Raw genomic sequence first — 56,209 nt, 5'->3', positions numbered from 1 at the left:
CGGGGACACCCCTCCACCATGCTATGCATGGTACCCCTCCCCTTGCAGGGGAGGAATGAGGGGGTATGCGCATCATAACCCTCTCCGCCCCCGACGATTTCGACGCATGGCGGGACGCCGCACGCGGGCTGGTCGCAGACGGCGTCCCGCCCGATCAGGTCGTGTGGCAGGTCGGCGAGCAGGCTGCCGACCTGTTCGGCACCATCGCCGACGACCGCCCGGTGGCGACCAGCTCGGGCTTCAAAGTATCCCGCGCCTTTCTCGACCTTGCACGCAGCGTCATCCTGTCGAACGACCCGAAACGCTTCGCACTGCTCCACACCGCGCTCGACCGGCTTGGCCTCCAGCCCCGGTTGATCGAGGACCAAGCCGATCCGCTGATCCGTCGCCTCGATCGGCTCGCCAAGGCGGTGCGGCGCGACATCCACAAGATGCGCGCCTTTCTCCGCTTCCGCGAGACCGAGGACGATGACGGCCCCCGCTATGTCGCCTGGTTCGAGCCCGAACATCATATCGTGCGTGCCAATGCGGCCTTTTTCGTCAACCGCTTCACCACGATGCGCTGGTCGATCCTGACGCCCGAGGTGTCGCTGCATTGGGACGGCAAGACCCTGTCCGAAGGCCCAGGTGCAACCAAGGCCGATGCGCCGGAAGGCGATCCGACCGAGGCGGTGTGGAAGACCTATTATGCCAGCATCTTCAACCCCGCCCGCGTGAAGATCGGCGCGATGCTGAAGGAGATGCCGCGCAAATACTGGAAAAACATGCCGGAAACCGCGTTGGTCTCCCAACTGATCGCAGGCGCGCAGGCGCGGGAGACGGGCATGATCGACACCGCCAGAACGGATGTGCGCACGGGGCGCGGCGGCAATGCGCAGGCGGCATGGAACGCACTGCGCGACGAGGCGACGACCTGCACCCGCTGCCCGCTCTACGCGCCTGCGACGCAGACGGTGTTCGGCGAGGGGCCGGTCGACGCCGCCCTGATGTTCGTCGGCGAGCAGCCCGGCGACCAGGAGGATCTGGCAGGCCGCCCCTTTGTCGGCCCCGCCGGCCAGGTCTTCGACCGCGCCGTCGCCGAGGCCGGGATCGACCGCGCGCGCGCCTATGTCACCAACGCGGTCAAGCATTTCAAGTTCGAGCCGCGCGGCAAGCGCCGCATCCACAGCTCGCCCAATGCGGGCGAGATCCAGGCCTGCCGCTGGTGGGTCGAGCAGGAACGCCTGCTGATCCAGCCGCAGGTGACGGTCGCGCTGGGCGCCACGGCGGCCCGGTCCCTGTTCGGCAAGGTGATGACCATCGGCCGCGAGCGGGGAAAGGCGCTGACACTACCCGATGGCGGCACCGCGTTCATCACGGTGCACCCCAGCTACCTCCTCCGCCTGCCCGATCCGGCGGCGAAAGAGGTCGAATATGCGCGGTTCGTGGAGGATTTGAAGCTGGCGGCGGCGGCGCTGTTGGCTTAACCGTTGTTGCCCATCGGCTTTTCCAACATAAAGTCGAAATGCTTTCGCGCCTGCTCCGCCACCTTCACCGAAAAGTTCATACTCAATCGTCCGCAATCCCAGGCGAGGCGGGCTTGCTGGCCAAGCCGAAGACTGCTGACCTCTCTCGCGTCATGCCAATCGTCCTGCCGTTGGAACTTCTCGAGATGGCATGGCCAGGGCCCATAGTTCGGATCGGCACGCTTCCCTTTGCTATGGCATGGGCGGACTGCGTTGAAGGGAATCAATTCTTCTACGTCACGGCGGACCAAGCGCAGGCGTGGGACGATGCGGGCGCCGACTGGCGGGCGATCGCCTTTGAAAATCTGTTGCGTCTGACCATGCGCCAACCTGCATCAGGCGTGAAAGAGGACGAGCGCGGACGCCCGTTCGTCAAGGTCATGCTACATCAGGATGCGCTGGGCCCATCCCGGCTGTTGGTGCCTCATCTGTTTGAAGATGTGCTTGGTCCAGACTACCAAGTCGCCATTCCGGAGCGGACCTGCGCGATCGCCTTTCGTCGCGACCTCACACCTGCCCAAGCGGCCGATATTACGGGCATGATCCATGGTTGTTACCAACACGGCACCGAACCGATGAGGCCGGAGCGGTTCGACGCACACGCGTTTTGGAACAACGACGTCCGCTGAATCCTCCAATCGCAACTGGCGTTCGACGAAAACACGCTCTTCACCCGATCCGAGTAGACAGTCCTCTGGAGAATCCGTCCGTACGATACAGAATTTGCTCGAAAGCGAAACGCATCGGCGAGCGGCTAGCTTTCGTCACATAGCCCGCGAATCCGGCCCGATCCGCCCATCCGCATCGTCCAACGCGTAGATGGCGGCCATATCCTCCTCGTCCAGCGTCAGCTCGGTCGCGGCGAAATTGTCCGCCATATGCGCCGCGTCCGCCGCCTTCGGGATCACCGACAGGCCATGCGCCAGATGCCAGGCGAGCACCACCTGCGCCGCCGAGCGGCCATGTTTCTCCGCGATCGCCGCGATTTCAGGCGTTTTCAACAGTTCGCCGCCCTGGCCCAGCGGGCTCCAGCTCTGCGTCACGATACCCTTGGCCTCGTGATAGGCGCGCGCCTCGCGCTGCTGGAAGCGGGGATGGAGTTCGATCTGGTTGACCGCGGGCACCACGCCGGTCGCCTCGATGATTCGGTCGAGATGCTCGGGCAGAAAGTTCGACACGCCGATCGACTTCGCTTTGCCCGCTTCGCGAAGTGCGATCAGGCTCTCCCATGCCTCGACATAGGCGTCCTCGACCGGGACCGGCCAGTGGATCAGGTACAGGTCCACCGCCTCGACGCCCAGCAGCGCCAGGCTCTCGTCCAGCGCCGCCTCGGCATCGCGGTGACGGTCGTTCCACAACTTGGTCGTCAGGAAGGCGTCGGCGCCCTGAAACCCTTCACCCACCCCCCGCTCATTGCCATATACAGCAGCGGTGTCGACCAGGCGGTATCCGGCATCGAGCCCGCGCCGCACCACCAGCGCCGCCTGCGAGTCCGGAATCTTGTAAGTACCCAGGCCCAGTCGGGGCAGGGTGCGGCCGTCATTCAGGGTCAGCATCGTCATGCCGTCCCAAACCGGCCGCACCACCATGCGGTTCCGATTGACCCCTGCCCCCCGATCGCGCAAGTCGCTAGCCCCATGGTCGAACATATTCTTTCCGCATTGGCGGGCTTTGCCATCTGGGTCATCTCGACGGGCGGCTATCTGGGCGTGGCGCTGCTGATGGCGATCGAGAGCGCGTGCGTGCCCCTGCCCTCCGAGATCATCATGCCGTTTGCGGGCTATCTGGTGTCGACCGGGCAGTTCAACCTGTACCTCGCCGCGACGGCAGGCGCGCTGGGCTGCAATCTGGGCTCGATCGTCGCCTATGAGATCGGCAAGCGCGGCGGGCGGCCGGTCGCCGAGCGCTGGGGCAAATATCTGCTGATCGGGCCGGGCGAGCTGGACGCCGCCGACCGGTTCTTTGCGCGCTATGGCCCTGTCGCGGTGCTGATCGGGCGGCTGCTGCCGGTCATCCGCACCTTCATCGCCTTTCCGGCGGGCGTGGCGCGGATGAAGCTCGTGCCCTTCCACCTCTATACGTTTCTCGGCAGCTGGCCCTTCTGCCTGGTGCTGGCGGTCGTCGGGCGCGAACTGGGCGAGAAGTGGGATTCCGACCCGCGCGTAAAAGCCTTTTTCCACCGCGCCGACCTGGCGATCGGCATCGTGCTGGTGGTGCTGATCGCGCTCTACATCTGGCACCGGGTGCGCGGGCTGAAGCGCCAGGCACGCTGAACCAGCCATAGCGCGAGCGGGATCGCGACGACGGCCCAGAGATACAGACCGTTCCAGGTCGTCCATTCCCACCAGTCGGAGGGGATGGTGCGCAGGTCGCCGACCAGGAAGCGCTGCTGCATCACCGCCTGCCACCAGGCCCAGCGGAAGGTCGGCGGCGCGAAGATCTCGGCCGAGGCGATGGTCAGGTTGATCGCGATCGACCCCGCCAGCAACAGCGCCAGCGCGCCCCTTTGCCAGAATAGCCGCGCCCGCGCCCAGAGCGGGGCCAGCCCCAGCGCCAATACCCCCGCCAGCGGCATGGCATGGCGCGGCCCGGTCGCATTGCCACCGTCCCAATAGACATAGGCGGCGTTGACCAGCAAAGCGACGACCGCCACCCCGGCGGCGGCCAGCGCCAGCCCACGCGTCGCGCGATCCTCGGCCAGTCGCCACAGGCCGATCGGGGCCAGGATCAGGATCGGCGCCACCCAGACGATCCCGCGCATCGGCCCGATCAGGATCTCGCGTAGCACCGCGATCCGGGGAATGGTCAGCCCGAACAGCCCCTGGTTCATCCCCTCGAACCCGACGACGCCCGAATAGCCGATGCGGAACACCGTGCCGAAGGCGAAGAGATTATAGGCGAATAGCGGCAGCAGCCCGACCAGCCCCGCCGCGATCAGGGGCAACAGCGCCATCGGCTCGGCCCGGTGCCGCCAGACCGCCCATAGCCCGATGACCGAGCCCGCCAGCACCGCCTGATATTCGACGACCACCGCCCAGCCCAGCGCCAGTCCCGCCACCGCCAACCAGCGTGCCCCGCCCCGCGCCACGCCCACAAGCGCGATGACGAACAGCGCGGCGACGCTCGCATGGCCGAGCAAGGTGGTGGAATAGCCCCAGATCGGCGTGCCCAGCGCATAGCCCAGCGCGGCGAACAGCCCCGCCCCCGCCCGCCCGGTCAGGCGAACGCCGAGGTCGAACAGCATCAGCGCGGCGATCGCGGTCAACAACGCCGATCCGGTCGCGGCGGCGACACGGGTGCGCAGCTTCAGATAGGCGACAAAGCCCGGGTCGAAGCTCGACAGCTCATGGCGCTCCGCCCGGTCGCCGGTGACGCGATCGGTCATCGCCACGGCGGGCAAGGCCATCAACGTCATGCCCGGCGCCTTGTCGAGATAGGCGTGGGCGCCGAACTGCGCCTTGTCGATGGTCAGAGGCGCCAGGGGGTCGATGGTCGCGGTGCCGTTTTCGACCATGCGGATCGCGGCGAACAGGCGGGTCGCGTTGTTGGGATTGAACTCCCATGACCCGAACCAGGCGCAGGAGAACCAGACCAGCAGGAACAGGCCGAACCGAATGCCACCCATGCTCTGCCACCGCGCCATCGGATCACTCCTTGGTTCGTGGCTAAGGGCGCTACCTGCCCGCACCGTCGGCGACAAGCGCATCACCCAAATTCCTCCCCTGCCAGGGGAGGTGGCAGGCCGAAGGCCTGACGGAGGGGTGTCCCGCTCTCGATAGGGTGACACCCCTCCGACGCGCTTCGCGCGCCACCTCCCCTTACAGGGGAGGAGTTATGCTAGGCCATGATCGGCAGAGAGGTGGTCGACTTGATCTCCGACAGCGCCACGGTCGAATTGATCTCCTGCACCCCAGGCAGGTTGGACAGCCGCTCGAAGAACAGCCGTTCATAGGATTCGATATCCGCCGCGACGATGCGCAGCATGAAGTCGACCGAGCCCATCAGGACATGGCACTCCATCACCTCGGGCACCTCGCGGATCGCGGCGGTGAACTCGTCCAGATTGGCGCGGCCATGGGCGTTCAGCTTCACCTGCGCGAAAATCTGCGCCTTCAGCCCCACCTTGGTCCGATCGACCAGCGCGACGCGGCGCTTGATGATGCCGTCCCGCTCCAGCCGGTCGATCCGCCGCCAGCAGGGCGAGGCCGACAGTCCCACCGCCTCGGCGATCGCGGCGGTCGACAGGTTGGCATCCTCTTGCAGTAGCGCGAGGATACGACGTTCCCAGATATCGAGATCGTGCGGCATAGTCTTTCGGATAACCGGCCAATATCGGTCAGATCAACCGCCATATCGCGTGATCGGCCGGAAATGCGATCAGTTTCGCCCCCTGCAATGCGCTATCACCACGCTCAGACAGACATCGCAGGATCATCCCATGCCGCTCGAACCGCATCACGACCACAGCCTGCCGCCCGAAGAGGTGGTGACCTTCTACGACCGGGCGAGCGGGGCCAGCGGCGTGATCGTGCTCCATTCGACCGCGCTGGGCCCGGCCGCGGGCGGATGCCGGGTGTGGCGCTATCCGGGCCAGCAGGCCGCGACGCTCGACGCGCTGCGGCTGGCCGAGGGCATGGCGATGAAGAACGCGCTGGCCGATCTGCCCTTTGGCGGCGGCAAGGCGGTGATCGCCCTGCCCGACGGCCCGTTCGATCGCGAGGCGCTGTTCCGTGCCTTCGGACGCGAGGTCGCCGCGCTGAAGGGGCGTTACGTCACCGCCGAGGATGTCGGCACCAGCGTGGCCGACATGGAAAGCGTCGCGAAGGAAACGCGCCATGTCGCGGGGCTTCCCCCGCGCGGCGGCCAGCCGGGCGGCGATCCCTCGCCCTGGACCGCCCTGGGCGTGGTGCAGGCGATGCGGGTGGCCGTTCGCCAGCGACTGGGCGCCGAACTGTCCGATGTCACGGTCGCGGTGCAGGGGCTGGGCCATGTCGGCTATGCACTGTGCGAATTGCTGCATCAGGCGGGCGCCAAGCTGATCGTCGCCGAGCCGCGCAGCGAGGTCGCCGCGCGCGCCGCCGACCGGTTCGGCGCGATGGTGATGAGCAGCCGGGCGCTGCTGACCGCCCGTGCGGATGTCCTGGCGCCCTGCGCGCTGGGCGGCGTGCTGGATGCCGACACCGTGGCGCAGCTCAAGGCCAGCGTGGTCTGCGGCGCGGCCAACAACCAGCTGGCGAGCGAAGACATGGCGGCGCGGCTGGCCGAGCGCGACGTGCTGTATGCGCCCGATTTCCTGGTCAATGCGGGCGGCATCATCAACGTCGCGGGCGAGTATCTCGGCTGGAGCGCGGCCGAGGTCCGGCGGCGCGTCATGGCCGTCGGCCAGCGCATGGGCGAGGTGATGGCCCTGGCCGAACAGAATGGCATCACGCCGGAAGAAGGCGCCCGCGCACTGGCCCTGGCCCGGATCGCGCAGGCCCCCCGCGTGCAGGCGGCGGCGTAAGGCGTAATCCGAGCAGAACTTCGTTCCTCCCCTGTAAGGGGAGGTGTCGGTCCGAAGGACTGACGGAGGGGTGTCACCGCTGGCGCGTTTTTCCTACGCTCGCTGCCGGTATCACCCCTCCACCAGCTTCGCTGGTTCCCCTCCCCTTTCAGGGGAGGAATTGCCATTCGCCGACGCCCGGTCCGATCCAGAGCATTACGGATTGCGCGGGGTCTCGTCGCGCTGGCGCTGGGCGTTGGCCGCGCGGTTGTCGCGCACCCGCTGGGCGAAGCAGCCGGTCGCGCCGCCCGCCCCGACGGCCGAGCAGCTGCCGATGCTGTTGACGCCGGCGCCTTCGTTCAGCGTACCGGTCGCGCGCGCAGCCCAGCTTTCATTCTCGGGCGTGACCTGCAGGTCGCGCAGTTCCTTGGGCACGCGGAACTGTTCCTCCGCGCCGCGCCGGACGCAGACCACGATCTCGTTGCCGTTATTGTCGGTCGGGCAGCGTTCGTTGCCGAACAGGGTCAGCACGCCGTTGACTGGGGCGTTGCGCGAGACTTCGCCGGGCGCCTCGACCTTTTTCGGCTTGATCGCGCCGGGCGCCGCGACCTGCTGGGCCAGGGCCGGGCCCGCGATTACCGCCATCGCCAGAAGGGCTGCGCTCCTGATCATCCTCTCTCTCCCGCTTCGTCCGTTCAGAGGCGCTTGGCCGCCGCGATCGCGACCTTGCACCCTGCGCGGATCAATCCATAGAGCAGCGGATAGGCGATCGCCTCCTCGGCACCCGCGCCCAGCGCATGGTCCCGGTGCTCCAGCTCCTCGGCCTGGAAATCGGCGATCGCCTCCGACAATTCCGGATCGCTGTCGCCCAGCTGATCGCGCTGCGCCTGATAATGTTTGTCGATCTCGGTCTCGACCGCCGCGGTGCAGGCCATCGCCGCCTTCGGCCCGATCGCGGCGGTGATCGCGCCCAGCGCAAAGCCCGCCTTGTCCCAGAAGGGCTGGAATAGGGTCGGGCGCACCCGGCGCTCGGCGATCATCCGGTCGAAAAACGCGCGGTGACGCTCTTCCTGCTCGGCCATATGATGGATCGCGCGCGAAAAGGGATGCCGGTCGCCCAGCACGGCCAGCTGCCCGGCATAGATGCGGGTTGCCCCATATTCCCCGGCCTGGTCGACCCGGACCATCGCCTTCATCGGTTCGCGCCGGTCGCCCGGCATCCAGCGAAGCTGGCTCATCGCGCCTTCCTCATCAACACCAGGATCGCCGCCGCGCCGCCGAGCGAAAAGATCGCATTGAACCCGGCGAGCGAAATGCCGCCCAGGGTCCATTGCGCCACATCGCAGCGGATGACCGGCGCATGCATGATCGCATTCAGCCGGTCGGTCGCGCTCAATCCGTTCAAGTCCACCGTCGAGGTGCAGGCGGTGAAGCCCTGCCACCAGCCATATTCGACCCCGGCATGGGCCACACCGATCGCCCCCGACACCGCGATCAACAACGCGGCAAGGATGACAAGCGATCCCCGGATGCTGCGCTGGGGCACGAAGAAGGCCAGGAAGGCGGGCACCAGCGCGGCATAATGCGGCCAGCGCTGCCAATGGCACATCTCGCACGGATAGAGGCCACCGATCAGCTGGCTGCCCCAGGCGCCCGCCAGCAAGGCGGCGGGCAGCGCGAAGGCGATGATGTTCGCCAGGCGTTCGTTGCGGCTACGCGGGGTCGTCATATCACTTCACCGGCGGCTTGGTGGCAGCCGCGACCTGCGCCGGGCCGCCGAGGCGCGCGATGGTCTTCAGCGCATAATAGAGCTGGAAGTCGTCGATCCCCTGCTTCTTCAGCTGCTCCGGCGTCATGGCGAAGCGCGGGTCGGTCTTGGTATCCTCTTCCAGGATCGCGTTATCGGCCTTCACCTCGTTGATCAGGTGGCGGCGCAGATCGGCCTCGCGGAAGACGGGGCGCGTCTTGTAATCGGGATCGGAGATTTCCGGCACCTTGATGTCGGGCTCGATCCCGCCCTCCTGCACCGACCGGCCCGAAGGGGTGTAATAGCGCGCCGTGGTCAGGCGCAGCGCCGTCTCCGGCCCCAGCGGCAACAGCGTCTGGACCGAACCCTTGCCGAAGCTGCGTTCGCCCATGATGAGCGCGCGGTGATGGTCCTGCAGCGCACCCGCGACGATCTCGGAGGCCGAGGCGGTGCCCGAGTTGGTCAGCACGATGACCGGCAGGCCATGCGCATCATCGCCGGGCTTGGCGTAATAGCGTTCGATGTCCGACTTCTCGCGGCCGCGCTGCGACACGATCTCGCCATGATCCAGGAATGCATCGCTGACCGCGATCGCCTGGGTCAGCAGGCCGCCGCCATTGTCGCGCAGATCGACGACATAGCCCAGCGGCCGGTGGCCCAGCGCCTTGTCGATCGCCATGATCGCGGCGCGCGTGTCGGCACCCGTATTCTCGGAGAAGGTGTTGATGTTGATATAGCCGACATCGCCCTTCACCTCCCATTTGACCGGGCGCTGCACGATGACCTCGCGGGTCAGGGTCAACTCGATCGGCTTGTCGCGACCGGGGCGGACGATGGTCAGGCGGATCTTGGTGCCGGGCTTGCCGCGCATCTGGCCGATCGCCTCGTCCAGCGACTGGCCATAGATCAGCTTGCCGTCGATATGGGTGATATAGTCGCCCGACTTCACGCCGGCGCGGCCCGCCGGGGTATCCTCCTGCGGCGCGATGACCTTGATCGCGCCATCCTCCATCGAGACGGTCAGCCCCAGGCCGCCATAATTGCCCTCGGTCTGGATCTTCAGATTGTCGAAGTCGAGCGCGTCGACATAGCTGCTATGCGGGTCGAGCGAGGCCAGCATCCCCTGGATCGCGCCCTTGATCAGCGTGTCGTCATCGACCTTGTCGACATAGTCCGCCTTGATCCGGTTGTAGACGTCGAGGAACCGGTCGAACTGCCGCACGGTCGAGCTGTCCACCGCCGCCATCGCGGAGGTCGTGATCGGCACCATGGCCAGCGCGCCGACGATGGCAGTAGCAGTCAGAAGCGGACGTTTCGCAAACGAGGGCCGTGGGAACGAACTGGGCATCGAGGGTCCTGGACCAGAAAAGCGGACCGCCTGTGTAGCGGGAAGCCGGGCGCAATCAAAGCGCAACCGTGCTGAACGGGGGGTGAGCGGGGTGGGACGATGGGGATTCAAGAGTGGCAAGGGCCGAAGGCGCCCCGTTCCCGGACAGGATGCTGGATTGGGAAGCCTTGAAGCTTCCCAAAACCCGTCGTTGGACCAACATCTGAGAAGATCCGACAGCAAGCCTCGATCAATATCGCGTCCGTATGACACCGAAAAAGCTGCGCCCGGCCTCCGGAAACCCGTCCGTCAGCGTGTAGTACTTGTCGAACAGATTGCGCGCGCCAACGCCGATCGACAGCTGTTCCGTGAGCGCGAAGTCCGCCCGAACATCGGCACGGACATAGCTGCCCGTCCGATAATAGACCGGGGGTGACGCCGTGGTGACGGTGGTGCGGTTGGAGGCGAACTCCACGCTGGGTGTCAGCTCCAGGCGTGAGAAGGGACGCCAGTTCGCATAGACGAACCCCTTGTCAGACGGCACGTCGGTCAGCTCGAATGCGGGGATAACGACACCGGTTTGGGGACTGATCGCGAAATCACGCTCGATGTGCGTGTAATTGGCGCCGACGTCGAGCGTCGGCCCGACCCGTGCGGCGATCCCGATCTCGCCACCATAATAGTCGGCGGAGCCGAGATTACGGCGCTGGGAGGTGTTGGCGGGGAAGCCCGCCGGACGCACCGCCAAGATCGCGTTGTTGATGTCGCTGTAGAACAGCGCCGCGGTGACGGTCAGCGCGCCGATCGCGTGGCTGCCGCCAAGCTCGTAGTTGGTCGCACGCTCGGCATCGAGGCCGGGGTTCGATGCGGCGGTTCCGAACTGGGTGGAGAAGCGCTCGAACAGCGTCGGGAAGCGGGCGCGAGATGAGATGCTGGCATAGAGCCGGCTGCTCTCGATCGGCTTCCACTCGATGCGCCCCTGCGCGTTCCAGGTATCGGCATTGCGCAGCGGATAGCTGAAGATGCGGGCCGCGCCGCCCGTGGGCGGGGTGCCGTATTCCTCCGCGCGCGACAGGTCGCGCCAATCATAGCTCGCCCCCAGCGTCAGCGCGACGGTCGGGGTCAGGTCGCGGGCATATTCGCCGGCGATGCTGTAGGTGTCCTCGACGCTACGCTGGCGCGGTTCCGTAAAGCCGCTCGGAAAGCTCTGCTGGAACTCGTCGTGCCGGTCGCGGCGGTAATGGACGGCGAGCGACAGGCGGTCCGCATCGGTGGGCCGGAGCGCCAGCTCTGCCGAGCCGCCCCAGGATTCATCCTCGTAATAGCTGTTGAACGCGCGTGCGCGGGTCTGCGTGGTCTGCGTCCGATCGTCGAAGGCACTGAGCAGGTTGTCGAAGGTGTTGCGATAGACCCGCGTGCGCAGCGTCGCGCGGTCTCCCAGCGCGGTCGTGGAAAGGAAGTAGATGCTCTCGATGTTCCAGTAGGGCCAGCGCCAGTTGCGCTGGGTACTGACCGGGTCGGTGATGTGGAGGGGCGCGTTCTTCTCGCCTTCCTGCCGGGTGTAACTCAGTGAATATTCGTCAGTCGCATTTGGGGTGAAGCCGAGCTTGGCGTTCACGCGCCAGTCGCGCGTCGCGGAAAAGTCGCGCGCGCCTCCGTTCTCGTTCGCGGTCGGCGTGAAGCTGCCCGGCAGATCCCAATGATCGGTGTCGTTGATCGCATAGCTTGCCTGCGCATACCAGCGATCCTGCCGGGTGCCGATCAAGCCGAAGGCGTTGTAGCCAGCATAGTCCACCCCGCGATCGAGATTGAGCTGGGCGCGGCCTTCGATCTCCAGCACCTTGGTCGGCTTGCGGGTGACGAGGTTGACCGCGCCGCCCATCGCACCGGCACCGTCCAGCACCGAGGTGTACCCCTTCGCGACCTGAAGCTGCGCCACGTCGGGGGTGAGGAATCGGCCATAGTCGATGCGATTGTCGGCGGGCAGATAGACGCGAATGCCGTCGATCGACACCGGCACCTGGAACCGGTCGAAGCCGCGCACGAACAACAGGCGCTCGTTGCGCGACCCGCCGCTATTGCTGGCGGTGACGCCGGGGATCAGGCTCGCCGCCTCGTCCAGCGACTGCCGATCGAATGTGTAGATCGCCTCCTGACCGACCGACTCGCTGCCGATCTCGATGCCTTGCGGGCGGGAGCCGGTGACGATGATCTCGCCGAGGCGGAAGCTGTTGTCCTGCGCGTCCTGCGGCGCGGGCGACGCATCCTGCGCGAAGGCCGGCATGGCAGATGAAGCGAGCAACATGGCTGCGGTCAACGCAAGACGCATCGATAGTCCCCCTTTTGCGATCGAGGCGGCTGTATCGTCCTTCGATCATCTATATACGGTCAGATACATAGCTGTTGGAGGAGTTGCCGCCGATGTTCAATGCCCTGCTTGCTGCCGCGCTGTTGCAGGCGTCCGCTCCTGCACACGATAGGTGCCCTGAAGCCGTCGCGCCGCCTGCGGAATTGTCGGGCTGGGCCTCGCCGCGTCCGCTTGGTGCAGGTCGTACGGTCGGGCGGGCGACAATGCTGACGCCGGGCGTAGCGGTCGCGGCACGCCTGCCATCCACACGGGACGTCCGCTATGTGGTCCGACCGGAAAAGCCCGGCGGGTCGGTCAGCTATGGGGGCGTGTTCGCTTTCACCGTCACGACGCCCGGCCGCTACCGGGTTGCGCTGGGATCAGGTGCGTGGATCGACGTGCTGGCGGACGGCAAGCCCGCGACTTCGGTCGCGCACGGTCATGGACCTGCCTGCACCGGCATCCGCAAGATGGTCGATTTCGATTTGGCTGCGGGGCGATACGTCCTTCAGGTCGCCGGCAACGGCACCGCCGATCTGCCGCTGATGGTGACGAAGCTGCCGGCGTGATCGGACGGGCGGCGCTGACGCTTGCGGCGCTGATCCTGACCGTCGCGGTTGCCGCCCCGTGGCGGTGGTCGCTGCCGCCTGGAGTCGTCGCGCCGATCGTACCTGCCGACAATCCGATGTCGGCCGCCAAGGTCGCCCTAGGCCGTCGGCTATTTTACGACGCGGACCTGTCCATCGACGGCACCATGTCGTGCGCAAGCTGTCATGAGCAGAAGCACGCCTTCGCGGACGTGAACGCCACCCGGCCGGGCGTTCACGGCGATCCCGGTCGTCGCAACGTGCCGGGTCTCGCCAATGTCGCCTGGCTGTCGAGCCTTACCTCGGCCGACCCGCGCGTCACGACGCTGGAGGCGCAGGCGATGATCCCGATCTTCGGCCTCGAGATGGGGATGCACGGCAGCGAGCAGGAGATCCCACGCCGCCTGACGCGTGACGTCTGCTACCGCCGCCAGTTCCGCGCGGCCTTCCCGGACCGTCGGGGACGGATCGACATGACCAGCGTCGCGATGGCGCTGGCGAGCTTTGAGCGGAGCCTGGTGTCGTTCGGCACGCCCGCCGATCGCGGCGCGCTGTCACCGCAAGCCACTGCCGGCAAGGCGGTGTTCGACCAAACCTGCGCCTCCTGTCATTCCGGTCCCATTTTCTCCGATGGGCACTTTCACGTAATCCTGCCGGTCGACAAGGCGGATCGCGGTCTGGCCGAGGCGACGGGCCGGGCAGAGGACGAAGGGCGCTTTCGTACACCGCCCCTGCGCAACGTTGCCGTGACCGGTCCATGGTTTCACGACGGGTCCGCGCGCACGCTTCGTGACGCCATCGCCCGCCACCCGGTCATGCTGGATGCTGCCGATACGGGCCGCGTGCTTGCCTATCTGATGGCGCTGACCGATCGCGGCTTCATTGAAAATCCCGCTTTCGCGTATCCAGACGATCCCTGCGGCAGCAAATGACGGTGCTGCCGCACGGGTCGGGATCGATCACAATCGGAAGCGGATCGTCCCGCCGATGGTACGCGGGTCGCTCGGCGTCCCGACAATGAGGCCCGAATTACCCGCCTGGATCGTCAGGTTTTGGATGTAATCGGCGTCAACAAGGTTGCGTGCCCAGACGATCAGTTCCAGCCCGTCCGCGAAGCGGTAGCCGATATTGGCGTTGGTCAGGTTGTAGCTGCGGATATAGGTGAAGCGCGACAGGCTGGGGTCGCCGTTGAAGCCGCTACGTGAAGCGGTGTCGACATGGACGAAGACCTGCCCGTCACCCACGGCCCGCTGATAATCCAGCCCTGCGGTGATCGCGAAGCGCGGCAACGAAGCGAGGCGACGGCCGGTCAGGCTGCACCGGGTGGTGGTGGCGGTCTGCACCTCCAGCGGGCACGGGCCGGCGGGGTAGTTGGTATATTCCCCATCCGAATAGGCGAAGTTGGTGCGTGCGCTCAGCCCCGGCAGGATCAGCGCTGTCACGTCCGCCTCGATCCCTTTCACCGTCACCTGCGGAATGTTGGACAGGTAGCCGCGCAACTGCACCGTCTGGGTCAGCGAGTTCTCGACGACAGTCGCCTGGAAGTCGCGGACCTTGGTGTAGAAGCCGTCGATGTTGAAGATCAGCCGGTTGTCGAACAGGGTGTTCTTCAGGCCGATCTCGTAGGTCTCGTTGCGCTCGGGCCGCACCACGGCGGTCGCCAGCACCGGGCGGTTGTTGCTGTCGAGCGGGAGGCCCGACATGTTGATCCCGCCCGATTTAAAACCGCGCGCATAGCTCGCATAGGCCATCGTCGTGTCGGTTACCTGCCACGCCAGGTTGCCGCGTCCCGACAGGCTCCCATCGCTGTCATGCGCCTCATAGCTTTGCGGGCGCAGCACGCCAAGGCGGGCGTTAATGAGCGCAGTGTTGGTCGTTGCCAGACCACCCGAGACAGTGGTGGTGTAATAGCCGTCCTTTTCCTCCTGCGTGTAGCGCAGGCCGATCGTCGCGGTCAGGCGGTCGAAGAAGCGGTAGTTGACCTCGCCGAACACGGCGTGGCTGAGGCTGCGGAAGTCGGTGCGACCGTCCTGCCCGTAACCGTCGAGCAGGTTGGCGGGCACCGCAGTCGTTATCTGGTTCGGCGCGGTACCGGTGACGACAGTCGTGCCGATCAGATAGCGAGCTGCCGCAGGACCATAGATGCTGATCGGTCGGCCGGTCAGCCGCTGGCGGAAGCCGTACAGGCCGACGACATAGGACAGCGCCCCGGTCCCGTTGGAGGCGAGGCGTAGTTCCTGGCTATACTGGTCCTGCCGCGACGGAATGTGCTGCGAGAGCTGGACGGGCAAGCCGGTATAGTCGCGGTCGTTCTCTGCGTCCCAGTTCCAGAAGCGCCATGCCGTGACCGATGTCAGCGTGACCGGCCCCAGGTTCCAGTCGGTGATCGCGCTGACGCCACCTTCGTTGGTGTCGACGCCCAGTGGGCCGTCGATGTCGGTCTTGCGGTCGTAAATGTTGGTGCTGGGGGGAGCATAGCCGAACTGCGCGGCCAGACCGTTCGGCCCGCCGAACTGGCGGTTGGCTGCGCGCAAGCTGGTGCCGGTGCGAAGGTACACCTGCCCGCAGCAATAGGCCTGGAAGTTGGTGACGTCGGCGATGACGCGCATCTGGATTGCGTCGTCGGGCCTGAACAGCAACTGCGCGCGCACCGCCTGCGTCCCGATCGTGTTGGCGGCGCGGCCGGTGCGGACATTGTCGAGTACGCCGTCGCGCCGCGTCGACACGCCCGAGATCCGATAGGCGATGGCGTCGGTGATCGGCCCCGACGCCCAGCCCCTGGCCTGCAAGAAATTATAGTCGCCATAGGACAGTTCGGCGAAGCCCTCGCGCGTGAAGGTCGGCGCGCGGGTGGTGATGTTGAGCGCGCCCGCCGTCGTGTTCTTGCCGAACAGCGTTCCCTGCGGTCCGCGCAGTTCCTCGACCTGCTCGATGTCGGCAAAGTCGAACGCGGCGGTCGCGGGACGCGCGTGATAGACCTGATCGACATAGAAGCCGACGCCAGGTTCCAGTCCATCGTTGGCCTGGCTGACCGCGACAACGCTGGAACCCAGGCCGCGGATCGTGAAGGCGGTATTGCGCGGGTTGGCCGAGCTGTAGTTCAGCGTCGGGATGAGTGTCGTCAGCCCCTGCGTGTTGACCGTATAGCTCTGGTCGATCAGGTCGCCGCCCACCACCGACAGTGCTGCCGGCACGCGCTGCGCATCCTCCGCACGGCGTCGCGCCGTGACTATAACCTCGGGAATACCATCGTCGGCAGCGTCATCGGAGACTGATGGCGGCACCTTCGCCGTGGAGGTCTGGGCAAGCGCGGGAACGCTGAACGCAGCCATGGCTGTGGCGCAGAGAAACACTGCGAACCGCTTCGACATCGATGGACACCCCTGTTTGCGGTCCCTGCGGCCGCATTATGTTCGGGCGTATATCGAGTGTGTATCTGACCGTATATAGAGAGTTGGCGCTGGCGTCCGATCGGTTGCGTTCAGTCGGTTGGGATCGGCTCGGTGCGGAGGTGTTCGCGCAGGCGCGCATAGGCCGGACGCTCAGCAATTGCTGCGGCTTCGCGTTCCATCTCACGATAGGCTTCGAGAACCGCGAGGCCGCTCGCGCTGACCTTCGCCCCGCGTTCCCGACCGCCGCCCTTCAGCGTCTCGACCAGAACTGGATCGAAGCAGCGATTCATCTCGTCGACCAGTAGCCAGGCGCGGCGATAGCTCATGCCAAGCGCACGGCCTGCACCGCTGATCGAACCTTCGGCGATGATCGCCTCCAGAAGGTCTGCCTTACCCGGGCCCATCGCCAGCGCATCGCCGCAAGCGATCTGGATCTTCAGCCAGAGGGAGCCGAGCTTCATTTATTTGCCGATCATCACGTCGCTGGCCTTGATGATGACGGTGACCGTCTCACCGGTCGCCAGTCCGAGGTCAGCGATGGCTTCTTCGGTGATGTTGGCGGTGACGATGTTGCCGCCTCCGATATCGACCTTGATCGAGCCGTTGACGGCCCCCGGCGTGATCGAGGTGATCGTGCCGGAAATCTGATTGCGTGCGCTGATCTTCACGTTATGCCCTTTAATGCGATAGATGCCGGCGGCATCCGTATCCGCATCCTATCGCCATCCTGCGCCGACTGCCATGCGCCAAGTCGGGGTCGATATTCCGCCATATATGATGATCGCGGCGTAGACATGGCTTATAGGATCACCAGGAACCATGAGGCGATGATGTCCTGATGCAAGATACGCGATCCGAAGAAGCCATCCGGCGACAGCAATTGGTCGACGCAGAAAACCGCGCTCTGGCCCTGCTCGATCGTATCGAGGCAGAGGGATATCTTCAGGCCGGAAGGACCGAGCGGGAGGTGGAGCGCGACATTCTCGCGCTGGCGGAGCGCGAGTTTGGCGTCGAGAAGCACTGGCACAAGCGCATCGTTCGGGCAGGCGTGAACACGCTGGCGACCGCGAGAGACAATCCGCCCATCCGGGGCATCGCCGAGGACGATGTAGTCTTTCTCGATCTTGGGCCGGTGTTCGAAGAATGGGAGGCCGACGTCGGGCGCACCTATGCGATCGGAAGCGACGCACGGAAGCAGGCGCTCTGTCGCGAGTTGCCCCGCCAGTTCGACCTCGTGCGCGCCCGGTTCCTGTCCGACCCTGATATCACCGGCGATGCTCTATATGCCTTCGCCTGCCAGTCGGCCGAGGAAGCGGGATGGCGGTTCGGTGGTCATATCGCCGGGCACATCGTCGCGGAGTTTCCGCACGCGCGTCTGCCGGGTGCGAAGCAACTCAATCACATCAGCCCGGAAAACCCCGACCGCCTGCGCGATCCTGATGGTAACGGCTCCGTTCGGCACTGGATATTGGAAATCCACCTTGTCGATCCCGATGGCGGATATGGCGGCTTCTACGAGCGCCTGATGCTGGACGATCTGACTGCCGAGACGGAGGATCGCCAACTCGCCTGATAGGGGACAGGCCGGATCATCGCTCGCTTTCGGGGATGGCGGTAGATGATCCAACCTTTCTCACAAGGATGGTGAAGTGGGAATCAGCCGATCGGCCTCAACATCATGAGGCAGGGCGTGTCCTCACCCCACAAGTCCGGAAACACCTCGATCGGCTCGAACCCGCTGGCTTCATAGAAGAACCTGGTTTCGGCATAGTGCGGATCGGGATGGCATGCCGCCAGGGTCTTGACGGTTAACCAGCGGACGCCATCGGCTTTCAGCATAATTTCTGCTCGCTCGATCAGTTTGCGTCCGCAGCCCCTACCGCGCTGATCCCGCGCGACACCGATTACATGGATCTCGGCTGCGACCGATGTATGCTTTTCCAGCGAGAGAAAGCCGGCAGCTTTCCCGTTCTCCGTATAGGCGACCAAGGTCGGCAAGCGGGTCGTGGCTGCGACATATTCGTTTAGCGATTCAGGCCGTCCGAACCATTCGGGCAGGCTGTCGAGAATATTTCTCGCAATAATCTCTGTCCCTTCGCGCACCACTTCGATCCGGTACGTTCCAGCACTTGATGCGACGCCGCTCATATGGCCCCCGTTATCGATGGATACCTGAAAAAGCCATTTCCGATTGCAAACAGCCTGCGAGACGGCCGGGCATTCCCGTTGGGATCGAATTTCGAGAAATCTTAGCTCGGCTGACACCGCTTGTGATGACTCGAAGGGGGAGCAGTTGCCTCGATGATAGGTCCGCCGCATTGGACAACGGCCAGTGTCTTCTGCTGGATTCCTGTGTTCGGAGCCAAGGCGCATAGTAAAGCAGGCCGCCATCGCGGTGCCCCACGATGGCCGTCCTAGAACTCCAGGTTGTTCAAATCACATGGCGTAGCGCAGGCTGAGCAATGCGGTTCGCGGCGCGCTGAAGTAGCAGCCGGTGGCCGAGATGCAGGTCTTGAGATAGCGCCTGTCGAAGACATTGCTGACGTTCAACGCCAGGTTCGCGCCCTTCAGCGCCGGCGATACCGAAGCCAGGTCGAACCGCAACGCCGCATCGGCGATGGTCGCGGCGGGGATGCGATAGAGGTTGGCGGCATCGCCATAGAGCGAACCGAAGTAGGTCACGCCGGCCCCGATGCCCACGCCCTTCAGCGTGCCCGACTGGAAGCTATAGTCCGCGCGCGCGGATGCTTGATGATCGGGAACGAACGCCAGCGCATTGCCCTGGATCGACGCGCCGGCGGCGTTGCGGTTGGCCCGCAGCACCTTGGATTCGCTATAGGCATAGGAGGCGATGAGGTTGAGCCCGGGAACCGGCGTGAACTTGGCCTCCGCCTCCGCGCCACGAACCCGCGCTTCGCCGGTCTGCGTGTTGAAGCGGATGTCGACCGGATCGGGGGTCGTCACATTGGTCTGGCGAAGATCGAACACGGCAAGGGTGATGAGGCCCGGCAGATGGCGGAACTGATATTTGACGCCGCCTTCTCATTGCTTGCCGAGCGAGGGAGCAAAGGCTTGCCCCAGTCGATCCGTACCAGCGGTCGGCTGGAACGACGTTCCGTAGCTGGCGTAGGCGGCAAGGTCGTTCAGCAGTTGGTAGGTCAGGCCGACCCGACCGGTGAACTGGCGATCGCTCTGGCGAGCTTGGGTCTGCCGGTTGCTGGCGACTGTCAGGCTGTTGGTCGTGCTGTCGGTCCAGTCATAGCGACCGCTCGCCAACAGCGACAGGCGTCCCACGGTGCCGTTATACTGGCCATAAATGCCCGTCTGATCGCGGTTCTGCTGGATCGTCGTCGCGATCGGCGGCCGCACGGTCCCGCGCGTGTAGACGGGTGCGAACACATCGATCGAAGGCACGAGCCGCAAGGCACTCTCGTCATAGCGGGCGCGCTCATACTGATTATCGAGGCCGATCAGTACATTGTGCACGACACCGCCCGTGTGTCCACGCAGGTGCAGTCGCGTGTCGGTCGTCCAGACATGGCTGCGTTCCGGAAAGGCCCAGGCATAGCGGCTGAGGGTCCGGTTATCTGCCGCCAGCGCGATGCCTTGCACCCGCTGGGTGTCGGTCGTGACATCGGCATAGCGGATATTCTGCTCGAACCGCAGCGCCTCGCTCAAATCGCGACGCAGCTCGACCCCGACTAGAAATTGTTCGTTCCGGAAGTGATCATAGCTGGGATCGCCGATGAAGAGGCTGCGGCTGATCTGCCCCACCGGATTGGCCCGCAACGTCCCGACCACCGGCAGTGCGGGCGGCGCGCCTCCGCCGTCGGACACGATCTTCTGATACTGGCCCAGCAGCGTGATCGACGTGCGGTCGTCCGGCGCGAAGCGCAATGCGGGCGCAATAAAGATCCGTTTTTCGTTGAGATAGTCGGTCGGGGTATCGCTCGTCCGGACAAGGCCGGTCAGCCGATAGGACAAGGCGGCGTCTTCGATCGGTCCGCCGAAATCGATCCCGCCCTGGAAGCGGTCGAACGATCCGGCCTGCAACAAGACTTCGTGCAGCGGCTGGTCCGTCGGACGCTTGCTGACCATGTTGATAAGGCCGCCCGGCGCGCTCTGGCCGTAAAGTGAGGAAGCAGGGCCCTTCAACACCTCGATCCGTTCCAGGCCATAGGGCTCGACGCGGATCTGCGCATAGCCGCGCGCGCCGAACGGCAACCGCATGCCGTCGAGATACCGAACCGGATTGAAGCCGCGAACGATGATCCAGTCGTGCCGCACGTCGGTGTCGCCATATTGGCCGACGACGCCGGGCGTGTTCTGGATGGCCTGGGTCAGGCTTTGGACGCCGCGCACCGCGATTTCCTCGGCAGTAATCGTGTTGATCGCCTGCGGGGTCAGCAGGATGGGCAGGTCGGACTTCGACCCGCTCGACGTCTCGATCGGATAGGGCCTCGCCGTGACCACGATGTCCTGTTCGTCTTCTGCCTTGGACAGAGGCTGGCCATGGGCAGCTTGCGTCGCGGATGCGATGCACGCGACGAGCGCAACGGAACGAACCTTCATTACTCCCCCATATTTGATAACGACTCGCGTTAGCGTATCATTGAGGGCAAGGTCAATCGGTGTTGCAGAACCGAGTTGGCGATTAGTTCAGAGGGAAAGGGCGGAGGTTCAGGACCGTCGGCACCTTCCCATTTGTGAAATGAAAAACCGTCGCTTGGATCAGTCCTCTCATGCAGCCGATTGACGATCGTGGCAGGATGTCGAGCTGGCCTGCTCCGACAGAATGACGGTCGTTTCGACGCTGCCCACCCCTTCGATCGACTGGAGGCGGTCAGCGAGTTCGGAAAGCGCGTGCGGCGATTCTACCGAGACCACGAGCACGGCATCGCGCTCGCCCGCGATGGAATAGATTCTGTTGATCTCCGGCCAGGAAGCAAGTGGATCGATGACCAGTGCACATGGCCGTACGGTGAGTGACAGCGTGACGAGGGCCGACAGGCGTTGAACGGCATCAGGCGCGATCATCGCGGTATAGCCCAGGATGATGCCATCACGCTCCAACCGCGCGATGCGCGCTTGGACCGCTGTACGCGACAGGTTGAGGTCCCGCGCGAGCGAAGCTGTCGCCTTGCGGGCGTTCTGCTGCAACAGCGCCACCAGTTTTTGGTCGATATCCTCGAGCCGCTTGCCTGTCCTGTTCATCCGCACCGTCACATCGTCACCAATTACGGCGATCCGCAATCTCGCCAAGTAAGGCCCCTTGTAGCATCGATGGGATCGAAGGAGCGAAACATGAACATCATCGAGGCGAATGCATTTCGAGGGCAACGTGCGTGGGAGGCGCTCGACATTGCCAATATCGATGGTGTGACCGTGCGCCTGCACTGGACGGATCAGCCCTATATCTGGCACGTCAACGATGGACCGGAGGTGTTCGTCGTCCTGGACGGAATCGTAGACATGCAGGTCCGCACCACCGATGGTGAACTCAGCCACCGCCTGACACCAGGTAGCGTCTTCCACGCAGAACAGGGTGACGCCCACCGCGCCGTCCCCAATGGTGAGGTGCGAGCGCTGGTTATCGAACGGGCAGGCAGCTTCTAAGGCGGCCATCTCGCGAAAGATCGAAGACCAGAGCCGCTGGCGGCCCACAGCATGCAGCGGCCTCGGTTCGAAGAGTGCGAAAATTCACATTTTTAGGAGGTCGCATGAATACCGCCAAAGAGAAATTCTTCGACAATCCGGTTGAGCTATATCGGAGGCTTCGGAAGGCATGGTCGGCAAAAACTGCGAGTCCCTCTGAAAGCTGGTCCGCTGAAAACCCTGCGAAAAATCATTGCAGCGTGACGGCGTTGATCGTTCAGGATCACTTTGGGGGAGACATTCTTACTACGAAGACCGTTGGCGGAACGCACTTCTATAATCTAATCAGCGGAACACGGTGGGATTTAACGGTAAGCCAGTTTGCAGAACCGATCCCATTTGACGACAACGTCTCGTCTCGCGATGCGGCGCTGCAGGACACCACGCTGGAAAAATATCTAGCAGTCACGCAACGCCTCCAAGCGCAACTTTGATGCTGTCGGCCGCGGTCGTGTTCCCAGCGCGGCCACTTCAGTTCACCGCTTCCCGTTTGGGAACCTGCAACGGGAACCCAGCCGCAACCACCGCGCTGACAGTCGTCTGTAGGTCGCTCTTTCCCAGAACCTGTTCCCGATTGATCATTCCCGAAATTGCCGCTTGCGATCGAGAAACGGGAAAAGTCACGCGGCGCGAATAGGCGCAATCTACAAAGCATCCGCCTTGTCGGATCGGGGGGCAACCGAAACGCCCATGCCCCCTCACCCCAAAATCGCTGCAATATCCATCGGTCGGCCGTCGCGGCGCAATTCCACCGTCACGCGCGGCTCGACGCCGTTCCCGCCCCTGCCAGCGCGGCCCAGCACCGAGCCTGCAGCCACGCGCTGGCCCGGCTTCACCGCGATGCCGCCCAGGCCCGTCACCAGGCTGGTCCAGCCTGCGCCGTGATTGACGATCACGATCCCGCCATAGCCCCGGAACGCGCCCGCATAGCGGACCTCGCCGCCCGCGGGGGCGACGACGGGGGCGTAGGGGACGGTCGACAGGGTGATGCCGCGCGCACGGACGCCCGCGTCGGAAATCTCGCCGAAGCCGCCCGCCACCTTGCCCTGGACCGGCAGGCGATAGGTGCCGGGCGCGATGGACGGGCCGATGACGCCTGGCGCGAGCGGGCGCGAGACGGGGCCGGGCAGCGCGACCAGTTCGCCTGCAGTCGCCTGCGCCTCGCCGCGTTCGGCCATGCGGTCGACGATGTCGCGCGCCGCCTCGCCCAGCGCCAGCGCGCGGTTGGATTCGTCGATGGCGACCTGGCCGAGCGCCTGGGCGCGGTCGCGGTGGCTCGCCTCCAGCCGGGCCAGCGCCTGGCGTTCGCTCTCCAGCTTGGCGGTGGTCGTCGCCAGGGCGCGCGCGGCCAGCGCGGATTGCGCCTGGACCCGGCGCGTCGCGGCCAGTTCGCTGCGCACCGCCGCCGACCGTGCGGCGATCACCGGCGCAATGGTGCCGAACACCGCACGGACATGCGCCAGATCGGCGATCGAGCCCGGCTGCGCCACTGCCGCCACGGGGGGACGCGCCGCCATGCTCTGCATCGCGGCCAGCAGATGGGCAAGCGGGGCCTGCGCGCTTGCCAGCCGCGCCTGTTGCCGCGCCAGCAATCCGGCGACCAGGTCGACCCGCGCGCGCGCCGCCGTCACCTCCGCCTCGGCCGCGGCGACCCGCGCCGCCATCGCACGTTCCTTGGCCTGGGCGATGGCGGCGGCGTCACGCTCGGCCCCCGCCTGCTGCTCCAGCGCCTGGGCACGCGCCTGGGCGGCAGCGGCCCCCGTGCGCGCATCGGCCAGACGACGCTGGTCGGCGGCGATATCGGTCGCGCCCAGCAGCGCCAAGGCCGCCATCGCCAATGCGCCTTGGCCAAGCCTCACGCGCCTAACCCTCGCGGTGATAGGGGTGGTTGGCGAGGATGCTGGTCGCGCGAAACAGCTGCTCGGCCAGCATCGCGCGCGCCATCATATGCGGCCAGGTGGCACGGCCATAGGAGATCAGCAGGTCGGCGCGCGCCCGGTCCGCATCCTCGAACCCGTCCGCCGCGCCGATCATGAACCGGCACTCGCGCACGCCATCGTCGCGCCAGCGCTCCAGCCGACGTGCGAAATCCATCGAGGAGAGATTTTCGCCCTTCTCGTCCATCAGGACCAGACGCACCTGTCCCTCCAGCGGCGGAACCTTGCCGCCGGTGTCGGGGAGTTCGGTGACCTTGGTCGGCCAGCCGATCCGCTTGATATAGCGCTCGACCAACTCGGCCTCGGGCGAACGGCCGATCCGCCCGCGCGCGACGATATGCAGCAGCACGGGGGTGGACCCTCAGGGCGTCAGAGGTTGCGGTCGGCAGGACTCGCGGGCGGAGTCGGCGCATCGCCGAACGCCCACATGCGCTCGAGATTGTAGAAGCTGCGCACCTCGGGCCGGAACAGGTGGACGATGACGTCATTCGCGTCGATCAGCACCCAGTCGGCGGTCGGCAGGCCTTCGATACGGACCGAACGGCCGAACTCGGCCTTGATCTTCTCGGCGAGTTTCATCGCCATCGAGGCGACCTGCCGGGTCGAGCGACCGCTGGCGATCACCATGAAATCTGCGATCGACGATTTGCCCGCCAGCGGGATCGAAATCGTCTCCACCGCCTGGTCGTCGTCGAGCGAAGCCAGGATCAGGCGATGCAGCGCCTCCACCTCTTCGGGATCGGACGGACGCGGCGATTGGGGGGAAGTGGCCAAGTGAGCTCCTGTTCAGGGGACGTTTCGGCCCATATGCCGAAACCAGTCCGGATCGCGGGCCCGAAGGCCCGTGGCGGAAGTCGGGTCGGGGCGGAAGCGCAACAGCACGAAGGCCGGCAAACTCCACATCGTCCAGTTCTTCGCCTGGCCCGGACGCCTCTGGAAACGCCTGAACCAGCCCAGCGCGGGTGTCGCGTGGGCGGCGGCATTGTACCCCGGACGGCCGATAACCGCAATCGGGATCGCGCGGGCAATATCGCGCCACCTACGCCAGCGGTGAAATTGCTCCAGATTGTCCTCGCCCATCAGCCAGATGAACTCATGGCCGGGATAGCGACGCTGGATCTTGCGCACCGTGTCGAGCGTGTAGCGGGTGTGCAATTCCTGCTCGATCGCGCTGGCCCGGATCGGCGCACGCCTCGCCATCCGCTCGGCCGAGGCGAACCGTGCGGCGAAGGGCGCCATGTCACTGGCCCCGTCCTTCAGCGGGTTGCCCGGCGACACCAGCCACCAGACCTCGTCCAGGTCGAGCGCACGCATCGCATCCAGCGTGATGCGGCGATGACCGTGATGTGCCGGGTTGAACGACCCGCCGAGCAGGCCGATCCTCACCCTCTGATTTGTCCCGCGCCGCGCCCGACCCATTTATAGGTGGTCAGCCCCTCCAGCGCGACCGGCCCGCGCGCATGGAGACGCCCGGTGGCGATGCCGATCTCCGCACCCAGCCCGAATTCGCTGCCATCGGCGAATTGGGTCGAGGCGTTCCACAACACGATCGCGCTGTCGACCTGCGCGAGGAAGCGCTCCGCGACGGCTGCATCTTCGGCCACGATCGCATCGGTATGGTGCGATCCATGTGCGGCGATATGCGCCATCGCGCCCGCCAGCCCGTCGACCAGCGCGACGCTGGCGATCGCGTCGAGATATTCGGTGTCCCAGTCCTCCGCCGTGGCCGCCGCCAGGCCGGGGACGATCTCGCAAACGGCCTCGTCCCCGCGCACCGTGCAGCCCGCCTCGACCAGTTCGGCGACCAGCTCGGCGGGGTGGCAGTAGGCGTGGTCGATCAGCAGCGTCTCCATCGCGCCGCAGATGCCGGTGCGGCGCATCTTGGCATCGCGAACGATCCGCCGCGCCATGTCATGATCCGCCGAGGCGTCGACATAGACATGGTTGATCCCGTCGAGATGCGCGAGCACCGGCACCTTCGCCTCGGCCTGTACCCGCGCGACCAGGCTCTTGCCGCCGCGCGGGATCAGCAGGTCGATCAGCCCGTCCGCCGCCAGCATCGCGCCCACCGCCGCGCGGTCGGTAACGGGAACCAGCTGCACCGCCTCTGCCGGACCGCCCGCCGCCGTCCAGCCCGCAACGAAGGCAGCGTGAAGCGCGCGGTTGCTGTGCACCGCCTCCGTGCCCCCGCGCAGGATCGCGGCATTGCCCGCCATCGCGCAGAGCGCGGCGGCATCGACGGTGACATTGGGGCGGCTTTCATAGACGATGCCGATCACCCCCACCGGCACGCGGATGCGCGACAGGTTCAGGCCGTTGGGCCGGGTGCGTTCGTCGATCCGCTCGCCGACCGGATCGGGGAGTGCGGCCACCGCCTCCACGCCGGCGACGATGCCGGCGATGCGCGCCTCGTCCAGCTTCAGCCTGTCGAGCATTGCAGGGGAAAGGCCGTTCGCTGTGCCCGCCGCCATGTCCTGCGCATTGGCGGCCAGGATTGCGGGCGTCGCCTCGCGGATCGCACGGGCGGCGGCGCGCAGGGCTTCGGCCTTGGCGGCGGTCGGCATCTGCGCCAGCAGCTTCGCGGCGGTGCGGGCGCGCTGGCCCATATCGGCGATCAGGGCGGGGATGTCATGATGGTCGGCCATGGCGCGGCGGTATCATGGTCGGGCGGCGGGCCCAAGCATGGGAATCTTGTGTAACGGAAAGCGCGGGACCTTGCCCCTCCACCATGCTGCGCATGGTCCCCCTCCCCAAGCCAAGCTTGGGGAGGATTTGGGTGACGTCATTCCTCCCCAAGCTTGGCTTGGGGAGGGGGACCGCGCCCGCAGGGCGTGGTGGAGGGGCAATCCCGCCGCTTCGACCATGCCCCCTCTCCATTTGTTCATCACCAGTCCCTATGAAGGCCCCATGCACAGCCGTTTCGAATCCCTGCCCAACCGCCGCGCCATCGTCGACCGCCGGGCCCTTGCCGAACAGGTCGCCGCGCTCGGCATCACGGGGCCCGAGGGTCGCACCCGGCTCACGCCGGTCCTGCGCGCCGCGCTCGACGCCGGGCGGCAGGAGGTCGCGCGGCGGCTGTCGGTTCATCCCTCGCGTGGGCTGGAGGCGGCGGCGGCGCAGGCCTATCTGACCGATCAGGTGCTGAAGGTGCTGTTCGACTTCACCACCGAGACGCTCTACCCGCTGAGCAATCCCACGGCGGGCGAGCGGCTCACCCTGATCGCGGTGGGCGGCTATGGCCGGGGCGAGATGGCGCCCTATTCGGACGTCGATATCGGCTTCCTCACCCCCTTCAAGCAGACGCCCCATGCCGAGCAGGTCATCGAGTCGATGCTCTATTCGCTCTGGGATCTGGGGCTGAAGGTCGGCCATTCCAGCCGTTCGATCGACGAGATGATCCGCCAGGCCAAGGCCGATGTGACCGTCCGCACCGCGCTTCTGGAAGGGCGGTTCCTGTGCGGCGACCAGCCGCTGTACGAAGAGGCGGCGCGTCGGTTCAAGACGGAAATCCAGACCGATTCGCACCGCCAGTTCATCGCCGACAAGCTGGCCGAGCGCGACCTGCGCCACCGCAAGATGGGCGACACCCGCTATGTCGTCGAACCCAATGTCAAGGAGGGCAAGGGCGGCCTGCGCGATCTTCACGCGCTCTTCTGGATCGGGAAGTATGTCTATGACGTCGACCGCGCCGCCGACCTGATCGAGCGCGGGCTGTTCACTCGCGAGGAATATCGCCAGTTCCACCGCGCCGACAATTTCCTGTGGGCGGTCCGCTGTCACCTGCACCTGATCACCGGGCGTGGCGAGGACCGGCTGACCTTCGATGTACAGCGCCAGATCGCCGAGCGGATGCGCTTCTCCGACCGACCGGGCAAGGCCAAGGTCGAGCGGTTCATGCAGCTCTATTTCATCCAGGTGAAGACGGTCGGCGCGCTGACCGGCGCCTTCCTGGCACATCTGGACGAGCGGTTCGCGGCGCGCGGCCATCGCTTCGGCCTGCCCACCATCCGCCGCCGCCCGCGGCGGTTGAACGGCTTCGTGCTGGACCGGGGGCGTCTCGCCCTGCCGCGCGACACCTTCTTTCAGGAAGACCCGGTCCGCCTGATCGAGATCTTCCAGCTCGCCGATCGTTACGAGCTGGAAGTCCATCCGCTGGCGATGCGCGCCGCGTCGCGCGACGCCAAGATGGCCGACGATATTCGCCGCGATCCGCGCGCCAATGCGCTGTTCCTCGACGTGCTGACCAGCCGCCACGATCCCGAGCTGGTGCTGCGCTGGATGAACGAGGCCGGGGTCTTCGGCCGCTTCGTTCCCGATTTCGGCCGCGTCGTCGCGCAGATGCAGTTCGACATGTACCATCACTATACGGTCGACGAGCACACCATCCGCGCGCTCGGCCTGCTGGCGAAGATCGAGCGGCAGGATCTGGTCGAGGAACACCCGGTGGCCTCGGCGATCATCGGCCAGATCGTGTCGCGCCGCGTCCTCTATGTCGCGGTGCTGCTCCACGACATCGCCAAGGGGCGTGGCGGCGACCATTCGATCCTGGGCGCCGAAGTGGCCGAGCGGCTGTGCCCCCGCCTGGGATTGAGCGAGGCGGAAACCGAGACGGTGGCGTGGCTCGTCCGCTGGCACCTCCTCATGTCCGCCACCGCGTTCAAACGCGACCTGTCGGACTTCAAGACCATCCTCGATTTCTGCGAGACGGTGCAGAGCCCAGAGCGGCTCCGCCTGCTGCTCCTGCTGACCATCGTCGACATCCGCGCGGTCGGGCCGGGCACTTGGAACGGCTGGAAGCGCCAGCTGCTCGCTGATCTCTACGACGCCGCAGAGGAGGTGCTGCGCCTGGGCCACAAGCAGCGCGGCCGGGGCGAGCGGATCACCGCCAAGCAGGAACGGCTGCGCGAGGCGCTAGGCTGGCCCGAGGTGCAGTTCGCCGCACTCGTCCGCCGCCTGCCCGAGGCATACTGGATCGCCGAGCCCGACGATGTGCTGGCTCACAACGCCCGCCAGATGGCGGCGGCGGGCGATGCGCAGCTGTCGATCGACGCACAGGTCTATAGCGAGCGCGGCGCGACGCTGGTGTCGATCTACGCCGCCGACCATCCGGGGCTGTTCTATCGTATCGCGGGCGCGATCCATGTCGCGGGCGGCAACATCATCGACGCACGCATCCACACGACCCGCGACGGCATGGCGATCGACAATTTCCTGGTCCAGGACCCGCTGGGCCGCCCCTTCGACGATCCGGGCCAGTTGAACCGCCTGCGTCGCGCGATCGAGGATGCGCTGGCCAACCGCAACAAGCTGGCCGATCGGCTGGTCGCCAAACCCTCGATCCGCCCGCGCGCCGACGCCTTCCCGATCGCGCCCAACGTCCTGATCGACAATCGCGCGTCGAACCGCTTCACCGTGGTCGAGGTCCATGCGCGCGACCGCCCGGCGCTGCTCAACCAGCTGGCCCATGCGCTGTTCCAGTCGAAGGTGACGATCCACTCGGCCCATGTCGCGACCTATGGCGAACGCGCGGTGGACGTGTTCTACCTGACCGACCTGACAGGGGACCAGATCACCAATGGCGGACGGTTGAAGACGCTGGAAAAGCGCCTGCTGAGTGCGGCGGCGGGAGAAGCGCTGGAGATGGCGGCTTAAGCCTGTTGGCGCCCATCCCTCGCTCCGTGCGAAGAGCAGTTAGCGCAGAGGTGGAAAGGCGTGCACTTTCCTCCCCTGCAAGGGGAGGTGGCCGGCCGAAGGCCGGACGGAGGGGTGTCCCGGCTGGAAGAGCAGTCTATCCTCGCCAGCGGCGATACCCCTCCACCAGCTTCGCTGGTCCCCCTCCCCTTGCAGGGGAGGAATGGGTGTGGGGCAAGGGCAGTAGCTGAGAAACGTCGGACCAGTCGCTTCCGGCCCAATCTCTACGACTCGCGCAATGTCCCGACACCTCTGCGCCTCCGTGCGAACCCCACAGAAAAACCCCGGCAGCCCAAGGGCTCCGGGGTCTTTCAAAACCGATCGTCGAGCGTCAAACGCCCGAGTCGCTCCGGCTCACTTCGGCGCCAGCACCATCAGCATCTGGCGGCCTTCCATGCGCGGATAGGCTTCGACCTTGGCGACCTCGGCCACCTGCTCGGCAACGCGCTGGAGCACATTCATGCCCAGCTGGCCGTGGCTCAGCTCGCGACCGCGGAAGCGCATGGTGACCTTCACCTTGTCGCCCTCGCCGATGAATTCGACCACCTTCTTCATCTTGGTGTCGTAATCATGGTCGTCGATGTTCGGACGCATCTTGATCTCCTTGATCTCCTGCGTCTTCTGCGACTTGCGGGCGAGGTTCGCCTTCTTCTGGGCCTCGTACTTATATTTGCCGACGTCGAGGAACTTGGCGACGGGCGGATCGGCATTGGGCGACACTTCGACCAGGTCGAGGCCGAGCTCCTGGGCCTGGGCCATCGCTTCGCGCGTGTACATCACGCCAAGATTCTCGCCCTCATGGTCGATCACGCGAACCTTGGGGCTTTGAATCCACTCGTTGAACCGAGGACCGTTCATCGGCGGCGCCTGCATCGGACGGCGCATCATGGGAGGACGTATGGGTATTTCTCCTGTGGCAATTACCCGTCCAATATAGGCGATCGGGCACAAATTTGAAAGGGCGAGACAAACGTCCCGCCCTTTCCTTTAGCTTATGAGGATTCAGCCGCGCAGATCGGGCGGAGTCGCTTCCTCGCGCAGCATGGCGATGGCTTCGTCGAGCGTCATGATCTCCTGCGCCTGGCTGCCCAGACGGCGGACGGCGACCTTGCCTTCCTCGGCCTCGCGCTTGCCGACGACCAGCAGCACGGGGACCTTGGCGACCGAATGCTCGCGCACCTTGTAGTTGATCTTCTCGTTGCGCAGATCGGTCTCGACCCGGATACCCGCCGCCGCCAGCTTGGCCGCCGCGTCTTCCGCATAGCCGTCCGCATCCGAGACGATGGTCGCGACCACCGCCTGCACCGGCGCCAGCCAGACCGGGAAACGCCCCGCATAATGCTCGATCAGGATGCCGATGAACCGCTCATAGGAACCGAAGATCGCGCGGTGGAGCATGATCGGTCGGTGACGCTCGCCATCCTCGCCGATATAGGATGCATCGAGTCGTTCGGGCAGAACCCGGTCCGACTGGATGGTGCCGACCTGCCAGGTCCGGCCGATCGCGTCGGTCAGGTGCCATTCCAGCTTGGGCGCATAGAAAGCCCCCTCGCCCGGCAGTTCTTCCCAGCCATATTTCTCGGTGGCGAGGCCCGCCCGCACGACCGCGTCGCGCAGTTCGGTCTCGGCCATGTCCCACATCTCTTCGGTGCCGAAGCGCTTTTCGGGGCGCAGCGCCAGCTTGATCGAATAGGTGAAGCCGAAATCCTTGTAGATCCGGTCCGCCAGTTCGCAAAAGGCGCGGACCTCCTCGACGATCTGGTCCTCGCGGCAGAAGATATGCGCGTCGTCCTGGGTGAACTGGCGCACGCGCATCAGGCCGTGCAGCGCGCCGTGCGGCTCGTTGCGGTGGCAGCAGCCATTCTCGTAGAAGCGCAGCGGCAGGTCGCGGTACGACTTGATCCCCTGGCGGAAGATCAGGACATGCGCCGGGCAGTTCATCGGCTTCAGCGCCATCCACTGCGCATCGTCCGAGACCAGCGGGCCCTCGTCCTCGACGTTGGGCACCTCGTCGGGGATCACGAACATGTTCTCGCGATACTTGCCCCAATGGCCCGACTGTTCCCACTGACGCGCGTCCATGACCTGCGGGGTCTTCACCTCGCGGTAGCCGGTCGAGTCGATCGCGCGGCGCATATAGGCCTCCAGCTCGCGCCAGATGCGATAGCCCTTGGGATGCCAGAAGACCGAGCCATGCGCCTCCTGCTGGAGGTGGAACAGGTCCATCTCGTTGCCCAGCTTGCGATGATCGCGCTTGGCGGCTTCCTCCAGCCGCGTCAGATGCTCGGCGAGCTGCTTCTTGTTGAGCCAGCCGGTGCCGTAGATGCGGCTGAGCATCGCGTTCTTCTGGTCGCCGCGCCAGTACGCGCCCGACACGCGGGTCAGCTTGAACGCGTTGGGATCGAGCTTGCCGGTCGAGGCGAGATGCGGCCCCCGGCACATGTCGAGCCAGGCATCCTCGCCCTTGCCGGCGCGATAGACGGTCAGTTCCTCGGTATCGGGCAGCTCGGCGGCCCATTCGGCCTTGAACGTCTCGCCCTGCGCGGTCCAGCGTTCGATCAGCTGCTCGCGGGTCCAGACCTCGCGGATCAGCGGCTCGTCCTTGGCGATGATCTTGCGCATTTCGGCTTCGATCGCGGGCAGGTCCTCCTCGGTAAAGGGGCGGTCCTTGGGCGCGAAGTCGTAGTAGAAGCCGTCATCGGTCGCCGGGCCGAAGGTGATCTGCGTGCCGGGGAACAGCGCCTGCACCGCCTCGGCCAGCACATGCGCATAGTCGTGGCGCGCGAGTTCGAGCGCGTCGGCCTCGTCCTTGGCGGTCACCAGCGCCAGCGCGGAGTCGCCCTCGAACGGTCGCATGATGTCGCGCAGCTCGCCATCGACCCGCGCGGCGATCGCGGCCTTGGCCAGGCCCGGTCCGATCGCGGCGGCGATGTCCGCGGGAGTGGTTCCGGGCGCGACCTCACGGACGGAACCGTCGGGCAGCGTGATACGGAACATCGCGGACATGGATACTCTCTTCGATAAGTGCGGGTGATACGCCAGTGGAGCCCGGCGCGAGGGGCTCTATAGGGAAGAATCCCCGACAGGTATATGGGGTGAGGTCAGGCGTGCGCCCGGATCGCCGGCAGCACCCCCAGCGCGGGGCGGGCATACCAGAAGCCCTGGTGATAGCGCACGCCCAATTCGTTCAAAGTCGCCGCCTCGGCCGCCGTCTCGATCCCCTCGGCGATCAGCAGCGTGTCGAGTTCGGCGCACATACCGACCATCGCCCGCACGATGGCGCGGCGGCGGGGATCACGGTCGATGTCGCGGATCAACTCCATGTCCAGCTTCACCTCGTCCGGCGCGAAGCGGACGAAGCGGTCGAGCCCCGAATGACCCGATCCGAAATCGTCGATCGCGACCGAAAAGCCGATCTGCTTGTAGGAATCGATGATGCCCGCGACATGCTCGGGCGATCCCATCTGCTCGTTCTCGGTGAACTCGAAGATCAGCCGATCGACGGGCAGCCCCTGCGCCTGTGCCGTGCGCAGGGTCAGCTGGATACAGGCCACGGGCGAATAGACCGCATTGGGCAGGAAGTTGATGGACAGCTTGGCGTCACTGTCCATGATGCCCGCCGCCATCGCGGTTTCGATCGCCTTCACCCGGCACGCCTGGTCGAAGGAATAGCGGTTCGCCTCGTTCACCTGCGACAACACGCTATAGGCGCTCTCGCCGTCGACGCCCCGGATCAGCGCCTCATAGGCGAAGGGGCGACCGGTCGCCGTGTCGACGATCGGCTGGAACGCCATCGCGAACGGGATTTCGAAATCGACACCGTCACGGCATCCGCTGCAGATCTTGCGCATTTCCATGCGCCAGGGCCTATGCTCGAAATGGTTAATTCCCTGTGTCGAACACAGCCCACCCCATGACGGGGCCGCCGCGTCAAAAATAGGGCGGCGGTGGTCCGACTCCACCGCCGCCCTAGTTATTGGCGCATGGGATCAGCGTCCCTGACCGCCGCCGCCATGGCTGGCCTGGCCGCCCTTGCGACCCGCTTCGGAGGCCTTTTCGCGGTCATTGGCGAAATTGCCGGGATTGTTCTCACGGCCGCCGCCGCCATTGCTGTCTGCCATCATATCTCTCCTACTCGGCACCCCCGCAGCGGAAAGACGATGAGCGATCCACTCAAGTTTCGGAAATCACAGGAATAATAATATTCTGCATAAGCGGTGGATCATGATGTGTTTTATGGAGCGAAGCGGCATGACACGCCGCGATCTTCATCCAGATCATTATCTCCAGAAGACACAATACCGCCCATCCGGTCACCCAGAACATTCCCGAATGGGCGGCATCATGTTTCCACGAAGGGCGTTATTGATCGATAGCGTAGGCCGCCATCAGGCTGACGGTCGTCGAAATGGGCGCGGGCGACAGGCCGACCTCGATCGGCGGGGGTGGCGGCGGCGCTGCGGGCGCGGGCGGAGGGGCGACGCGATAGGACACGCGCGTCTCCGGAGTCATGTCGCGATAATTGCTGTCCTGAACCCGCAGCAGCGCGCCGAGCTTGTGCCCCGAGCCTTCGGCGATCAGCCTGGCCTCTTCCCGTGCATTGTTCAGCGCATTGCGCATGGCCTGTTGCCGGGCCGCGCTGTCGTCGCTGACCCAGAAGCGTCGGACCGTCGCCTGAAGGCCACCCAGCCGCCCGATCAGGCCGACCAGCGTGCCGGCCTCGGCCACGCGGGGCGTCTCGATCTCCACCGGCAGGGTCGCGACATAGCCCTGGATCGCGCAGGGACCGGTCGACAGTTGCGGCGCGCCATAAGCGCCATTTCCGCATTCCCGCGACCGGACCGGGGTCACGGAAAATTCGGACGAATGCAATTCCATCGCACCGCGCAGCATTCCCTCGGCCCCCGCACGAATGGCCTTGGCGGTGTCGCGAAGCTTCGTCGTCGCCTCGTCGGAGGTCGCACCCTCCCCCCGCACATTATAGCCGACGGCAACCCGATCGGGCGGCGTCTTCGCGGAACCGACCGCCGACACCATGATCTGCGGCTCGGACGAGGTCTGCGCCACAGCACCTGTCGCTGCCCCTGTCGCAACCGTTGCGAAGACCATTCCCATCCATGTCGTCTTCATGCCCACTCTCCCCCTCACACGATTCCGAACGGTACCAGGTGATTGTCCTGCGTATGCCCCACCCTAGCGCGACCAAGATAGGGCACGCCCATTTCGCCGCACCAGCGCTGCATCATGAACTCGAGCGTCTCGCCCCATTCGGGCTCGTTTTCCTGCACGTTGCTGACCGCGCCCAGCCGCACGCCGGCCACGCCCTTCAGCTGGGTGGCGCTGGCCATGGTGAACAGCATCCGGTCGACCGCATACATATGCTCGGACACTTCCTCGACGATCAGGACATGGTCGGTCAAGTCGGGCAGCCAGGGCGTGCCGATCAGCGCGTGGAGGATCGACAGGTTGAACGCCGCCGCCGGGCGTCCATCGAGTCCGGGCTCCAGCCCCTGCCGGTCGCCGCTGGTCAGCCAGCCCAGCGAGCGCGCCACGGTCACGTCGCCGCCCTGCCGCCTTATGTCGCTGGCCATCGGCCCGTGCACCGGCCGCCCGATCCGCCGGGCATAGAGCGCGGCCAGCACGAAGCCCATGTCGGAATAGCCGATATAGGTCTTGTGCCCCGCCGCCGCGTTCAGGTTCGGCATGACCCGCGAGAGAATGCGGTTCGACCCGTATCCGCCGCGCAGGAACCAGATCGCGTCGATGCCGGGATCATTGGCGAATTCCAGGAAGGCCGAGGCGCGGCGTTCGTCATTCCCCGCAAAATGCCCGTCCTGCTCATAGCATTGCGGGTGGAAGATCAGGTCGACATCGGGATAGGCGATCGCAGCAAAGGCGCTGACCGGCGCCTCGGCGGCCGGGTTGCCGATGCTGGCCGGGGCGAGGATTCCGATCTTCATTTCAGCGCGTCCCCCACATCCGTCACTCGGCCGGGCATTGCCCTGCACCGCATTACCGCCGATAGCGTGGCGCCATGACCAACGGCAATTCCTGTTTTCTGGTGGGCATCGGCGGATCGGGGATGATGCCGCTGGCCATGATCCTGCGCGAGAAGGGCTGGACGGTCGCGGGATCGGACCGGGGACTGGACCAGGGCCGGGTGACGCCCAAGTTCGACGCGCTGCGCGCCGCCGGGATCGCACTGTTCCCACAGGACGGATCGGGCGTGACCTCGGCCGACCAACTCGTCATCGCCTCGGCAGCGGTCGAGGAGACGGTGCCCGACATCGTCGTCGCCAACCGGCTGGCCTGCCCCCGCGCCACCCGCGCACAGATGCTGGCGAGCCTCTTCAACGACAGCACTCTCCCCATCGGCGTGGCGGGGACCAGCGGCAAGTCGACCGTCACAGGCATGATCGCCTTCATCCTGCACCAGACGGGCCGCGATCCGACCGCGATGAACGGCGCGGTGATGAAGGACTTCGTCTCGCCCGACAGCCCCTTTGCCAGCGCACTGGTCGGCCGCGGCGACGCCTTTGTCAGCGAGGTGGACGAAAGCGACGGCTCGATCGCGCTCTATAATCCCGCCATCGCCGTGCTGAACAATGTCAGCCTGGACCATAAGTCGCTGGAGGAATTGCGCGCGCTGTTCGGCGGGTTCGCCGCGCGGGCGCGCCATGTCGTCGCCAATGCGGGCGATGCCGAGACGGCGGCGCTGCTGGCCGACATTCCCAACCTCACCACCTTCGCGGTCGAGGGCGCGGGCGACCTGGTGGCCGAGGCGCTGAAGCCCGAGCCCTTTGCGATCGCCTTCGACCTTATCACGGGGGGTGCGGGCTATCATGTCCGGCTGTCGGTGCCGGGCCGCCACAATGTCTCCAACGCGCTCGCCGCGATCGGCGCAAGCGTGGCGGCGGGCGTGCCCCTGATCGACGCGATCCGCGCGGTCGAGCGCTTCACCGGCCTGAAGCGCCGGTTCGAGAAAGTCGGCGAGGCGGGCGGCGTCACCGTCATCGACGATTTCGGCCACAACCCCGACAAGATCGCCGCGACGCTCGACACGCTGCACGCCTTTCCCGGCCGCTTGCTGATCCTGTTCCAGCCGCACGGCTATGGCCCGCTGAAGGTCATGCGGACCGAACTGGTCGACAGCATCGCCGCACGGATGAAGCCGGGCGACGTGCTGGTGATGCCCGACCCGGCCTATTTCGGCGGCACCGTCACGCGCGAGGTGACCAGCACTGACATCGTCGCCGACCTGTGTGCGCGCGGACTAGACGCCCGCCACATCGCTGACCGCGCCGAGGCGGCGGCGACGCTGGTGGCGGAGGCGAAGGCGGGCGACCGTATCGTCGTGATGGGCGCCCGCGACGACACGCTCAGCCTGATGGCGCAGGACATGGTGGAGCGGCTCGCCGCAACGTAAAGGGCACTTAACGTAAAGCGAGCCTTCCATGTAAAGCCTCCTTCACATTCGAGGGAGGTTCATCATGCTGTGTTCGTCATCCGCCGCACGCCGTTATCAGCGCAGGGTCATCATCCTGGCGGTCGTCTACACCGCGCTGCTGTTTTCGGCCGTGTATCTGTTGAACCGGCACCTGGTCACCGGCGTGGTGGCCTATATCGTGGGTATTCTGCCCGCCTTGCCGGTGGTCGGGTTCTTCGGCGCGATCGGCATGTATCTGACCGAGGAGCGGGACGAATATCTGCGGATGCTGCTCGTGCGTCAGTCGCTGGTGGCGACGGGTCTGGCGATGACGGGCGCGACGCTATGGGGTTTTCTGGAAGGGTTCGACCTGCTGCCGCATCTGGTCGGTTATGCGTGGCCGATCCTGTGGTTCGGCGGACTGGGCCTGGGCGCCTGCGTCAACCATGTCCTCGAACGGAACCCGGCATGAACAACCACCTCCGCACCCTGCGTGCCGAACATGGCTGGAGCCAGCAGGATCTGGCCGAGCGGCTGGACGTCAGCCGCCAGAGCGTCAACGCGATCGAGACGGGGCGCTACGACCCGTCGCTCCCCCTCGCCTTCAAGATCGCCGAACTGTTCGGATGCGCGATCGAGGATATTTTCGTCAGTCCGTCCAGAGGCTGATTTGGCCAATCCCCAGCGCCGTGATAGGATCAGCACTCGGCCATAGGAGAGCGCTGACCATGTTCCGTCGCCTGTTCACCGAACATCCCGAGAGCGTCGGCGAAAGCTATGTCGAGCATTTCGGCGTCGCGGCACGGTTCGGCGGGATCATGATCCTGGGCGGGCTGGGCGCGATCGTTCATGCGGTCGTGCCGGGGCTGTGCACCACGACCGCCAGCCGTACGGTCGCCAAGCTCAATGCCGAAATGGTCGCCAAGCGAAGCCAGAAACAGGCCGCGCAGACCCAGATGAAAAGCGTGGAATATGTGATCTGAGGGTGGGATTGCCCCTCCACCCCTCGCTGGCGCGAGCGGTCCCCCTCCCCAAGCGAGCTTGGGGAGGAATCTTCCCACCTCCGTTCGGCCTGAGCGAAGTCGAAGGCCACGTACCGCACTTTGCCGGACATCCCTTTTTGGCGGACCGATTCCCTTGGCCTTCGACTTCGCTCAGGCTGAACGGAGGCTCGGGATGCAGCGCGCGGCTTTCCATCCCCCCGCCCACATCCTAAATCCGCGTCATGACCGACGCCCCCGCCCCGCGCCCCAAGCTCGCCTATCACTGGACCCAGGGCACCGGCCCCGCGATCGTCTTCCTGCCCGGCTATGCGTCGGACATGCAGGGGTCGAAGGCGGTGGCGCTTGAGGCCTGGGCGCGGGCGAACGGCCGGGCGTTCCTGCGCTTCGATTATGGTGGCTGCGGCGAGTCGGAAGGGGCGTTCGAGGACCAGGCGCTGGCCGACTGGCGCGACGATGTCGTCGCGATGCTGGACGATGTGGTAAAGGGCCCGGCGCTGCTGGTCGGATCGTCGATGGGCGGCTGGCTGATGCTGCTCGCCGCCCTGGCACGGCCGGATCAGGTCAAGGCGCTGGTCGGCATCGCCCCCGCGCCCGACTTCACCGACTGGGGCTTTTCCGAAGCCGAGAAGATGGCGATCCTCCAGGCCGGGCGGCTGGAGCGCCCCAATCCTTATGGCCCGACGCCCACCATCTACACCCGTCGCTTCTGGACATCGGGCGAGGCGAACCGGCTGACCTTCGGCTCCGTAGCGTTCGACGGGCCGGTGCGGCTGCTCCAGGGAATGGCCGACCCCGATGTGCCCTGGCACCGGACCACCCATCTGGCCCAGCTGTTCCGTTCAGCCGATGTGCAGACTCTGTTGATCAAGGACGGGGATCACCGGCTGTCGCGCGATGCCGATATCGCGCTGCTGATCCGGGCCGTCGAGGACGTGTTGCACCGCCTATGATCCTGCTGCCCCTGGCGCTTGCCGCCGCCACCCAGACCGCCGCCAAGCCCCTTCCCGCCGATCCGCGCGAGGCCCGTTACCAGCGCTGCGTCGCCCTGGCGGATCGCGACCCCGCCGCCGCGAAGATCGAGGCGGGCAAGTGGCGGCTGGCGGGCGGCGACTATTTCGCGCAGCAATGCCTGGGCCTGGCCTATGCCACCGAACGCAACTGGACGGCGGCGGCCGATGCCTTTCAACAGGCCGCGCGCGCCGCCGAGCTGGGCCATGACGTGCGCGCCGCCAATTACTGGGCGCAGGCGGGCAATGCCTTTCTGGCGGCGGGGGATGCGGGCCATGCGCGCACCGCGCTCGACGCCGCGCTGGCCGCGGGCGAGCTGACCGGCTTCGCACGGGGCGAGGCGCAGCTGGACCGCGCCCGCGCGCTGGTCGCGGCGGGGCAACCGGCGGCGGCGCGGGTCGACCTGGACGCCGCGCTGACCAATGCACCCGCCGATCCGCTCGCTTGGCTGCTGTCCGCGACGCTCGCCCGGCGGATGAAGGACCTGCCGCGCGCGCAGAAGGACATCGCCCAGGCGCTGACCCGCTCCGCCGACGACGCCAATGTCCAGCTGGAGGCGGGCAATATCGCCGCCGTCGCTGGCGACGAGGCGGCCGCGCGCAAGGCCTGGAGCCAGGCCGCCCAGCTCGCGCCGCCCGACAGCCCGATCCGGGCCGAGGTCGCCAAGGCGCTGGCACAATTCCCCTCGCGTTGAAGCTTATCGCAGGGCAAGGTCGCCGCGCCGTTCGGGGTCTAGGGTCCGGCCCTCCCCTTTTCACCAGGCAGGACACAGGATGCGTTATCTCCACACCATGATCCGGGTCAGCGACCTTGACGCCAGCATCCGCTTCTTCGCGCTGCTGGGACTGAAGGAAGTGCGCCGCGTCGACAATGAACGCGGGCGATTCTCGCTGATCTTCCTCGCTGCCCCCGGCGAGGAAGGGCGTGCCGAGGTCGAACTGACGCACAATTGGGATCCCGAAATCTATACGGGTGGCCGCAATTTCGGGCATCTGGCCTACCGGGTCGACGACATCTACGAAACGTGCCAGCGGCTGATGGACGCCGGGATCACGATCAACCGGCCGCCCCGCGATGGGCATATGGCCTTCGTCAAGTCACCCGACGGCATCTCGATCGAGCTGTTGCAGGACGGCGCGCTGCCGCCCGCCGAACCTTGGGCCTCGATGCCCAATGTCGGAAGCTGGTAAGAGGCCAGTCATGGAAATCGTTCGAGTCCCCGTCCTCTCCGATAATTATGCCTGGCTGATCCATGACGCCGGACAGACCGTCGCGCTCGATCCCGGCGAGGCCGCACCGGTCGCCGCCGCCGCCGCCGCGCGCGGCTGGACCATCGACCAGATCTGGCTGACCCATTGGCATCCCGATCATGTCGGCGGCGCACAGGCCCTCAAGGCCGAAGGCGCGCGCATGGCGGGCCCGGCGGCGGAGGCGGAGAAGATCGCGGGGCTCGACACGCTGCTGGCCGAGGGCGATACGATCGCGGTCGGCGACGCCACCGCGACCATCTGGTCGGTGCCGGGCCATACGGCGGGGCATATCGCCTTTCATGTCGCGGACCGCGCGACGATCTTCACCGGCGACACGCTGTTCGCCATGGGATGCGGGCGGCTGTTCGAGGGGACGGCCGAGCAGATGCATCGGAATATGCGCCGCTTCGCCGCGCTGCCGGGCGACACGCGGGTTTATTGCGGGCACGAATATACCCTGTCCAACGCGCGTTACGCCGCCGTCGCCGAGCCCGAGAATGCGGCGATCGCGGCCCGGCTGGCCGATGTCGCGGCGATGCGCGAACAGGGCGAGCCGACCATCCCGACGACGATCGCGCAGGAACGCGCGACCAACCCGTTCCTGCGCTCCGTCGATGCCGAGGAACTGGCCGCGCGGCGTGCAGCCAAGGACGCGTTCAAGGGTTAAGGCAGGGCTACAGGGGAATTTTGATGGAGGCGAAATGATGCGTTACATGACATCGGCTTCTTGCCTGATCCCCCTGGCGCTGCTGGCGGGCTGTACGCTCACCCCGGCGGAAAAGGCGCGAATGGAGCAACGCGCCCAGACCGAGCGCGCGGACCTGGACAAGGCGCTGCGCGGGCTGACCCCTGAGGCTTCGACCCAGTGTATCAGCCAGTATCGGACCCAGCAGGTCAAATCCTATGGTCCGACCATCGTCTACACCGTCTCGCCACGGCTGAAATATGTCAGCCAGACGGCGGGCGGATGCGACGGCGTCGGCGGCGCAGGCAACAACATCTTCGTGACGCGGACGACCACCGGCCAGCTCTGCTCCGGCGATATCGCGCAGACGGTCGACCGGACCTCGGGCTTCTTCACCGGCAGTTGCAGCTTCGGCCCGTTCGTCCCCTATCGGAAGGCTCAGTGATGCGCCCCCGTCTCGCCGCCGCGGCCGCTTTGGGCCTGACCCTGATGGCCGCCAGATCCGACCCCTTTGCCGGACGCGTCGCCGGACCGCCCGCGCAATGCGTCGACACCAGCGTGACCATGTCCGGGCCGTCCATCTATGACGAGGGCACGGTCGTCATCAATGCGGGCGGCCAGCGTATGTGGAAGGCCAAGGTCCGCGGCCAATGCCCAGGGCTTCAGCCGTTCAACACGCTGATCGTCGAGCGCTGGGGCTCGCAATTGTGCCGCAACGACCGGTTCCGGGTGTTGCAGCCGGGCATGTCGATCCCGTCGCAATGGTGTTTCTTCGACGGGTTCGTGCCGTATGATCGGGTGAAGAAATAGGCATTTTCGCCTGGGGCTAGCCCTCCCCCATCCCCTCCCGCTTGCGGGAGGGGCGTGCCCGGATCGAAACGCAGGCGTTGATCCACGACCTTTGGTCTTGCCGCTCCCCTCCCGTAAACGGGAGGGGATGGGGGAGGGCCACGGTGTCTCACCGAGCCCACACCCCGACGATCACAAAACAAACCGACTCAAATCTGTATTCCGCGCCACCGCCGACAACTGCTTGTCGACATAGGCCGCATCCACGGTCAGGGTCGTGCCCTGACGATCCTCCGCCTCGAAGCTTACCTCCTCGAGCAGCTTCTCCATCACCGTCTGCAACCGCCGCGCGCCGATATTCTCGACTTGGCTGTTCACCTCGGCCGCAATCCGCGCGATCGCGGCGATGCCGTCCTCGGTAAAGGAAATCTCCACCCCCTCGGTGCCGATCAGCGCCTTATACTGCGCGGGCAGCGACGCCTTGGTATCCGACAGGATCGCGACAAAATCCCCCTCGGTCAGCGCCTTCAGCTCGACCCGGATCGGCAACCGGCCCTGAAGCTCGGGCAGCAGGTCGGACGGCTTGGCGACATGGAAGGCGCCGGACGCGATAAACAGGATATGGTCGGTCTTCATCGGGCCGTATTTGGTCGAGACGGTGGTGCCCTCGATCAGCGGCAGCAGGTCGCGCTGCACACCCTCGCGGCTGACCGAACCGCCGCGCACGTCGCTGACCGCGATCTTGTCGATCTCGTCCAGGAAGACGATCCCGTTCGCCTCGGCGTCCGCCAGCGCGGCGCGGCTGACCTCGTCCTGGTCGAGCCGCTTGTCGGCCTCTTCCTCGACCAGCTTGGTCCACGCCGCACCGACGGTCAGCTTGCGGCGCTTGAGCGGCTGGCCGCCGCCGAACGCCTTGCCCATCATCTCCGACAGGTTGATCATCTGCGGCGCGGCACCCGGAATCTCGAACGGCATGGCCGGGGCCTGTTCCAGCTCGATCTCGATCTCGGTCTGGTCGAGATGACCGTCGCGGAAGCGCTGGCGGAAGGCCTCGCGCGTCGCCTGGCTCGAATCCTTGCCGACCAAAGCGTCGAGCAGGCGGTTCATCGCCGCCTCTTCCGCCTTGTCCTTCACCGCGACGCGGCGGCGCTCCTTTTCCAGCCGGATCGCTTCCTCGACCAGGTCGCGCGCAATCTGCTCGACGTCGCGGCCGACATAGCCGACCTCGGTGAACTTGGTCGCCTCGACCTTCACGAAGGGCGCGTCGGCCAGCTTGGCCAGACGGCGGCTGATCTCGGTCTTGCCGCAGCCGGTCGGGCCGATCATCAGGATGTTTTTGGGCGTCACCTCGTCGCGCAAATCCGCGCCGAGGCGCTGGCGGCGCCAGCGGTTGCGCATCGCGACCGCCACCGCGCGCTTGGCGTCGGCCTGACCGATGATATGCGCGTCGAGCGCGGCGACGATCGCCTTGGGGGTCAACTGGTCGTTCATGGGAACCCTAAATTATTGCGCGCCGTCGATGGCTTCGAGCGTGACGCGGTCATTGGTGTAGACACAGACATCGGCCGCGATCGCCATCGCCTTGCGCGCGATCGTCTCGGCATCCTGTTCATAGTCGACGAGCGCGCGTGCCGCCGCGAGCGCGTAATTGCCGCCCGACCCGATCGCGCAAATGCCATTCTCGGGCTCCAGCACGTCGCCATTGCCGGTCAGGATCAGCGTGACGTCCTTGTCGGCGACGATCATCATCGCCTCCAGGTTGCGCAGGAACTTATCGGTCCGCCAGTCCTTGGCCAGCTCGACCGCGGCGCGCAGCAGCTGGCCGTTATGCCGCTCCAGCTTGGCCTCCAGCCGCTCGAACAGGGTGAAGGCATCCGCCGTCGCGCCTGCGAAACCGCCGATGACCGAGCCATCGCCCAGGCGCCGGACTTTCCGCGCATTGGGCTTCATGACCGTCTGGCCCATCGAAACCTGACCGTCCCCGGCCACCACCACCCGGCCGCCACGGCGCACCGAGCAAATCGTCGTGCCATGCCAGGTGGGCATAGCGTGTTCATTCCCGCTCATGCGCGGCGATATGGATGCGGGTGGGCGCGGGTTCAATGGAGGGGGGGCCGACCTCCGTTCAGCCGGAGCGAAGTCGAAGGCCACCTTTTCATTCCTCCCCTACAAGGGGAGGTGGCAGGCCGAAGGCCTGACGGAGGGGTGTCTCGGTTGGAGAGGTGGTGCCGCGCTCGCGACCGGGGACACCCCTCCACCAGCTTCGCTGGTCCCCCTCCCTTGCAGGGGAGGAATAGAGGGATGCTCGATCGCCACCGTATTCAGCGTGGCCTTCGACTTCGCTCAGGCTGAACGGCGGGTCGGGATTACTCCCCCAGCTTCTCGATCTTGTCCTTCAGCGCGGCCAGCTCCGCCTTCAGCGCGGCCATCTCGTCGTCCTTGCTGGGGGCGGGGGTCGGGGCGGGCGTCGCCGCCGCCGTCTTGAACCCTTGCGTCGCCGCCTCGAACATCGCCAGGTTGCGCTTGGCCATGTCGGCGAAGGGCGTGTTCGCGAACGCGCCCTCTACCGCCGACTTGAACTGTTCCTGGTTGCGGCGGAAGCTGTCCATCGACGCTTCCAGATAACCCGGCACCACCGCCTGCATCGAATCGCCGTACATCGCGATCAGCTGGCGCAGGAAATTGACCGGGAGCATCGTTTCGCCCCGGCTTTCCTCTTCCATGATGATCTGGGTCAGGACATTATGGGTGATGTCCTCGTCGGTCTTGGCGTCGACCACCTTGAAGTCGCGGCCCGCGCGGATCATCGCCGCCAGATGGTCCAGCGTGATGTAGGAGGAGGTTTCGGTATTATAGAGTCGCCGGTTCGCGTATTTCTTGACGATCACGATGCCGTCCGCCGCCTGCTTCTTCATCGACCCCCGCCTTTCCTGTCATGATTTTGGTGTAACCTAACGCCATGGATTTCGCATCGCAACATGGTCCGCGCCCTTTGCCGCTGTTCCTGGCGATGTTGCGCAGCGAAACCGCGGAAAACCCCGAACTGGTGCAGCGCGCCCTGGAGGGGCTGCGGCGATTCCAGGCCGCCAGGCGCGAACGCCCGATGCGCGCCCTGCCCGTCCGCCGCCGTCGCGGCCGGGTGAAATTGCGCGATGCGGGCGGCGAAGGTCGGCCGGTCCTGTTCATCCCATCGCTCATCAACCCGCCCTCGATCCTCGATCTGTCCCGCGACCGCTCCTTCATCCGCTGGTTGCGGGGGCGCGGCTTTCATCCCTGGCTGATCGACTGGGGCACGCCCGGCGCACGCGACCGCGACATCGATGTGGCGGGCCATGTCGAGCGCTTCCTGCTGCCGCTGATCGCGACCTTCCCGACACCGCCGGTTCTGGTCGGCTATTGCCTCGGCGGTACGCTCGCGGTGGCGGCGGCGGCGCGGAGCAGGGTCGCGGGGCTCGCCGCGATCGCCGCGCCCTGGCACTTCACCGGCTATGGCGAGGAAGCCCGCGCCGCGATGGCCGCGCAATGGACCGGGATCAAGCCGACCTCCGAAGCGCTGGGCCTGGTCCCCATGGAGGCGTTGCAGGCGGGCTTCTGGCGGCTCGACCCGGGCCGGACCATCGCCAAATATGCCGCCTTCGCCAATCTCGACCCACGCAGCGAGGCGGCGCGGCGCTTCATCCGGCTGGAGGACTGGGCCAATCAGGGCGCCCCCCTGCCCCACGCCTTTGGCCGCGAGCTGTTCGAGGAACTGATCGCCGAGGATCGTCCCGGTCAGGGACGATGGCGCGTCGCAGGCGCGACCGTCACACCCGCGCAATGCGACGCGCCTAGCATCGAATTCGTCGCGACCGCCGACCGGATCGTCCCCGCCGCCACCGCGATCAGGCTGCCCGACCGGCGACCCGGCGGGACCGGCCATGTCGGCATGGTCGTCGGCGGACGTGCGGAAGAACAGCTCTGGCAACCATTGGCCGACTGGATCGCCGCGCTGCCCATGCCTAAATAGAGTGGAAGTTGAGAGGAGCCTTCATGACCGAGATCGTCATTACCGCCGCCAAGCGTACCCCCGTGGGCAGCTTCCTGGGCGCGTTCGCCGCCACGCCCGCGCACGAGCTGGGCCGGGTGGCGATCACCGCCGCGCTGGAACAGGCGGGCATCAAGGGCGAGGACGTGTCCGAGGTGATCCTCGGCCAGGTGCTGACCGCCGCGCAAGGCCAGAACCCCGCCCGCCAGGCGTCGATGGCTGCCGGCATCCCCAAGGAAGTGCCCGCTTACGGGGTCAACCAGGTCTGCGGATCGGGCCTGCGCGCCGTCGCGCTGGGGCTTCAGGCGATCGCCAATGGCGACGCCACCATCGTCGTCGCGGGCGGCCAGGAGTCGATGTCGCTGTCGCCCCATGCCCAGACGATGCGCGCCGGCACCAAGATGGGCCCGCTGACGATGGTCGACACCATGGTGCATGACGGCCTGACCGACGCCTTTGCGGGCTATCACATGGGCATCACCGCCGAGAACCTGGCCGAGCAATATCAGGTGACTCGCGACGAGCAGGACCGCTTCGCCGTCCGCTCGCAGAACCTGGCCGAGAAGGCGCGCGGCGAGGGCCGCTTCAAGGACGAGATCGCCCCCGTCACCATCAAGACCCGCAAGGGCGAGACGGTCGTCGCCGACGACGAATATATCCGCGCCGGTGCGACCCTCGAGAGCGTCTCGGGCGTCCGCCCCGCCTTCAAGAAGGACGGCACCGTGACCGCCGCCAATGCCTCCGGCCTGAACGACGGCGCCGCCGCGATCGTGCTGATGAGCCGCGAGGAAGCCGAGAAGCGTGGGAGCCCCGTGCTCGCCACGATCAAGAGCTGGGCCTCGGCGGGTGTCGATCCGTCCGTCATGGGCATCGGCCCCGTGCCCGCCACGAAGCGCGCGCTGGAAAAGGCGGGCTGGACGATCGGCGACCTCGATCTGATCGAGGCGAACGAAGCCTTTGCCGCCCAGGCGCTGTCGGTCGGCAAGGAACTGGGTCTCGACCCGGACAAGGTCAACGTCAATGGCGGCGCGATCGCGCTGGGCCATCCGATCGGCGCCAGCGGCGCGCGCGTGCTGACGACGCTGATCTACGAGATGCAGAAGCGCGACGCGAAAAAGGGCCTGGCCACGCTGTGCATCGGCGGCGGCATGGGCATCGCCATGTGTGTTGAGCGATAAATACGCTTCTTTCCGATAATTACGCGATTAACGGTTAGATTGCAGGGATGTGTCGAACCTGTCACATCCCTGCAACAACGATGACAGATTTTTTATTGCGTGTTTCATGAACGCTTGTTTTCCCGCCTGAAATTTCTTTCCCTTGGATGAACGGACATGAACGATCCGTCATAACGGGGGTAAAGAATGAATATGCGTACCCTGCTGGGCGCCTCTGCGCTGGCCAGCACTTTGGTCCTCATGCCGGCGGTCGCAACCGCACAAACGGCTGCAGCCGACACCACCGCCATGCAGCCGCAAGAGAATGCCGCCACCGACCCGAACGTCGCCGAGCGTGATGCGCAGGCCAAGGGCGAAGTCATCGTCACCGGCTCGCGCCTGGCCCGTCCGAATCTCGACTCGCCGACTCCCGTCACGTCGGTCTCCGCCGAACTGCTGACCTCGACCGGCAATTTGAACCTGGGCGACTCGCTCAACCAGCTTCCTGCGCTCCGTTCGACCTATAGCCAGGCGAACTCGACCCGCTTCATCGGCACCGCCGGTCTGAACCTGCTCGACCTGCGCGGCCTGGGCACGCAGCGTACCCTCGTCGTCGTCAACGGTCGTCGTCACGTGACGGCGCAGCCCGGCAGCTTCGTGATCGACACGAATACCATTCCGACCGAGTTGCTCGAGCGCGTCGACGTCGTGACCGGCGGCAGCTCGGCCGTGTACGGTTCGGACGCCATGGCCGGCGTCGTCAACTTCGTGCTGAAGCGCAATTTCGAGGGCATTCGCGCCACCGGCCAGAGCGGCATTTCCAGCCATGGCACGCGCGGTTCCTATTTCGGCGCGCTGACCGCCGGCACGAATTTCGCCGAAGGTCGCGGCAACATCGCTGCCGCCGCCGAATATTCGGTTTCGGACGTCGTTTATTACACCGACCGCGACGACATCACCGGCGCCTATTCGGGCCGCAGCCAGTTCAACGCCGTCCAGAATACCGGCCCGCAGCTGAACCCCAATGGCGGTGCGATCCGCACCGGCCCGGAATCGTCGCTGGGCGATGGCATTCCGGACACCGCCTTCCTGCGCAACATCCGCAACAACACGATCTCGGAAGGCGGTCTGTTCACCGCGTCCTGCCCGACGGTCGCTGCGACGGGTGAATCGGCTGCCGCCTTCGCGGCGCGGCGCGGCGTCGCCTGTTCGGGCCTGGCCAATATCGGCAGCTCGAATTCGCTCAGCCAATATGGCCGGACCTTCGTCTTCAATCCCGATGGTTCGCTGACCCAGAACAACTGCATCACCGACCTGCGCCCCTTCGGCTCGGGCAATTGCGTCGGCGGCCAGGGCTCCACGCTGCGCCTGACCGGTATGCTCCAGCCCAAGCTGGAACGCTTCTCGGGCAATATCCTGGCGCATTTCGATATCTCGGACGCGTTCAAGCCGTTCGTCGAGGCGAAATATGTGCGTATCGACGCACTGCAGGAAGGTCAGCCGACCTTTGCCAACAACACCTTCAGCATCAACAACCCGTTCCTGACCAGCCAGGCACGCGCCACGCTGGTGTCGGCGCTCGCGCCGGGTGCCACGACCTTCACGGCGCAGCGCTTCAACGTCGACTTCGGTGGTCGCGGCGAAGTCCATCGTCGTGAGACGTTCCGCATCGTCGGCGGCGTCGAGGGCGATTTCGCGGAAGGGTGGCACTATGAAGTGTCGGCGAACTATGGTCGCCTCGACACCTTCTACAAGACCAACGGCAACTATGTTACGCAGAAGTATCTGAACTCGATCAACGCGGTGCGCAACGCCGCCGGTCAGATCGTCTGCGGCATCAACGCCGATGCGTCGACCACCAATGACGATCCGGCCTGCGTTCCGGTCAACCTGTTCGGCCAGGGTCAGGTCAGCCAGGCCGCACTGAACTATTTCTCGATCACCTCGACGCGCAAGCAGAAGGCCGAGCAGTTCGACGCCGTGGCCTATATCAACGGCAAGCTGTTCCGCCTGCCGGGCGGCGACGTCACCTTCTCGCTGGGTGGCGAATATCGCCGCGAGACGGCCTATTCCAAGTATGACGACCTGACCGCCAGCGGGGCGACGTTCCTGAACGCCATCCCGACCTTCGCGCCTCCCGCCTATGACATCAAGGAAGCGTTCGGCGAACTCAGCGTTCCGCTGTTGGCGGATCGCCCGTTCTTCCACGAACTGACCCTGACCGGTGCGGCGCGCGTCTCGCATTACAATGTCGGCAATGCGGGCACGCCCTGGACCTACAACATCAACGCGATCTGGTCGCCGGTCCGCGACATCACCTTCCGCGGCGGCTATGCCCGGTCGGTCCGTGCCCCGTCGCTGAGCGAACTCTATTCGACCAACTCGCAGACCTTCGCCAACGGCCTGTCCGATCCGTGCAGCCAGGCGAACATCAACAACAACCCGAACCGCGTCCGCAATTGCGCCGCAGCGGGTGTCCCGACGACCCAGACCTTCAACGGCACGACCGAGCCGTTCACGAACGTCGCGGCATCGGGCATCTACGGCTTCAACCGCGGCAACCCGGACCTGCAGGCCGAGAAGAGCCGCAGCTTCACGGTCGGCACGGTGATCCAGCCGCAGGCGCTGCGCGGCTTCTCGCTGACGGTCGATTACTACAACATCACCATCAAGGACGCGATCTTCTCGCTGGGCGCCCAGACGATCGTCAACCAGTGCTATGACAATCCGAGCGGCATCAGCAATCCGTTCTGCGCAGCGGTCTTCCGCAACCCGAACGGCACCTTCGCCGGTCAGCAGAATGTCCTGCATGGCGGCGCGACGGTGTCCTTCCCGACCACGGGTCCGTCGTTCTTCTCGCAGGGTTTCAACTATGCGAAGCTGGAAACCTCGGGCATCGACATCGAGATGGCCTATCGCACCCGGATCAGCGACACCGGCACGCTGAACCTGCGCGTTCTGGCCAGCTACATGGCGCAGAATAACGGCTACACCGATGTGGGCGACCCCACCTATCGCGACCGTTACAAGAGCGAACTGGGCTATGCGGCATGGCGTGGTCAGTTCGTCGGCAACCTGAACTTCGAAACCTTCGATATTCAGTATCGCCTGCGCTACGAAGGCAAGTCGACGATCGGCGAGTGGGAAACGCAGAACAGCTATGACGGCCGTCCCGCGCGTAATCCCGACGCCTATCCGGTCGTCTATTATCCGGAGGCCTTCTACCACTCGATCCAGGTCGGCTTTAACGCCACCGATCGTTTCCGCTTCTATGTCGGCGTCGACAACGTGACCGACAAGAAGCCACCCTACGACCTGCTGGGCGTCGCATCGGGTGATCCGTACGACAATATCGGCCGGTTCTTCTATGCCGGGTTCAAGGCCAACTTCTGATCCCTTTCGGATCGGACCTGATCGGGGCCCTCCTTCGGGAGGGCCCTTTTTTTATGGCGATTATGTAGTTTGCAAACACGCGTAGCGCGTCAGTGATCGCCGCTCTCAAATAGCTCTTGTCCATAAGGCAAGTGGACGCCGAGCCGCTCACGATAACACGCCGCATGACAGGGCCACGACTGATTGCCCTCGCCTTTGGTAAAAATGGCGAGGGTGCATGGGTCTAACCCAACCTCGGCGACAGGCTCGCCGCAGAAACAGCAAACGCCGTCAATCATTCTGGCATCTCCGACTTGGCTCGTTTGCAAGGTATATAAACGCCTTTTTTATCCTCGCGCGAAACGCTGACCGAGCCCGGTCAGCAATTCATATTGCGATACGCCCGACAGCGCCGACGCGCGTGCAAGGTCGTAATCCATCGCCAGCCAGTCGCCCTCGGCCAGGCCAGGACGCGCGGACACGTCGATCGCGATGAGGTCCATCGACACGCGGCCCAGCACCGGCAGCGCGACGCCATCGACGATCGCGGCCCCCAGGCCCGACAGGGCGCGGCGATAACCGTCGGCATAGCCCAGATTGAGGATCGCCACCTCGGTCGAAGCCGGTGCGGTCCAGGTGGCGTTATAGCCGACCGTCTCGCCAGCCGGCACCATGCGCCGCTGCAGGATCTGGGCCTCCGGTCGGACGACGGACCGCAGATGCGCCGCCATGTCGGCCCGCGGCACGCCCCCATAGAGAGCGAGCCCCGGCCGGGTGAGATCGAAATGATAATCCTTACCCAGGCCGATGCCCGCCGAATTGGCCAGGCTCATCCGCCGCGCCGGAGTGCGGTGCTTCAGGCTGGCAAAGACCGCCTGCTGCCGCGCGTTCATCGGCACGTCCTCATCGGCACAGGCGAGATGGCTCAGCAGCGTCTCGAGCATGAGCCCGTCGAGCAGCCCCTCCCGCACCGCCTCGACCGACACGCCCAGTCGGTTGATGCCGGTATCGACCATCACGTCGCAGGGGCCGCCGCCACTCTCGCGCCAGCGGACGATCTGTTCGGGCGTGTTGAGGACCGGCCGTGCGAATCCCGCCCGCGCGGCCGCCACATCCTCGGCGCGAAGGCCGTGCAGCACCGAAACGGTCAGCCCCAAGGGGGCCAGCGCCCGCGCCTCGGCCCAGTTGGCGACGAAGAAGTCCCGGCACCCTGCCCCGGCCAGCGTCTCGGCGACCTGGATCGCGCCCAGGCCATAGCCATTGGCCTTCACCGCCGCACCGCATGTCGCAGCCCCGCTCAACCGATCGAGCGCCTGCCAGTTGGACATGAGCGCATCGCGGTCGATACGCAGGCGAAGGGGGGCGGGTATTTCCATCACCCTCCGGGCTTTAGGCCGCATCGGCGGGCGGGAAAAGGCGCGATGGGTTTTTCCGAACCCGCGCCCCCGACCCGAACCGCCGTTCCGCCTGAGCGAAGTCGAAGGCCAAGGGAAACCCTATCCGCGAGGGCCCGCATGTGGATCATCCATCGCATTGCCTTCGACGTCGCGCAGGCGGAACGGCGGTGGGATTTACCGCAGGGTGCGGATGATCCCGGAGAAATCCACCGGCGGCTGCCCCTCGCCCACGAACGCCGCATAGAGTTCGGCCGCCCGCTCGCCCATCGGCGTGGTCGCACCCGCGTCGCGAGCGGCCTCCATCGCCAGCTTCAGGTCCTTCAGCATCAGCGCCGCCGCAAAGCCGCCCTGATAGTCGTGATCGGCGGGCGTCTCCGGCCCGACGCCGGGAACCGGACAATATTTGGTCATCGACCAGCTCTGCCCCGACGAGACCGAGGCGATGTCGTAAAAGGTCTGCGCTTCCAGCCCCAGCTTCTCGGCCAGCACGAACGCCTCACAGGTCGCGATCATCGTCGCGCCGAGCAGCATGTTGTTGCAGATCTTGGCCGCCTGGCCAGCACCAGGACCGCCGGCATGGATTACCGCCTGGCCCATGGCGGACAGGAAGGGCTCGGCGCGTTCGAAGGCCTGCTCGGGTCCGCCGACCATGAAGGTCAGCGTGCCTGCCTTCGCCGCGGCGATCCCGCCCGATACGGGCGCGTCGACCGCCATCATGCCCTTGGCCTTGGCGGCGTCGGCCACCCGGCGTGCGCTGGCGACGTCGATGGTCGAGCAGTCGATCAGGATGGCGGAGGGCGGCGCGGCGGCGAAGACCGCCTCGGCATAGACGCGCTCGACATGGGTTCCGGCGGGCAGCATGGTGACGACCGCCTCGACGCCGTCCATCGCGGCGATGGCGCTGTCGGCGGGCAGGCACCCGGCCGCCTTCGCCGCCGCCAGCGCGTCCGCCGACAGGTCGAAGGCGCGGACGTCATGCCCCGCCTTTGCCAGATTGGCGGCCATGCCGCCGCCCATATTGCCCAGGCCGATAAAGGCGATCCGCGCCATGATGCTCTCTCCTACGCTCTTCTTTTTCTTATTCTTAAACCCCTCCCGCAGGCGGGAGGGGTTTGGGGAGGGAACGGGGTCTCACCGAGACCATCGCCTGTGGCTTTCCCTCCCCCATCCCCCCACCTGAAGGAGGGGCGTGGGACTCATCAGCGGTTGGTCCAGACCGGCAGGCGCTTCTCGACGAACGCCGCCATACCTTCCTTCTGGTCGGCCGATCCGAACAGACCGTGGAACAGCCGCCGCTCGAACTGCACGCCCTGCGCCAGACCCATGTCGAAGGCGGCGTTGACCATTTCCTTGTTCGCCTTGACCGCGATCGGCGCCATGGCCGCGATGGTCGCGGCGGTCTTCAGCGCCTCCTCGACCAGATCGGCGGCGGGGACGATGCACGCGACGAGGCCCGAACGCTCGGCTTCTTCGGCGTCCATCATCCGGCCGGTCAGGCACATCTCCATCGCCTTGGCCTTGCCGACCGCATGGGCCAGCCGCTGCGAGCCGCCCATGCCCGGCGTCACGCCCAGCTTGATCTCGGGCTGGCCGAATTTCGCGGTGTCGGCGGCGAGGATGAAGTCGCACATCATCGCCAGTTCGCACCCGCCGCCCAGCGCATAGCCCGCGACAGCCGCGATGATGGGTTTCCGCGTGCGGGTGAAGTCGTCCCAACCGGTGAAATGGTTGCCACCATACATGGCGGCAAAGTCCATCTCCTGCATCTCCTTGATGTCCGCGCCCGCCGCAAAGGCCTTCGCCGAGCCGGTGATGACGGCGCAGCGCTGCTCGGGATCGGCGTCATAGGCGCGCATCACGTCGAGCAATTCGGACAGCAGTTCGGCATTCAGCGCGTTCAGCGCCTGGGGCCGGTTCAGCGTCACCAGCGTCACCGCGTCGCGGCGCTCGACGATCAGGGTGTTGTATTCGGTCATGCGGGCGTCCTTCTCAGCGGTCGTCGGGTGTCCAGGCCTGCCCCTCGGGCATGGGGGCGAAGATATGGTCGATCATCGTGTCGGTCACGCCCTCGGGCGTAGCGGGGTTCCAGCGCGGTGCATTGTCCTTGTCGACGATCAGCGCGCGAACGCCCTCGATAAAATCGGGACGCTGCACGACGCGCGAGGCGACGCCATATTCGCGGCGCATCTCGTCGGCGAAATCGGTGGTCAGCCGCCCCTCGCGCAGCAGGCGGAGCGAGACCTTGCAGGCTTGCGGCGATTTGGTGCGCAGCACGGCCAGTTGCTGCACTGACCATTCGCCGCCATCGGCCTCCAGCGCGGCGATGATGTCCTCCAGCGTGTCGGCGGCGAACAGCCGGTCGATCTCGGCGGCATGGGCCATGATCTTGGCTTGCGGAGCGGGCGTGGAGAGGCGGTCGAGCGTCGCGGCGATCGCCTGCGGCGCGGCGATGATCGCGGCCTTCGCCTCCTCCAATGCGGCGGCGGGCAGATAATGGGTCACCAGGCCGAGCGCATGGGCCTCCGCCCCGTCGAGCCGATGCCCGGTCAACGCGAGGAACTCCCCCATCCGCCCCGGCAGGCGCGAGAGATACCAGCCGCCGCCGACATCGGGGAACAGGCCGATGCCCGTCTCCGGCATGGCGAAACGGGTATTCTCGGTGGCGACGCGGAATCGCGCGGGCGCGGAGATGCCGACCCCGCCGCCCATGGTGATGCCGTCCATGAACGCGACAACGGGCTTGGCATAGGTGAACAACCGGTGGTTCATCCGGTATTCGCTATGGAAAAAGCCGCGCGCAGCCTCGCCATCGCCCGCACCGCTTTCCGCAAGCAGGCGAATGTCGCCCCCGGCGCAGAAGCCGCGCCCCTCGGCATGGTCGATGAGGATCGCCTCGACGCCGAGGTCGCCGCGCCAGTCCTCCAGCGCGGCCAGCACGCCCTCGCACATCTCGCGGGTCAGCGCGTGGATCGCCTTGGGCCGGTTGAGCCGCAGCCGCCCGACCGGGCCTTCGCGGGTGACGATCAGGTCTTGGGTCATGCCCGTCCTTCTATCCTTTTCTTCGACCCCGGCGAAGGCCGGGGCCCAGATGCCGCGAATGACGTGGCGCGCCACCGGCTGGTTGGCAACTGGACCCCGGCCTTCGCCGGGGTGGTGCCGGTGGGTGGGCTCAGTCCTTCAACAAATCCCGTCCAACGATCATCCGCATCACCTGGTTGGTGCCCTCCAGGATCGAATGCACACGCAGGTCGCGCCAGAAGCGCTCGATCGGATAGTCCATCAGATAACCGTACCCGCCATGCAGCTGGAGCGCCCGGTCGACCACCGACGATCCGGTATCGGTCGCGAGCCTTTTGGCCATGGCGGCAAAGCGGGTCTTGTCGGGCGCTCCCGCCGTCACCTTGGCCGCGGCGAGGTAGAGCAGCGCGCGTGCCGCCTCCAGCTCGGTCGCCATGTCGGCCAGGGTGAATTGCGTATTCTGGAACTCGGCGATCGCCTTGCCGAACTGGCGGCGGTCCTTCACATAGGCCACCGCTTCGTCCAGACAGCGCTGCGCGCCGCCCAGCGAGCAGGCGCCGATATTCAGCCGCCCGCCGTCCAGCCCCATCATTGCGATGCGGAAGCCCTCACCCTCTGCGCCCAGCCGGTTGGCGACCGGCACGCGGACATTGTCGAACATCACTTGCCGCGTCGGCTGCGAATGCCAGCCCAGCTTGCGCTCGTTCGCGCCGAAGGAGACGCCGGGTGTGTCCTTGTCGATCACCAGACAGGAAATGCCCTTCGGCCCATCCTCCCCGGTGCGAACCATGGTGACATAGACCTCATTCTCGCCGCCGCCCGAGATGAACTGCTTGGCGCCCGAGACGACATAATGGTCGCCGTCACGCACCGCCCGCGTCTTGAGCGCGGCCGCGTCGGAGCCCGAACCCGGCTCGGTCAGGCAATAGCTGGCCATGCGTTCCATGGTGACGAGATCGGGCAGATACCGCGCCTTCACATCCGCATCGCCGAAGCGGTCGATCATCCACGACGCCATATTGTGGATGGAGATGAAGGCGGAGGTGGAGGGACAGCCATAGGCCATCGCCTCCATGATCAGCGCCGCCTCCAGCCGCCCGAGCGCGATGCCGCCGGATTCCTCGGAGACATAGATGGCGGCGAACCCGAGTTCGGCCGCCTCCTTGATCGTATCGCGGGGGAAGATGTGCTTCTCGTCCCACTCCGCCGCGAAGGGCGTGATGCGGTCGGCGGTGAACCGGCGCGCCAGTTCCTGGATTTCGCACTGCTCGTCGGTGAGGTCGAATTGGGTCATCGGTGGGTCTCGTCTATCTGAAGCCCCTCCTCCCGGAGGGGGGCTGTCTCTTATACACATCTCCGAGCCCACGAGACCGTACTAGATCTCGTATGCCGTCTTCTGCTTGAAAAAA

Annotated in this window: 55 protein-coding genes and 1 pseudogene; 23 read left to right on the top strand and 33 right to left on the bottom strand. The window is 65.9% G+C overall.

Annotated elements, in window-relative coordinates; translation table 11 throughout:
* Positions 1-65: 65 nt before the first annotated feature.
* Complete coding sequence (locus QZ546_RS09845) at positions 66-1,466, top strand: UdgX family uracil-DNA binding protein (RefSeq protein ID WP_294236615.1); 1,401 nt, start codon at positions 66-68, stop codon at positions 1,464-1,466.
* Positions 1,467-1,579: 113 nt separating this feature from the next.
* Entirely contained in the window at positions 1,580-2,134 is a 555-nt protein-coding gene (locus QZ546_RS09840) for a hypothetical protein (RefSeq protein ID WP_294236613.1), read from the top strand.
* Positions 2,135-2,269: 135 nt separating this feature from the next.
* Here the strand turns inward: QZ546_RS09840 and QZ546_RS09835 are convergent, their stop codons facing one another.
* Complete coding sequence (locus tag QZ546_RS09835; RefSeq protein WP_294236611.1) at positions 2,270-3,067, bottom strand: aldo/keto reductase; 798 nt, start codon at positions 3,065-3,067, stop codon at positions 2,270-2,272.
* Positions 3,068-3,142: 75 nt separating this feature from the next.
* Here QZ546_RS09835 and QZ546_RS09830 point away from each other — a divergent pair, with 75 nt between their 5' ends.
* Complete coding sequence (locus tag QZ546_RS09830; protein ID WP_294236609.1) at positions 3,143-3,778, top strand: DedA family protein; 636 nt, start codon at positions 3,143-3,145, stop codon at positions 3,776-3,778.
* Here QZ546_RS09830 and QZ546_RS09825 read toward each other — a convergent pair.
* Positions 3,733-5,148, bottom strand: coding sequence for a hypothetical protein (locus QZ546_RS09825; protein ID WP_294236608.1), 1,416 nt, complete (start codon positions 5,146-5,148; stop codon positions 3,733-3,735). The genes QZ546_RS09830 and QZ546_RS09825 overlap by 46 nt on opposite strands.
* Before the next feature lie 194 nt (positions 5,149-5,342).
* A complete protein-coding gene (locus tag QZ546_RS09820) occupies positions 5,343-5,813 on the bottom strand; it encodes an Lrp/AsnC family transcriptional regulator (protein WP_294236606.1) in 471 nt (156 codons plus the stop codon).
* A gap of 130 nt (positions 5,814-5,943) precedes the next feature.
* Between QZ546_RS09820 and QZ546_RS09815 the strand changes: the two genes are divergently transcribed.
* Positions 5,944-7,008: a Glu/Leu/Phe/Val dehydrogenase dimerization domain-containing protein gene (locus QZ546_RS09815; protein WP_294236604.1), complete on the top strand. Its 1,065-nt coding sequence runs from the start codon at positions 5,944-5,946 to the stop codon at positions 7,006-7,008.
* A gap of 195 nt (positions 7,009-7,203) precedes the next feature.
* Here the strand turns inward: QZ546_RS09815 and QZ546_RS09810 are convergent, their stop codons facing one another.
* The 5 genes from QZ546_RS09810 to QZ546_RS09790 form a co-directional block, all read right to left on the bottom strand.
* On the bottom strand, positions 7,204-7,659 hold the full coding sequence (locus QZ546_RS09810; protein WP_294236602.1) for a hypothetical protein: 456 nt from the start codon (positions 7,657-7,659) through the stop codon (positions 7,204-7,206).
* A gap of 23 nt (positions 7,660-7,682) precedes the next feature.
* Positions 7,683-8,225: a demethoxyubiquinone hydroxylase family protein gene (locus tag QZ546_RS09805; protein WP_294236600.1), complete on the bottom strand. Its 543-nt coding sequence runs from the start codon at positions 8,223-8,225 to the stop codon at positions 7,683-7,685.
* Positions 8,222-8,716, bottom strand: a complete 495-nt coding sequence (locus QZ546_RS09800) for a disulfide bond formation protein B (protein ID WP_294236598.1) — start codon at positions 8,714-8,716, stop codon at positions 8,222-8,224. The genes QZ546_RS09805 and QZ546_RS09800 overlap by 4 nt, the downstream gene beginning before the upstream one ends.
* 1 nt (position 8,717) lies before the next feature.
* The gene (locus QZ546_RS09795) at positions 8,718-10,004 is read right to left on the bottom strand and encodes a S41 family peptidase (protein WP_294236715.1); all 1,287 of its coding nucleotides are present in this window, start codon (positions 10,002-10,004) and stop codon (positions 8,718-8,720) included.
* 307 nt (positions 10,005-10,311) lie between these two features.
* Positions 10,312-12,390, bottom strand: coding sequence for a TonB-dependent receptor (locus QZ546_RS09790; protein ID WP_294236597.1), 2,079 nt, complete (start codon positions 12,388-12,390; stop codon positions 10,312-10,314).
* 92 nt (positions 12,391-12,482) lie between these two features.
* Here QZ546_RS09790 and QZ546_RS09785 point away from each other — a divergent pair, with 92 nt between their 5' ends.
* Both QZ546_RS09785 and QZ546_RS09780 read left to right on the top strand, forming a co-directional pair.
* Positions 12,483-12,977, top strand: coding sequence for a homogentisate 1,2-dioxygenase (locus tag QZ546_RS09785; RefSeq protein WP_294236595.1), 495 nt, complete (start codon positions 12,483-12,485; stop codon positions 12,975-12,977).
* Positions 12,974-13,927, top strand: coding sequence for a cytochrome c peroxidase (locus tag QZ546_RS09780; protein WP_294236593.1), 954 nt, complete (start codon positions 12,974-12,976; stop codon positions 13,925-13,927). The genes QZ546_RS09785 and QZ546_RS09780 overlap by 4 nt, the downstream gene beginning before the upstream one ends.
* A gap of 27 nt (positions 13,928-13,954) precedes the next feature.
* On the opposite strand, the gene QZ546_RS09775 is transcribed toward QZ546_RS09780, so the two are convergent.
* From QZ546_RS09775 to QZ546_RS09765, 3 genes are all read right to left on the bottom strand, one after another.
* Complete coding sequence (locus tag QZ546_RS09775) at positions 13,955-16,366, bottom strand: TonB-dependent receptor (RefSeq protein ID WP_294236591.1); 2,412 nt, start codon at positions 16,364-16,366, stop codon at positions 13,955-13,957.
* Between the two features lie 110 nt (positions 16,367-16,476).
* Positions 16,477-16,848: a winged helix-turn-helix domain-containing protein gene (locus QZ546_RS09770; protein ID WP_294236589.1), complete on the bottom strand. Its 372-nt coding sequence runs from the start codon at positions 16,846-16,848 to the stop codon at positions 16,477-16,479.
* Complete coding sequence (locus QZ546_RS09765) at positions 16,849-17,055, bottom strand: TOBE domain-containing protein (RefSeq protein ID WP_294236587.1); 207 nt, start codon at positions 17,053-17,055, stop codon at positions 16,849-16,851.
* Positions 17,056-17,225: 170 nt separating this feature from the next.
* Between QZ546_RS09765 and QZ546_RS09760 the strand changes: the two genes are divergently transcribed.
* A complete protein-coding gene (locus QZ546_RS09760) occupies positions 17,226-17,960 on the top strand; it encodes a M24 family metallopeptidase (RefSeq protein WP_294236586.1) in 735 nt (244 codons plus the stop codon).
* A gap of 83 nt (positions 17,961-18,043) precedes the next feature.
* On the opposite strand, the gene QZ546_RS09755 is transcribed toward QZ546_RS09760, so the two are convergent.
* The 3 genes and pseudogenes from QZ546_RS09755 to QZ546_RS09745 all read right to left on the bottom strand — a co-directional run bounded on the left by QZ546_RS09755 (position 18,044) and on the right by QZ546_RS09745 (position 21,649).
* Positions 18,044-18,535, bottom strand: coding sequence for a GNAT family N-acetyltransferase (locus QZ546_RS09755; protein WP_294236584.1), 492 nt, complete (start codon positions 18,533-18,535; stop codon positions 18,044-18,046).
* Positions 18,536-18,823: 288 nt separating this feature from the next.
* Positions 18,824-20,959: pseudogene (locus QZ546_RS09750) on the bottom strand (TonB-dependent siderophore receptor).
* Positions 20,960-21,127: 168 nt separating this feature from the next.
* Positions 21,128-21,649 carry an Lrp/AsnC family transcriptional regulator gene (locus QZ546_RS09745; protein ID WP_294236582.1) on the bottom strand — a complete coding sequence of 174 codons (522 nt, stop codon included), beginning with the start codon at positions 21,647-21,649 and terminating at the stop codon, positions 21,128-21,130.
* A 42-nt stretch (positions 21,650-21,691) separates the two neighbouring features.
* On the opposite strand from QZ546_RS09745, the gene QZ546_RS09740 reads away from it, so the two are divergent.
* Together QZ546_RS09740 and QZ546_RS09735 are read left to right on the top strand one after the other, a co-directional pair.
* Positions 21,692-22,003 (top strand): cupin, encoded by a 312-nt coding sequence (locus tag QZ546_RS09740; RefSeq protein ID WP_294236580.1) that lies wholly within the window; start codon positions 21,692-21,694, stop codon positions 22,001-22,003.
* A gap of 104 nt (positions 22,004-22,107) precedes the next feature.
* Positions 22,108-22,476: a hypothetical protein gene (locus QZ546_RS09735; RefSeq protein ID WP_294236579.1), complete on the top strand. Its 369-nt coding sequence runs from the start codon at positions 22,108-22,110 to the stop codon at positions 22,474-22,476.
* Positions 22,477-22,740: 264 nt separating this feature from the next.
* Here QZ546_RS09735 and QZ546_RS09730 read toward each other — a convergent pair whose 3' ends face one another.
* Genes QZ546_RS09730 through QZ546_RS09710 form a run of 5 tightly spaced genes read right to left on the bottom strand, consistent with a single transcriptional unit; the run spans position 22,741 to position 26,624 of the window.
* Positions 22,741-23,901, bottom strand: a complete 1,161-nt coding sequence (locus tag QZ546_RS09730; protein ID WP_294236577.1) for a peptidoglycan DD-metalloendopeptidase family protein — start codon at positions 23,899-23,901, stop codon at positions 22,741-22,743.
* Between the two features lie 4 nt (positions 23,902-23,905).
* A complete protein-coding gene (locus tag QZ546_RS09725) occupies positions 23,906-24,328 on the bottom strand; it encodes a 23S rRNA (pseudouridine(1915)-N(3))-methyltransferase RlmH (RefSeq protein ID WP_294236575.1) in 423 nt (140 codons plus the stop codon).
* A gap of 20 nt (positions 24,329-24,348) precedes the next feature.
* Complete coding sequence (rsfS, locus tag QZ546_RS09720; RefSeq protein ID WP_294236573.1) at positions 24,349-24,753, bottom strand: ribosome silencing factor; 405 nt, start codon at positions 24,751-24,753, stop codon at positions 24,349-24,351.
* A gap of 12 nt (positions 24,754-24,765) precedes the next feature.
* Positions 24,766-25,365, bottom strand: coding sequence for a nicotinate-nucleotide adenylyltransferase (locus QZ546_RS09715; protein WP_294236571.1), 600 nt, complete (start codon positions 25,363-25,365; stop codon positions 24,766-24,768).
* On the bottom strand, positions 25,362-26,624 hold the full coding sequence (locus QZ546_RS09710; protein ID WP_294236570.1) for a glutamate-5-semialdehyde dehydrogenase: 1,263 nt from the start codon (positions 26,622-26,624) through the stop codon (positions 25,362-25,364). The genes QZ546_RS09715 and QZ546_RS09710 overlap by 4 nt, the downstream gene beginning before the upstream one ends.
* Positions 26,625-26,886: 262 nt before the next feature.
* On the opposite strand from QZ546_RS09710, the gene QZ546_RS09705 reads away from it, so the two are divergent.
* Positions 26,887-29,631, top strand: coding sequence for a [protein-PII] uridylyltransferase (locus QZ546_RS09705; RefSeq protein ID WP_294236568.1), 2,745 nt, complete (start codon positions 26,887-26,889; stop codon positions 29,629-29,631).
* 393 nt (positions 29,632-30,024) lie between these two features.
* On the opposite strand, the gene infC is transcribed toward QZ546_RS09705, so the two are convergent.
* The 6 genes from infC to QZ546_RS09675 form a co-directional block, all read right to left on the bottom strand.
* Positions 30,025-30,558, bottom strand: coding sequence for a translation initiation factor IF-3 (infC, locus tag QZ546_RS09700; protein ID WP_037569087.1), 534 nt, complete (start codon positions 30,556-30,558; stop codon positions 30,025-30,027).
* Positions 30,559-30,672: 114 nt separating this feature from the next.
* A complete protein-coding gene (thrS, locus tag QZ546_RS09695; protein WP_294236566.1) occupies positions 30,673-32,676 on the bottom strand; it encodes a threonine--tRNA ligase in 2,004 nt (667 codons plus the stop codon).
* A 95-nt stretch (positions 32,677-32,771) separates the two neighbouring features.
* Positions 32,772-33,521, bottom strand: coding sequence for an EAL domain-containing protein (locus QZ546_RS09690; RefSeq protein WP_294236711.1), 750 nt, complete (start codon positions 33,519-33,521; stop codon positions 32,772-32,774).
* Positions 33,522-33,659: 138 nt separating this feature from the next.
* On the bottom strand, positions 33,660-33,794 hold the full coding sequence (locus tag QZ546_RS09685; protein WP_294236565.1) for a KGG domain-containing protein: 135 nt from the start codon (positions 33,792-33,794) through the stop codon (positions 33,660-33,662).
* Positions 33,795-34,032: 238 nt separating this feature from the next.
* Complete coding sequence (locus QZ546_RS09680) at positions 34,033-34,800, bottom strand: SIMPL domain-containing protein (protein ID WP_294236563.1); 768 nt, start codon at positions 34,798-34,800, stop codon at positions 34,033-34,035.
* 14 nt (positions 34,801-34,814) lie between these two features.
* Entirely contained in the window at positions 34,815-35,630 is an 816-nt protein-coding gene (locus QZ546_RS09675; RefSeq protein WP_294236561.1) for an LD-carboxypeptidase, read from the bottom strand.
* A 74-nt stretch (positions 35,631-35,704) separates the two neighbouring features.
* Here QZ546_RS09675 and murC point away from each other — a divergent pair, with 74 nt between their 5' ends.
* The 10 genes from murC to QZ546_RS09625 all read left to right on the top strand — a co-directional run bounded on the left by murC (position 35,705) and on the right by QZ546_RS09625 (position 41,853).
* Positions 35,705-37,096 (top strand): Mur ligase family protein, encoded by a 1,392-nt coding sequence (gene murC, locus QZ546_RS09670; RefSeq protein ID WP_294236559.1) that lies wholly within the window; start codon positions 35,705-35,707, stop codon positions 37,094-37,096.
* Between the two features lie 64 nt (positions 37,097-37,160).
* Positions 37,161-37,568 (top strand): hypothetical protein, encoded by a 408-nt coding sequence (locus tag QZ546_RS09665; RefSeq protein ID WP_294236557.1) that lies wholly within the window; start codon positions 37,161-37,163, stop codon positions 37,566-37,568.
* Positions 37,565-37,765, top strand: coding sequence for a helix-turn-helix transcriptional regulator (locus QZ546_RS09660; RefSeq protein WP_294236555.1), 201 nt, complete (start codon positions 37,565-37,567; stop codon positions 37,763-37,765). Before QZ546_RS09665 ends, QZ546_RS09660 begins: the two co-directional genes overlap by 4 nt.
* Positions 37,766-37,824: 59 nt before the next feature.
* On the top strand, positions 37,825-38,079 hold the full coding sequence (locus QZ546_RS09655) for a DUF6356 family protein (RefSeq protein ID WP_294236554.1): 255 nt from the start codon (positions 37,825-37,827) through the stop codon (positions 38,077-38,079).
* Positions 38,080-38,321: 242 nt separating this feature from the next.
* Positions 38,322-39,050 carry an alpha/beta hydrolase gene (locus tag QZ546_RS09650; RefSeq protein ID WP_294236552.1) on the top strand — a complete coding sequence of 243 codons (729 nt, stop codon included), beginning with the start codon at positions 38,322-38,324 and terminating at the stop codon, positions 39,048-39,050.
* A complete protein-coding gene (locus QZ546_RS09645; protein ID WP_294236550.1) occupies positions 39,047-39,802 on the top strand; it encodes a tetratricopeptide repeat protein in 756 nt (251 codons plus the stop codon). The genes QZ546_RS09650 and QZ546_RS09645 overlap by 4 nt, the downstream gene beginning before the upstream one ends.
* Positions 39,803-39,881: 79 nt before the next feature.
* On the top strand, positions 39,882-40,298 hold the full coding sequence (locus QZ546_RS09640) for a VOC family protein (RefSeq protein ID WP_294236548.1): 417 nt from the start codon (positions 39,882-39,884) through the stop codon (positions 40,296-40,298).
* A 10-nt stretch (positions 40,299-40,308) separates the two neighbouring features.
* On the top strand, positions 40,309-41,025 hold the full coding sequence (gene gloB / locus QZ546_RS09635; RefSeq protein ID WP_294236546.1) for a hydroxyacylglutathione hydrolase: 717 nt from the start codon (positions 40,309-40,311) through the stop codon (positions 41,023-41,025).
* 46 nt (positions 41,026-41,071) lie between these two features.
* On the top strand, positions 41,072-41,488 hold the full coding sequence (locus QZ546_RS09630; protein ID WP_294236544.1) for a hypothetical protein: 417 nt from the start codon (positions 41,072-41,074) through the stop codon (positions 41,486-41,488).
* A complete protein-coding gene (locus tag QZ546_RS09625; RefSeq protein WP_294236542.1) occupies positions 41,488-41,853 on the top strand; it encodes a hypothetical protein in 366 nt (121 codons plus the stop codon). The genes QZ546_RS09630 and QZ546_RS09625 overlap by 1 nt, the downstream gene beginning before the upstream one ends.
* A 171-nt stretch (positions 41,854-42,024) precedes the next feature.
* Here QZ546_RS09625 and hslU read toward each other — a convergent pair whose 3' ends face one another.
* The 3 genes from hslU to phaR all read right to left on the bottom strand — a co-directional run bounded on the left by hslU (position 42,025) and on the right by phaR (position 44,747).
* Positions 42,025-43,323 (bottom strand): ATP-dependent protease ATPase subunit HslU, encoded by a 1,299-nt coding sequence (hslU, locus tag QZ546_RS09620; RefSeq protein WP_294236540.1) that lies wholly within the window; start codon positions 43,321-43,323, stop codon positions 42,025-42,027.
* A gap of 12 nt (positions 43,324-43,335) precedes the next feature.
* Positions 43,336-43,878 carry an ATP-dependent protease subunit HslV gene (hslV, locus tag QZ546_RS09615; RefSeq protein ID WP_058744342.1) on the bottom strand — a complete coding sequence of 181 codons (543 nt, stop codon included), beginning with the start codon at positions 43,876-43,878 and terminating at the stop codon, positions 43,336-43,338.
* A 320-nt stretch (positions 43,879-44,198) separates the two neighbouring features.
* Positions 44,199-44,747, bottom strand: a complete 549-nt coding sequence (phaR, locus tag QZ546_RS09610; protein WP_294236537.1) for a polyhydroxyalkanoate synthesis repressor PhaR — start codon at positions 44,745-44,747, stop codon at positions 44,199-44,201.
* A 44-nt stretch (positions 44,748-44,791) separates the two neighbouring features.
* Here phaR and QZ546_RS09605 point away from each other — a divergent pair, with 44 nt between their 5' ends.
* From QZ546_RS09605 to QZ546_RS09595, 3 genes are all read left to right on the top strand, one after another.
* Complete coding sequence (locus QZ546_RS09605; protein WP_294236535.1) at positions 44,792-45,838, top strand: alpha/beta fold hydrolase; 1,047 nt, start codon at positions 44,792-44,794, stop codon at positions 45,836-45,838.
* 23 nt (positions 45,839-45,861) lie between these two features.
* Entirely contained in the window at positions 45,862-47,034 is a 1,173-nt protein-coding gene (locus QZ546_RS09600) for an acetyl-CoA C-acetyltransferase (protein ID WP_294236533.1), read from the top strand.
* Positions 47,035-47,226: 192 nt separating this feature from the next.
* Positions 47,227-50,406, top strand: a complete 3,180-nt coding sequence (locus tag QZ546_RS09595; RefSeq protein WP_294236531.1) for a TonB-dependent receptor — start codon at positions 47,227-47,229, stop codon at positions 50,404-50,406.
* A 326-nt stretch (positions 50,407-50,732) separates the two neighbouring features.
* Here the strand turns inward: QZ546_RS09595 and alr are convergent, their stop codons facing one another.
* The 5 genes from alr to QZ546_RS09570 form a co-directional block, all read right to left on the bottom strand.
* Positions 50,733-51,761: an alanine racemase gene (gene alr / locus QZ546_RS09590; RefSeq protein ID WP_294236529.1), complete on the bottom strand. Its 1,029-nt coding sequence runs from the start codon at positions 51,759-51,761 to the stop codon at positions 50,733-50,735.
* Positions 51,762-51,956: 195 nt separating this feature from the next.
* Positions 51,957-52,883, bottom strand: a complete 927-nt coding sequence (gene mmsB, locus QZ546_RS09585) for a 3-hydroxyisobutyrate dehydrogenase (protein ID WP_294236709.1) — start codon at positions 52,881-52,883, stop codon at positions 51,957-51,959.
* A 98-nt stretch (positions 52,884-52,981) separates the two neighbouring features.
* Entirely contained in the window at positions 52,982-53,758 is a 777-nt protein-coding gene (locus QZ546_RS09580) for an enoyl-CoA hydratase (protein WP_294236527.1), read from the bottom strand.
* 13 nt (positions 53,759-53,771) lie between these two features.
* Complete coding sequence (locus QZ546_RS09575) at positions 53,772-54,821, bottom strand: enoyl-CoA hydratase/isomerase family protein (protein WP_294236525.1); 1,050 nt, start codon at positions 54,819-54,821, stop codon at positions 53,772-53,774.
* A 130-nt stretch (positions 54,822-54,951) separates the two neighbouring features.
* A complete protein-coding gene (locus tag QZ546_RS09570; protein ID WP_294236524.1) occupies positions 54,952-56,094 on the bottom strand; it encodes an acyl-CoA dehydrogenase family protein in 1,143 nt (380 codons plus the stop codon).
* Positions 56,095-56,209: the final 115 nt, after the last annotated feature.

The sequence above is a fragment of the uncultured Sphingomonas sp. genome (assembly GCF_913062585.1).
In the GTDB taxonomy this organism is placed as follows: Bacteria; Pseudomonadota; Alphaproteobacteria; order Sphingomonadales; family Sphingomonadaceae; genus Sphingomonas.
Note: the sequence above shows the minus strand (reverse complement) of the source record. Positions and strands in the feature narration are given on the sequence as shown.

Bases quoted from the DNA above. Each gene is read 5' to 3' on its own strand.
- QZ546_RS09665 (WP_294236557.1), top strand. From the start codon at position 37,161: ATGCTGTGTTCGTCATCCGCCGCACGCCGTTATCAGCGCAGGGTCATC.
- QZ546_RS09825 (WP_294236608.1), bottom strand. From the start codon at position 5,148: ATGGCGCGGTGGCAGAGCATGGGTGGCATTCGGTTCGGCCTGTTCCTG.
- QZ546_RS09735 (WP_294236579.1), top strand. From the start codon at position 22,108: ATGAATACCGCCAAAGAGAAATTCTTCGACAATCCGGTTGAGCTATAT.
- QZ546_RS09755 (WP_294236584.1), bottom strand. From the start codon at position 18,535: ATGAGCGGCGTCGCATCAAGTGCTGGAACGTACCGGATCGAAGTGGTG.
- hslV (WP_058744342.1), bottom strand. From the start codon at position 43,878: ATGCCCACCTGGCATGGCACGACGATTTGCTCGGTGCGCCGTGGCGGC.
- alr (WP_294236529.1), bottom strand. From the start codon at position 51,761: ATGGAAATACCCGCCCCCCTTCGCCTGCGTATCGACCGCGATGCGCTC.
- QZ546_RS09685 (WP_294236565.1), bottom strand. From the start codon at position 33,794: ATGATGGCAGACAGCAATGGCGGCGGCGGCCGTGAGAACAATCCCGGC.
- phaR (WP_294236537.1), bottom strand. From the start codon at position 44,747: ATGAAGAAGCAGGCGGCGGACGGCATCGTGATCGTCAAGAAATACGCG.
- QZ546_RS09690 (WP_294236711.1), bottom strand. From the start codon at position 33,521: ATGCGCAAGATCTGCAGCGGATGCCGTGACGGTGTCGATTTCGAAATC.
- thrS (WP_294236566.1), bottom strand. From the start codon at position 32,676: ATGTCCGCGATGTTCCGTATCACGCTGCCCGACGGTTCCGTCCGTGAG.
- QZ546_RS09815 (WP_294236604.1), top strand. From the start codon at position 5,944: ATGCCGCTCGAACCGCATCACGACCACAGCCTGCCGCCCGAAGAGGTG.
- QZ546_RS09655 (WP_294236554.1), top strand. From the start codon at position 37,825: ATGTTCCGTCGCCTGTTCACCGAACATCCCGAGAGCGTCGGCGAAAGC.
- QZ546_RS09630 (WP_294236544.1), top strand. From the start codon at position 41,072: ATGACATCGGCTTCTTGCCTGATCCCCCTGGCGCTGCTGGCGGGCTGT.
- QZ546_RS09710 (WP_294236570.1), bottom strand. From the start codon at position 26,624: ATGGCCGACCATCATGACATCCCCGCCCTGATCGCCGATATGGGCCAG.
- QZ546_RS09680 (WP_294236563.1), bottom strand. From the start codon at position 34,800: ATGAAGACGACATGGATGGGAATGGTCTTCGCAACGGTTGCGACAGGG.
- QZ546_RS09645 (WP_294236550.1), top strand. From the start codon at position 39,047: ATGATCCTGCTGCCCCTGGCGCTTGCCGCCGCCACCCAGACCGCCGCC.
- QZ546_RS09660 (WP_294236555.1), top strand. From the start codon at position 37,565: ATGAACAACCACCTCCGCACCCTGCGTGCCGAACATGGCTGGAGCCAG.
- gloB (WP_294236546.1), top strand. From the start codon at position 40,309: ATGGAAATCGTTCGAGTCCCCGTCCTCTCCGATAATTATGCCTGGCTG.
- infC (WP_037569087.1), bottom strand. From the start codon at position 30,558: ATGATGCGCCGTCCGATGCAGGCGCCGCCGATGAACGGTCCTCGGTTC.
- QZ546_RS09760 (WP_294236586.1), top strand. From the start codon at position 17,226: ATGCAAGATACGCGATCCGAAGAAGCCATCCGGCGACAGCAATTGGTC.
- QZ546_RS09600 (WP_294236533.1), top strand. From the start codon at position 45,862: ATGACCGAGATCGTCATTACCGCCGCCAAGCGTACCCCCGTGGGCAGC.
- QZ546_RS09770 (WP_294236589.1), bottom strand. From the start codon at position 16,848: ATGAAGCTCGGCTCCCTCTGGCTGAAGATCCAGATCGCTTGCGGCGAT.
- QZ546_RS09575 (WP_294236525.1), bottom strand. From the start codon at position 54,821: ATGACCCAAGACCTGATCGTCACCCGCGAAGGCCCGGTCGGGCGGCTG.
- QZ546_RS09625 (WP_294236542.1), top strand. From the start codon at position 41,488: ATGCGCCCCCGTCTCGCCGCCGCGGCCGCTTTGGGCCTGACCCTGATG.
- QZ546_RS09845 (WP_294236615.1), top strand. From the start codon at position 66: ATGCGCATCATAACCCTCTCCGCCCCCGACGATTTCGACGCATGGCGG.
- QZ546_RS09800 (WP_294236598.1), bottom strand. From the start codon at position 8,716: ATGACGACCCCGCGTAGCCGCAACGAACGCCTGGCGAACATCATCGCC.
- QZ546_RS09605 (WP_294236535.1), top strand. From the start codon at position 44,792: ATGGATTTCGCATCGCAACATGGTCCGCGCCCTTTGCCGCTGTTCCTG.
- QZ546_RS09805 (WP_294236600.1), bottom strand. From the start codon at position 8,225: ATGAGCCAGCTTCGCTGGATGCCGGGCGACCGGCGCGAACCGATGAAG.
- hslU (WP_294236540.1), bottom strand. From the start codon at position 43,323: ATGAACGACCAGTTGACCCCCAAGGCGATCGTCGCCGCGCTCGACGCG.
- QZ546_RS09830 (WP_294236609.1), top strand. From the start codon at position 3,143: ATGGTCGAACATATTCTTTCCGCATTGGCGGGCTTTGCCATCTGGGTC.
- QZ546_RS09580 (WP_294236527.1), bottom strand. From the start codon at position 53,758: ATGACCGAATACAACACCCTGATCGTCGAGCGCCGCGACGCGGTGACG.
- QZ546_RS09820 (WP_294236606.1), bottom strand. From the start codon at position 5,813: ATGCCGCACGATCTCGATATCTGGGAACGTCGTATCCTCGCGCTACTG.
- QZ546_RS09795 (WP_294236715.1), bottom strand. From the start codon at position 10,004: ATGGTGCCGATCACGACCTCCGCGATGGCGGCGGTGGACAGCTCGACC.
- QZ546_RS09790 (WP_294236597.1), bottom strand. From the start codon at position 12,390: ATGCGTCTTGCGTTGACCGCAGCCATGTTGCTCGCTTCATCTGCCATG.
- QZ546_RS09810 (WP_294236602.1), bottom strand. From the start codon at position 7,659: ATGATCAGGAGCGCAGCCCTTCTGGCGATGGCGGTAATCGCGGGCCCG.
- QZ546_RS09705 (WP_294236568.1), top strand. From the start codon at position 26,887: ATGCACAGCCGTTTCGAATCCCTGCCCAACCGCCGCGCCATCGTCGAC.
- murC (WP_294236559.1), top strand. From the start codon at position 35,705: ATGACCAACGGCAATTCCTGTTTTCTGGTGGGCATCGGCGGATCGGGG.
- QZ546_RS09835 (WP_294236611.1), bottom strand. From the start codon at position 3,067: ATGACGATGCTGACCCTGAATGACGGCCGCACCCTGCCCCGACTGGGC.
- QZ546_RS09650 (WP_294236552.1), top strand. From the start codon at position 38,322: ATGACCGACGCCCCCGCCCCGCGCCCCAAGCTCGCCTATCACTGGACC.
- QZ546_RS09595 (WP_294236531.1), top strand. From the start codon at position 47,227: ATGCGTACCCTGCTGGGCGCCTCTGCGCTGGCCAGCACTTTGGTCCTC.
- QZ546_RS09775 (WP_294236591.1), bottom strand. From the start codon at position 16,366: ATGTCGAAGCGGTTCGCAGTGTTTCTCTGCGCCACAGCCATGGCTGCG.
- QZ546_RS09640 (WP_294236548.1), top strand. From the start codon at position 39,882: ATGCGTTATCTCCACACCATGATCCGGGTCAGCGACCTTGACGCCAGC.
- QZ546_RS09675 (WP_294236561.1), bottom strand. From the start codon at position 35,630: ATGAAGATCGGAATCCTCGCCCCGGCCAGCATCGGCAACCCGGCCGCC.
- QZ546_RS09785 (WP_294236595.1), top strand. From the start codon at position 12,483: ATGTTCAATGCCCTGCTTGCTGCCGCGCTGTTGCAGGCGTCCGCTCCT.
- QZ546_RS09570 (WP_294236524.1), bottom strand. From the start codon at position 56,094: ATGACCCAATTCGACCTCACCGACGAGCAGTGCGAAATCCAGGAACTG.
- QZ546_RS09740 (WP_294236580.1), top strand. From the start codon at position 21,692: ATGAACATCATCGAGGCGAATGCATTTCGAGGGCAACGTGCGTGGGAG.